Genomic DNA, 57,671 nt, shown 5'->3' on the forward strand with positions numbered 1-57,671 from the left:
GCAGAAACCGACCACGTGCCACTCGGTTGAACCGAGGTCGTTAACTGAACACCATCAGTTCCTCCTTCGCGCCAAATTTCAAGCGTAGCGCCCCGAAGCCCACCTGACCCCAGAATGGTGGGTTTGCCGTCGGCGGAAACGGTTACGGTGGTGATCACTGGTCTGAACAGGACCGCAAAGTCAATGGTATCCGCCCAGTCGGATGTCATACCGTTCAAGGTCTGCGAAGCAGTCAGCGTGAAGGGGTCGGCCATCCACAAAGGTTCTGTCAGCTGGGCCGTCCATTGATCGCCATGAACGGTTGCGGTCCCGAAAAGTATAGTACCTACACCATGCTGATACAGGCTGACCGTGGCATCGGCGACACCTGCTCCGTGTATTGTTGGTTTATCGATCTTTACGACCAGAGGATTGGTGATCACCGGCTTGGGCGGTTTGATCGTAAAGGCTTTGTTATCCGACCAGTCCGAACTCTGTTGAGTATCCTGCCCAATCTGTCTTGCGGTAATGCTGTACCTACCGGGGGGCCACGCTGCGGTGGCAGAAACCGACCACGTGCCACTCGGTTGAACCGAGGTCGTTAACTGAACACCATCAGTTCCTCCTTCGCGCCAAATTTCAAGCGTAGCGCCCCGAAGCCCACCTGACCCCAGAATGGTGGGTTTGCGGTCGGCAGAGACGTTGATAGTGGAAATCACCGGTTTGAACAGGACCGCAAAGCTGACTGGGGTCGCCCAGCCGGAGTCGATACCGTTCAAGGCCTGGTAAGCCGTCAGGGAGAAAGGGTCGGCCATCCACAAAGGTTCTGTCAGCCGGGCCGTCCATTGATCGCCATGAACGGTCGCGGTCGCGAAAAGTACAGTACCCACACCGGACTCATACAACTTGACAATGGCACCAGAGGCACCTGTCCCACGTAGTGTTGGTCTAGGTTCACGAACAACCCGAGGATTGGTAATTGTTGGGGGGGAGAGGGAGAATGCAACTACCATTGTATGTGCCACACTAGGATCGTCGCCCATACTTATATCGAACGTATATCTAAACCAGACCCTCGCCTCCCTACTGTTGCCTGCTACCGAACCGCCTGCACGAATGTCGTGCCATATACCATCTTGACGGGCACTACCAGTTATTTCCCTACCCTCCCAAGTTCCCGCTGAGGAAAATCCAAAATCAATATTGCCACTATTCCCTCCGATATTGCTAACTTTATATCTGGAAGTATGGCAGGTAAATGTGCCCGACGAACTCCATGAGCACTCCACGTCAAGGTCTGCTTGAATTTTAATTCCGAACAAAGTCTCTACCCAGACATATATCCTATATGTGGCAAGAGGAAAATTTTCTGCGGATGCAATAACAGCGGTGGCGGCTGCCGGAAGCGCTTCATCCTGTTCGAGATCGACGACAAAAAATCCACCTCCCGAAACCTTGTACTCTTCAGAGTCATCTCGTTCGTCATCGTCAATTTCCATTGTTCACTCCTTGCATCTCTTGCGCATCAATCACTTCGCCAGCACCAAGTTCCAAAGTTTCGCTCGTAGCCCGCAAGCTAGTCCACTGTCAGATATGACAGCTCGTTAGATAAATTTGTAATAAAAAAACAATTCATGCTCACGGCTTGCTGGTAAACCCAGGCCACGGCTTTTCAGTCGTTTTAGTTTAGGCGGCCATGAAAAATCCGAGCTTATATCTTGGATTACTTACCGCTATGCGGAATGAGTCTATAAGACTGTTATTTCTTACAGTAGGCGGCCTGGCACATCGAGAACAACATGCCTGGCAACGAACTGGTCATTCATTAGCTTATTTGCCCGCCCCTTGCGTTAACGCCCGTCCTTCGCGGAAAGGAGAACTGTTGCTATGGAAAACAACTCACTGATGAGTGCGCTCGTCCAGACCGAAGGATCGCCGAAAAAAGGCCGGGTCGATTTTTCGACGGCCATGGGCAAAATGGGCTTCACCTCGGTCTTTGACATCGTTCGCCTGCCCAAACCAGCGTTCGCCAGGAAACTTGCCGTCTACACTGATGCCGATGCCGGGCTGGCCTACGACAATGCCATGGGGTACGCGGCATTGATTGCGCGTTTGTATCGTGAGTACAAGACTTCGTCCGGCAACGTCCAGCGATTGGCCGAGCGTAGCGGTGTTCGGGCCCTTGTCCCCCAAGGGCCTACGTTCCCTAACCTGTTCGAGGAAAACTGGGACGAGTTCTGCAAGGTCGGAGCGCTCGCCGCCATCGATTCGCCGGTGGCCTACCTGAGCGCGCTAAGGGTGTTTATCCAGCAACTGGAAGCGACCAGCTCCGCGCCCGAGCGTATCTTGCTGGATCGGCGGCGCCCCGACCTGAAGGATCTGTTGATCACTCATAAAAATACGTTCACCCCTCGGCCGATGCTGGAAATCGTCAACGCTGTGCTGGGCACAAACCTGCGTACCTATTTGAATACCCTGGAGGCAGATAAAACCAAGCCTACCCAGCAGGTGCTTGCCGAACGCCGTTTTCCCTTCGAACTGCCCTACAACTTCTACCATCAGCAATGCCAACTGGGCCTATCCGCAAACAAGCCCAGGCTGGGGGCGCTGAATTACCAGGCCAGCCTGTTGCTGCCTATCGAACAAAACGCCACCAACCACTATGGCAAAGTGCAAAAACCGGTACCGCAAGCGCAGCGACTGTTGTCGGGATTGAGTCCACAGCAGCAGGCGCTGCTGGTCGAGCCCTCGGTATTCAGTACTTTCTACCTGACGCGCAGTGATCTGGCCGACGGCTGGCAAAGCGCGGGGAGCACCTACCTTTGCCCCCACACGCCATTGGGGACCTGCTTTTTGCTGCCACTGGAACAACCGGATGTCGGCATTGCCGATCCACAGGCCGACAGTCCTATTTCATCCCCTGCCGGGACAAATCTTGTCCCGTTGACCTTTCGCAAGGCAGGGCAAACCGAAACCGTGGAGATGGCACTGAACTCCTCTGCGCCCACCAAATCCGACAAGTGGCGCCTTAATCATCTGCACACCGCGGGAGCTGCAACCCACACTTCATTTATCAAAGCCAGTGGGGTACTTCCTGAGCACGGAGAGGGCTATACCGCAGCATTCGACCTGATAACCGCTGCCGGTGCTGTTGACGCGCCGGTGAAGCTGGTTAAACAACTTTTCACCCTCACCCTGGACGAGCACTACACCTTGGCATCCGCCGAGCGAACCTTTTTCAAACAGTCCTTCGGTTTGGAGGTGTCGGACGAGGTGCAGCCGTGGCAGATGACGGACCTGAACGACTTCATGCAACGGACCGGCCTTAACGCCGAACAGGTGGAGATGCTCCTGTGCCAGCGTGCCTATTCGGTGCGATTGTCAGCCAACTGTCCGAGCAAAAACCAACAACACGCAGGTATTACGGTCCCAGGGATTACCGGCAAAACGTCGCCCTTCCCTCACGCGTCTCACTACGGCGCTTGTTACGTCAACGGCATCGGCACAGATCGCTATGACAGCCAAACGCCCACCACGCCAACGTCCATCGGCCGCGATCAATTCGATAACTCCATGGGTCTGGAGCAGGAGCTGGTGGACGATATAAAACACTGGCGCCTGACCAAGACCTCCCTCAATCGTTTCGATCGCCTGCAACGAATGATCCGGCTACAACGCTGGACCGGTATTACCTTTGCGAAACTGGACACGCTGATCACCTGCGCTATACGCGCCGAAGGCGAAGCCAACCTGGGGATGGAACTCAACGAAAATACCCTCCGCGCCCTAGGGGTTTATCGTTACTTGGACCAGCACTACGGCATCGCCCCCCAGGAGTTCGCGGCACTGATGCACGACCTCACCCCCTATGCCAGCGGTAAGGACGAGGTGCCATTGTTCGACCAGGTGTTCAATCGACTGCAACTGTTCGAGACACCGTTGATCCTCGATCAAACGCCGCTCGATTTCGCCAGCCCTACGCCCGCCAATCAGAAAACCCTGCTGCAACTGTGCGCCGGCCTGGCAATACCGCCAACCGAGGACGGCTTACTGTTGATTGCCAACCAGACCCAGCGCTATCTAGGGACACTCAAGCGTGACTTGCCCACCGTCTCATCGCTCTATCGCCAGGCCCGGGTTGCCCGGTTGTTCGGTTATTCAGTGGGCGACCTACTGGCGTTGACAGGGCTGCTAGGTGGTCAACGCTACAAAACGGCACTGGCCAGCGGTCGTCTGAGCCCCAGAACGTCCGCTGATGTCCCCGATATCCTGGACGTGCTGATGCAACTGGACTGGGCTGTCCGTTGGCTCAAGGACAGCCAGCAGACGGTGGTGCAGTTGCAGCAGCGACTGGGCCCAAATGTGCCCCTTGCTACCGGCAACGACTCCGAGGCAGATCGACAAGTGGCGGCTCTTGAGCTCGCGCCGCTGTCCGATGACCTTTTAAAGCGCCTGATTAAGTTGCAGGAGGATGCCAGGTCAAATGTCGTAACCGGCGAGCAACTCGTCGCGCTGGGCCTGCCCACCCATGATGACAAGACCACACCGAGCGAACTTGATTGGTTCGAATTACTGATCGGCGCCGAGCTGCTCGATGAGAACGGATTGTTGCCCGGGCTCGATCGCTCGCTGAGCCTGGTCGACGAGCCTGTCACCTGGCTGCGGGCCGATGTCGACGAACTACTCAAGACGCTGACCTTGAGCGCGGAGGTCAAGCAATCCTGCTCGGAAAAACTCGCCGAATTACTGCTGGGCGCCTGCAACCGGCAAACCCAACTACTCGAAGGGCTACTCCAGCAAACCGCCAAGCTACCGCCAGAGCGCTGTATTGCGGTTATTCACTGGGGCCATTCCTCTGTCTACAGCCTGCTTGTCGAGGCGCTCGAAGAAGAGACGAGCGCCGCACTGATCGAACATTTCCAGCGCCTATTGCGACATGCCGAGATTGTGGTGCAACTGCGTTTGAGTAACAGCGCCCTGCGTGTGTTTCTGGTCAATCCAACCTGGTTGGGTAGCGAACAATACCCAGCCAGTAACAGCGAACCTTCGCTCGCCGAACTCTACCTGTTTGAGCGCTTCAGCCAGTGGTTTCACGAACAGAGCCAATCGGAAGACAGCTTATTGAGCTACTTCAGCCTCGCCAACCCGGCCCCGCCCAAACTGAAAAACAAGACGCTACGCCAGATGGCCAGCGAAACGGCCAGCAGCGCCTTGGCTCGGCTGCTGGAATGGGCGGAAGCAGAAGTGACTGTCCTCACCGACGTGCTGCCTGACAAACGTGCCCGATCGATGGCGCAGGTGGACTGGATACGCCGTTGCCAAGCGACCTGCCAGATCAGTGGGCTTTCGGCCAAGGCGCTGCTCCAGGCCACAGCGCTGGACGAGCAAAGCAGCCTGGTTGACTGGAAAGCCGTTGGCGAGGCGGCTATGGCGGCCAACAACCCTGACGTCGACTTTCACTGACCGGCGCGGTTTGAGGAATGATCATGACGACTGCCTTCGATGCACCACTGAACGAGTCTTTTCGCGATGCGATGCTCGCCCTGTATTTGCATGAAGCCGTGCCCAGCGATGAGTACCTGATCGAGCAGGGGCTGGCCGACCGCATCAAGAGCGCCGACGACTTGTATGAGTTCTGGTTGCTGGATGTACTGGTCAGCCAGAACGTGCCCACCAGTCCGGTCGCCTGTGCCATAGCCAGCCTGCAGCAGCTGATCAATAGCATGATGCTGAACATGGAGCCCGGCTACCACGACGACAGCCTCACGCCGGAGCAGACCAACGCCTGGCGCGGCGGTCTGAACCGATATCCGACCTGGGCCGCCATCCAGCAGTTGCATTACTTCCCGGACATCTATCTGGACCCGACGCTGCGCCTGACAAAGACCGACAGTTTCGAGCAACTGGAAAACGACATCAACCAAGCCCAGATCCAGCCCGACACCGTGCAGTCGGCGGTGCTCGCCTACCTGGCACGCTTCGAGGAAATCGCCAACCTGAAGGTGTGCAATGGCTATATCGACGGGGAAGACTTTGCCAACAGTACTTATTACTTCATCGGTAAATCCCCCGCCGAAAATGCCTATTACTGGCGCTCCCTGGATATGTCCCTACGCCCGGTGAAGCAGCCGGGGGCGGCGCTCGGTGATGTTCCAGATAAATATGACAAACCCCTGCCCAATGCCTGGACAGATTGGAAAAAAGCCAATGTGCCGATTTCCGAGAAAGCCTTGGAGCACACGATCCGACCCTGCTGGTTCAACAACCGCCTGTTCGTGGTCTGGGCCGAGGTGGATTATCAGGACCCGGACGCGGTCGCGCCTGAAGGGAGGGCCGACATGGCGGTCAAGATTCGGCCGCGGTTTCGTTTGTACGCCAGCTACAAAAAATACGATGACAACTGGAGCGCGCCTCGAGCCTACATCGAAAGCTATTGCCAGACGCATGAACTGATCGAGAAGACGCCGGCGCAAATCGAAAGGGAAACCCAGACCATTGCGGTGTATGACCACTCGACGTCACCCGAATCGTTGGTGCTTATGTTGTATTCCCACTACCAGCCCGACAACTCAGATTCGACGGGTGACAAAGACGCATACGACTTTCTAAGAACCGTGCGAATCGACAAAAACCTCAATGTAACAACACTGTTTCCTTTACTCGGTGTCGTGCCCGAACCTCGCTCGAAAGCCCTCATGGCAGAGGACGACAGCAGAGCGCACGTGCTGTTTATCGGCTACATCTTCGCCAATGCCAACAAAAACGCTGGCCGTTTTCAGTATTGGCTTCCCTCTGGGACCCCTGCGTTTGGAACAGTGTCTCACTACACCCCCGATGAAGAGGTAGATACTTGGAATTTCAACGGTTGGCAGTCGCGGATCAAGGTAAGCGAAAAAGACATCGATCTTGTTTACGACCGGACCCAGTCCAATATCGAACTGACTGTCCGATTAACGGAAGGATTTGATGATCACTGGTTCCAGCCCACTCTGGCTTACCAGTTATTCATCGGACACGCCACGGATGTCCAGTCCGATGATCAGCCCACAACATTCACCGGCATACGTCAGTTGGGTACCTCCGGCTTGGTCCGGAGACTACCCATGGATTCGACGCTGAAATATACGTTCTCGATCGACCAGACCACCCAGCAGCCTGATGGTTGGCCAGTAATCTGGCCCGCTGAGCCGGAAGACCTCAACATTCCGCTTATTTATGGCGTGTTGATCTTTGAAGGCTTCATTCAACCTTGGCGCCTCAAAGGAGGGGCGCTTAAGGCTCTAGCCGTAGGCTGGGGGGAGACGCTCGACGCAACACCGCAAGTTGCGCCGAGTATCAACAGGCTACTCTACCCGGATCTGGGCGACAGCCCTTCGCTGGGCAAAGCGCAATTTATCGACTTCACACATTCAAGTATCGAAATGAGTGACGGGCTGCAATCGCAGGCGGTAACGCGAGCGCCGATCCGCATGAACACCGTATTCGCCAGGGAACTGACCCAACTCGCCGAGAGCGGCATGGAGACTCTGCTGAGGTGGGAAACCCAGACGCACCGGATAGAACCGCCAATTCCCAACGATCAGGGCAGCGAGCCGATGGACTTCGCGGGTGCGTATTATCTGTATTTCCTTGAGCTATTCCTGTATCTGCCGTGGCTGGTCGCACACCGCTTGAACGAAGAGCAGCAATACGACGAGGCCAGGCACTGGCTGTCTTATGTTTTTGACCCCGACCGTCAGAGCGTCGACCCCGGACACCCCGGCTATTGGCAGGCCGTCCCGTTGGAGACACCCGTATGGCCCGGCCCGGCAGACCCCAGCCAGGCGATTCTGTACCCGGATGATCCACACCAGATTGCTCTCAGCTTCCCGGTGCACTTTCGCAAGGCCCTGTACGGACTCTATATCGATATCGAAGGCAACCAGGCCGACCAGGCCTATCGAGAATTGACACCGGACGGGCTGGCAGACGCCAAGCTGCGTTATGTGCATATCCTGGACTTGCTTGGCAAACGGCCAGATGTCCGGCAGGTGGACGATTGGGCGCCGATCACACTGGAGACGTTAAGCGCCGCGAAGAATGAAGAGCTGCGTGGGTTCGAACAGCAATTGATCGAGACTCAGCGTCATCTTCAGCAAGATCCGCCACTGCGCATTGGTACGGCCCCGGCCTCCGAGGCCGCCCCACTGCTGTGCTTGCGGCCCTATGCCGCGGACTCGTCCCTGTCGGGTACGGACAACCCCTACTTGCGCCGCCCTTTCAACCCTGAACTGATCCAGCGCTGGGACCGCGCCGAAAGCCGCCTGTACAACCTGCGGCATAACCTCGACATGGCGGGCAATGCTCTGAATCTGCCGCTGTTCGCCGCGCCACTGGACCCTCGCGCCCTGTTGGCCGCTTGGGGGCAGGGGTTGTCCGGTGCCGCTCTCAGCCGTCTGCTGAGTCCACAAATCCCCCATTACCGCTTCAGCTTTATGTTCGCTCTGGCGCAGAACGCGGTGGAAAGCGTGATCCAGTTCGGCGCGACGCTGTTGTCACTGATCGAGCGCAAGGAGCAGGCGCAATACCTGGAACTACAACAGCACCAGGCGTGGAATCTAGCGAAGGCCGCCTTGGATATACAGATCCAGGCCGTCAAGATCGATGAGGCGAACAAGCAGGCGTTGCTGGCCAGTCAGGCCATTGTCGCGGGCCGGGTCGATTATTATGAGAAATTGCTGAACGATGGTGTGAGTGGTTTGGAAGTTGCGGCGGGGGCAGCTTTCTTTATTGGGGGCGCGGCCCAAACCGGGGCCTCTATCGTTCAGGCAGTGGCAGAAAGCCTGAAAGGAGCACCGAACATTATCGGTCTCTCGTTCGGTGGCCAACGTATCGAAGGTCCGGCTTATTCCGTCGTAGCCGGTCTTCAAGCGATTTCCTCGGGTTACCACACCGCAGGTCAGCTCATGGATCGCATCGAAAGTTACCGCCGCCGGACTCAGGAATGGACCCAGGCCCGCGACCAGGCCAAGCTTGAAGCCAACCAGATCAAGGCACAACTGACTGTATTTGATGCGCAGCACAGGGCGACCCAACTGCAATTGCGCCAAGCTCAAACAGCATTGAATCAGGCCAAGGCCACCCATGACTTCTTGTTAAGCAGCAATCGCTTCAGCAGGTCCCAGACTTATGACTGGCTGAACAGCAAGTTCGCCAGTTTCTACTACAGCGCGTACGCCACCGCCCAGTCATTGTGTCAGGCAGCCGAAGCCTGCTGGCAGTACGAGATAGGTGATTTCACCCAGACCTATATCCGTCCCGGCGCGTGGAATGCTACCTACCGTGGTCTGGGTGCCGGGGAAGAGTTGAAAATGAGCTTGCTACAGATGCACCGTGAGTATCTGCAAAACAATCGACGGGAGCTGGAAATTCGCAAAACCGTGTCGCTGAAAGAGCTGAAGAACAAGGACGCCAGCTCAACGATCAACAAAACCTGGGAGGAAATCCAAGCCGCTCTAAAGAACGATGGAACCTGTGCATTCGAGTTGACCCAAAAGATGTTCGACGATGATTACGAAGGTCAGGATCACTACTTACGACGGATCAAAACCATCAGCGTATCCCTGCCTGTCACGGTCGGGCCTTATGAAGACATCTGCGCCGTTCTGAATCAAAGCTATAGCAAAGTGGAAATGGCGACCACCGTTGGCACCGCGAAGGAAAATCTGCGAGCCAGCCAGCAGCTTGCACTTTCCCATGGGATTGATGACAACGGCCAGTTCCAGCTCAACTTTCAGGATGAACGCTACCTACCCTTTGAGTACACCGGCGCCATTTCCCGCTGGACCCTGACGTTCCCAAACCCCGATGCCCAGGAGGCCATGCTTGAGTCTCTTACTGACATTGTCATCCATCTTTCCTACACCGCCAGGCGCAGCGAAGGCTCGTGATGGACAAAAGCGGAGCGCAGGCCACGTTGGCTCTGGCAGAGGGGATTCACTCCCATACACCCACCATAGCGGTAGTGGACCCACGCGGACTCGATGTGCGTTCAGTCGCCTATTGCCGCACTATCGAAACGGCAGCCCCCGAAGAACGAATCAACCGCAGCGCCCACGACGCAATCGGTCGCCTCATCAAACAGTGGGACCCCAGGCTCTGGACGCTCAGTTCACAAAATGCGCCTGCCAATGTATTCAACCACTATTCGTTGTCCGGCAAAGCGCTGGGTTCGCTCAGCGTCGATGCTGGGGAGCGAATCAGCCTGTTCGACGATGGCGATCAGCTTGTTCAAAGCTGGGACAGCCGCGAGACTCAGCGGCGGATTGACTATGACGGCCTGCTACGCCCGCTGGCCGTTTTCGAACAAGGCAAAGGCGAAGTCGCTCGCTGTACCGAGCGTTATACCTACGCCAGCGCTAATGACGACTTCGCCGCCCATAACCAATGCGGGCAAATCGTCCGGCACGACGATCCAGCGGGCAGCCAGACCCTGGATGAATACGCCTTGACGAGTGGTGTCCTCGAGCAAACCCAGCGATTCCTGCAAGCGCTGGAACCACCGGATTGGCCACCCGGGTTGGCGGAGCGTGACGCGCTCCTGGAACCCGTGGCGCAAGCCGCCACCAGCGCGACGCGTTTCAACCCGCTGGGCGATGTGCTGGAGCAGATCGATGCCAAGGGCAATCGGCAACTGTTCGACTACACCGTCGATGGCCAGTTGCTCGCCAGCCATCTGCAACTGAGCGGTCAGGCCGCGTCTAAAACTCTGGTCAGCGCCCTCGCCTATAGCGCCTACGGCCAGGTCGAACAGGAAACCGCCGGCAATGGCGTGGTCAGCACGCTGACCTACCGCCCTGAAGATGGACGCTTGACCCGGCTTGAAGCGCGGCGTGGAGCGCAAACACTGCAGGACTTGCGCTACGACTACGATCCGGTAGGCAATGTCCTGAGCATCGAAGACGGTGCCCTGCCGATCCGCTACTTCGCCAACCAACGGGTGGAGCCGGTCAGTCGTTATCGCTACGACAGCCTTTACCAGTTGATCGAGGCTTTCGGCTGGGAAGCGGGTCGCGCCAGTCGAGGGCCAGGATTCAACCGCTTCGACGATCCGGGCGCAGTCGCCAACTATCAGCAAACGTACCACTACGACGCCGGCGGCAATTTGCTGGAACTGGTCCATGTCGGCCCACAAAACCACAGCCGCAAACTGACGGCAGGACGCCACAGCAACCGCTGCCTAGCGGAACAGAATGACCGGCCACCGACCGAAGAGGAAATCGCCGCCGCGTTTGATGGCAACGGCAATCTGCTGGATCTGCAACCGAGGCAGGCGATGACCTGGGATTTACGCAATCAACTGCGCGAGGTACGACCGGTTGAGCGCGAAGGTGCCGAAGACGATCGGGAACTGTATTTGTACGGCGGCGATGGCATGCGGCGGCGCAAAGTCCGCTCGACCCAAACCAATGCCCGCTCGCTGATTTCGGAAGTTCGTTATTTGCCGGGCCTGGAAATCCGTACTCACGCAGGCACGGGCGAAGTGTTGCAGGTGATCTGCGTGCAGGCCGGACGTAGCACGATGCAGGTATTGCACTGGGAAACGGCACCGCCTGCCGGTATTTCCAACGATCAGTATCGCTACAACCTGACCGATCATCTGGGCTCCAGCAGCCTGGAGCTGGACAACGAGGCCGAGGTGATCAGCCAGGAAACTTATCATCCATACGGCAGCACGGCTTGGTTTGCCGGACGTAGTGAGGTGGAAGCAAGTTACAAGACGGTGCGTTATTCAGGGAAAGAGCGGGATGCAACGGGGCTTTATTATTATGGGTTCAGGTATTACGCGAGTTGGTTACAGCGGTGGGTTAATCCAGATCCGGCTGGGGATGTGGATGGGCTAAACCTCTATCAAATAGTCAGAAACAATCCACTGATCAATATCGACTCAGATGGCTTAATGCAAAAGTCTGCTAGGGATGTCCCGCCCGTAGTTCCCGAGCGCCCAGAAAACTTAACTCGAAGCACTGGTGCACCACCAAGAGTTCTTCCGCGCCCTAGTCGTTCAACTCGAATCTCTGAATCCAGTAACCTGCCTACTACTCTCCAGAATCCTGGTTCTGCCGGAAGTCCATATAACCGGGAGATAGGCTGGAGGGCGCCTGCGGCATCAGCGATGCAAAATCTGTCGCGGCGGGAAAACGACTTGAATACAAAGGTTGCCCAATCGCAACAGATGAGCGACGTACATCTGAACAACTTGAACCGTATTTTCGAAAGTCGCTTGGCCATGAATCGTTTGAAAGTAGGCAACCCAGAGCCGCAAACAGAGGCCACGTCGACCCAAATATTCGAATTACAGCGAGAGTCAAAAAATAATTACTACTTTTTGCCAACCACACCGGAAGCCCGGGACGTGCCTAATCCGAATGGCTCGTTCATCTACGTTGTTCTAGCCGATGATCCTGGACGTATTTACGCAGGGGCCCCGATTGGTTCTACAACCGTAGAAGACCAATTCAAAATCCAAGGGCACACCTCGATCTCGCTCAGAGAGGATGTGCTATATGCCGGACATATCATTCTTGACCAAGGGAAACTTGAGTCCTGGAATAATGGTAGCGGTCACTATATGCCGGCGCCTGATCTACACCAAACAAACCTTCTACCTGCTGTCCAGCGACTTTTGCCTAGCAGCCTGTTCGTCGACTATCGAGATATGACTCCAGAGCAGAGAGACCGTACATTCGCATTACGTGGTTATTTAACTTTCTAATATCCTCGGATTGGCTACCCCGCAGCTTGCTGCGGGGTCATTCGAGGTACGTTGTTAGGCTCTGTACTAAATCCTTTGCTCACGGGGAGCTGTGTTCAACCCCGGCCCTGAAGCTGCAACCCAACCAACCGCCCCGCCAACACCTTGGCCTGACTCGCCACATCAGTCACAGCAGTACTTTCCCACCACATCCCCCGCAGTGGCGGACCCATGGCAAACAGGCGGCCGGCGGGCTCGCCCTGGGCATCCAACACCGCCCCATCGGCACGCGCAGCAATGCCAAGGGCCAGCGGCCCCGGCTGGATCAACCCTCGGGCCAACAACTGTTGCGGCAACGGTCGTGCAACACGACGCCAGTCATATTCAATGCCGCTGGAGTTGATCAACGCGGCGCCCTGCACCACCGTCAGCCCGGTCTCGCCCCGACGGCGGATGCTGATACTCAACGTACCCTGTCCGGACGCTGCCAGCCCCTTGAACGATGCGGCATGAATCCGTAGCCGCCCTTCCCCGTGCAGCCGCGCCACCAGCTCCGCGCTCAACGGTGGCGAGCGATGGTGATGGCTCTCCCACCATGGCCGCACATGCCGCACGAACTGCCGGCGCTGCACATCGCTGGCCTGGTTCCACAAGCGTCCGATATGCGCACGCACGGTGTCCAGCGGCGCTTGCCAATCGATCCCTTGGGCTTGGGCCTGGCGGCATTGCTCGCGCAGGGCCCGCATCAATTGGCGTGGCGAGCGGAGACTGTGATCGTCGGCGAGAAAGTCCACCCACTCAGGCGGTTGCCGACGCACATGGGGCAGCAGGCCATGACGAGAAAACACTTCGATCGGCCCACGATGCCCGGCCTGTTCCAGGGATACGACGGCATCGACCATGGTCAGCCCCGAGCCGATGATCAGCACCGTTGAGTGCGGGTCGAGCTGGCGCATCGCAGCCACATCCCAAGGATCCAGGGCCGCGGCATTCAAGCCGCTGGATTCGGTTTGTGGGGTGCGCGCCGCCGGGAACATACCGGTGGCGAGCACTGCGAAACGTCCGCGCAAGATTTGGCCGTCGTCCAACGTCAGCACCACAGCATCGTCGGCAAGCTGCAGGTCCACGGCCTCCCCGCGCACGTGCTCGGCGGTCGAACCGTTTTGTGCGCCCAACTTACGAGCCTCGGCCAGGCGTTGCTGCACATAGAGGCCGAATATCCCCCGGGGTGGGAACAGCTCGCTGACCGGTACATGCTGCTGATCCGACTCGGGCCAGCCACCGGCCTCGATGAATTCGACGAGCCATTGGGTCAGGTCATCGGCGTTGTCCGGATCGACGCTCATCCGCGCGGCATTGCCGTTCAAGGTGTGGCCCAGCTCCACGGCGCTGTAGGCCTCACCCCGACCCAGTTCACTGCGCGGCTCGACGATCAATACCTCGCGCCGGCCCGGCAGGCGCAGCAATTGTGCCGCCAACATGGCACCGCTCAGGCCGCCGCCGATGATAAGGATATCAGCGTGACGCGGCGTTCCCGGGGTCGGATTGTTTTCCATTGAACGCTTCCATATAAAACAGACAGCACCTATCGGTTGCTGGTCCTCAAGCCTGGGGTTCCGGTGAGGATCTTCGATGAGACGAGCGCTACCTTACTGTTTTGCCTGCTGTTATGGAAGCTGATCGAAATGTTGAGCAAGCCCGCCTTCTACGGTTGCAAGACGGTATACATCCGACGCCGCGCATCAAAGATATCGCCGTTCAGGCGCCTGAATTCATACCGCAGCGATACCTCTGTAATGCGCTCTGGGAAATACCATTTTTGGTGCGAAATCAACATGCCATTGTCCAGCATTTGCTGGTCAACTGTCTTTGGAAGAAATAGCGAGCCTGCCCCTTCCAGACGTATATAAACCCATAGTCCTTCACCTAATTCGACACTTGGAAGAATAGGCACCTTCACGGTGAAATCTTTAAAAAAATCATAAGCAAGCTCTCCATCAGTGGCGGGTTCGATAACGGCTCGCGGCAATCGCACATCGACTGGATAAAACGAAGCGTCACTTTTAGTATCCATCACAGACACCTCCAAGCTTTGGCCAGGTATATAAACGGGCTGGTTTGAACGCCCCAGAGCGTTCCAGACACTACTCCCCCAACCAAAACAGAACTACTGACAGATCTGACAGGTGTATAAATAGTCAGCATCCATAAGCGTCAAATCACCACATTGCGTACAAACCGCGCCGCCACCAAACCATCATTGCGATAAGCATGGGGCTGGTTGCTGGCGAACATGAAAAACTCACCGGCGCCTATCTGGCGCTCTTCGCTGCCCAGCATCAGGGTCAGGCAGCCCTCGAATACATAGAGCTGCTCGCTCCAGCCATCGGCATCAGGTTCGGAGGGGTAATGCTCACCGGGCTCCAGGCGCCATTCCCAGAGTTCGACTTCGCGGCTGGCGGTGGCCTTGGCCAGCAAAACGGCTTTGCTGCCGGGGATGGTCCCGGCCCAGGCCAGCTCGTTAATGCGGCTCGGGTCGCGGGCGTCGGGGGCCTGGATCAGGTCGCTGAAGGCCACGTCGAGGGCTTCGGCGACACGGTCAAGGGTGGTCAGGCTGACGTTCTTTTCACCGGCCTCGATGGCCACCAACATGCGCCGGCTGACCCCGGACAGTTCGGCCAGGGTTGTCTGGCTGAGCTGTGCGGCGTGCCGCAGGCGGCGGACGTTCTGGCTGACGTGTTGCAGGACGGATGCCCGTTGACCGTTTTCTTTGTGCACTATATTGCTCATCTGCTGGGGTTGCGCATTATACTGCCCACCTTCTTCGGGCGCATTGTGCGTCCGCCTCAAGTGGCGCGCAAGGTCATGGCATCGGTGAACTCCCCTCTAGCTTCCTCCCGTTTCTCAAGGTTCAGCAAGGCCGAATGCGTGCTGGTGCTGATCACCATGATCTGGGGTGGAACCTTCTTGCTGGTGCAGCACGCCATGACCGTCAGCGGGCCGATGTTTTTCGTGGGCCTGCGCTTTGCCGCCGCAGCGGCGTTTGTCGCGCTGTTTTCCTGGCGGCAGCTGCGCGACCTGACCCTGTTCGAACTCAAGGCCGGGAGCTTCATCGGCGTGGCGATCATGCTCGGCTATGGCTTGCAGACCGTCGGCCTGCAGACCATTCCCAGCAGCCAGTCTGCGTTCATTACCGCGCTGTACGTGCCGTTCGTGCCGCTGTTGCAGTGGCTGGTGCTGGGCCGTCGGCCCGGCTTGATGCCCAGCCTCGGCATCATGCTGGCGTTCACCGGGTTGATGCTGGTGTCGGGCCCGGCCGGAGCATCGTTGAATTTCAGCCCCGGTGAAATCGCCACGCTGATCAGTGCCATCGCCATTGCCGCGGAAATCATCCTGATCAGCGCCTATGCCGGTCAGGTCGATGTGCGCCGGGTAACCGTGGTGCAACTGGCAAGTACGGCGGTGCTGGCATTTTTGATGGTGGTGCCGACCCAGGAAAGAATTCCGGACTTTTCCTGGCTCTTGCTGGTCAGCGCCGTAGGCCTGGGGGCGGCCAGCGCGGCGATCCAGGTGGCGATGAACTGGGCACAGAAAAGCGTCTCGCCGACCCGCGCCACACTGATCTATGCCGGCGAACCGGTGTGGGCCGGCATCGCCGGGCGCCTGGCGGGCGAACGACTGCCAGCAATTGCCTTGTTCGGCGCGGCACTGATCGTGGCAGCGGTGATTGTCAGTGAGTTGAAGACCCGGGGCAAAGGTAGCGTCGAGGTGGATGAGGGGCTTGAACGCGAGCAGTGAGGGCGGCAGAAGCTTAGGAGCTGTGTAGGAGCTGACGAGTGCAACGAGGCTGCGATCTTTCCCCAGACACTTGAATCCCAAGCGAAAGATCAAAAGATCGCAGCCTTCGACAGCTCCTACACGGGCCCAGCGGGAGCAAGCTCCCTCGCCACGGGTTATATGTATGGCGGGTTATAGGTATGGCGCGTTATCTCCTGACAGGCATTACCCAAGTGCCTTCAATCACTCGCTTCGACGGTCGTTGAACACAACATAGACCGGCTCCAATCCCGAATCCTGGGGAAACACCACGACATAATCATCGAATCGAACCTCTTCGATGGATTCAAAAGTTTCCAATGTCGGTACCGGCGAAGCGTGAATGAAACCGGCAGAATCGAGTCGATTTTGCTCGGACGCAATAGGCGCCTCCAAGCTATCCGCACGGGTCCATTCAATCACTCGGGCCTGCGGGCCGTCCGTGGTCAAGCGAAAAACCCGTCTAACTTCATCCCAAACCGCCAGCCTTACGCGCACCTTGGACGGCAACACACCCATGGCAGGGGTGATGTAGATCTGAAACAGTTCACGTATTTCTTTCAGGCCCCTGAAACGGCTGCCGGGTCTTGTCGCGGTCGTTGCAGTGCTCATTCGCAACGGCAATGTCACCTCGCCCAGCAGCGCGGCGAGGGCCTGCCAGTCCTGTTCGACTGCAGAGATCTCGGCCAGCGCCACACACAGGCCAAAACGCACCTCTTTGGTTCGACTGACGAGATCAAAACTCAGGACCTCGGCATATTGCCCGGTGTGGTCCTGCTCCGAATGCGTCATCAACCAATTGAACTCGGCGACGGCTGAACGAATGGTTTTTTGCAAATCCACCCGTTGACGGGTCCTGAGTGGCGGCGCGTCGCTCAGCAACAGGTTCGGGTGCCTCATACCGTTTGCAGCGGACATGCGAAACACTACTGGGCTGCTGTCCTGCCCACGCAACCGCATCAATTGCTGCGAGGAACGCTCCAGTACCGCTTCAGCGGCGGCATGAAGAACGGCATGGCGCTGCGTGATCGAGGTCAGTCGCGCAAGATAACGACCATGGTTGGCAGTGGCCTGCCGTGCATTCGCTTGCCAGAGCGCCTGGTCGGCTTTGTTATAGGTGAGATCGCGCTGGGCGCCGTTCAGGGCAAACTCGACACGCATTTTACGCCGCTCGAACGCGCCAACGGCCATGACCACTTCGTGCTGTGCGTGCTCCAGTCGCCGCATCCCCTGCTTGAGTGCATCCAGCGTCTGCTCTGCATCGTGTTGGTTTTGTCGTTGCCGGGTCGCAAGCTCCAGCTGGGTAAAGGCTTTTTCAACCGCCTGTTCTGCGGCGGTGATGTCCGAGGCCAACTGCTGTGCATTGGCAAGCTCACGCTGGGCTCTTGCCGTCGCGTGTTGCGCCATGCTCAAGCGGGGCGCGGGCTTGGCCGGGGCAGGCAGTACCCCACCCTTGAAGGGGATAACGTTCTTTTTGAAATGCCACTGTTTTACGAAGTGGACAATCGTTTCCGGAGCATTGGTATACCCGGTGTCTTCGGGGTAAAACAGCAGGTCCGCGCCTTTGGGGTGCCCGACGATTCGATCGAAATGGTTGATCAGTCGATCATGCTCTTCTTTGCCCATGTCGACATTCCAGATTCTCCCTACGAACACCTGAAACTCGGCCTCGGTGTAATCCTGGAGTTTGGGTTTAAGTTCCATCTATGGTTTTCCTTGTTTAAACATGCATGCTCGGTAACGCACCTGCTCGATTGGTCGAGCAGATGCGTACACGGGGCTGGTCTATTCTGGTTTGAAGCCGGGTTTGTTATTGCGGGCGCGCCATTCCTTGACTTCTTTCAAGATGCCTTCGGGGCTGTCTTCCTGGCCTTCCTTGGGATAGAAAATTACGTCTGAGCGATCAGGGTGTTCAGTGATCAACTCAAAATGGTCCACCAGCCTATTCGTATATTGGCTCAACGCATCCCCCTCCAAAGCAACGGAGTCATCAAAGAATTCTCGAAGAAATGTCAGAAACTCAGCCTCCGTATAATCTTCCAGCCGCTCTTTGAACATACTCATGGCTTCTCTCCTTTGTGTAATTCAATATGCCGCTTTGCAGTCATAACCAGAAGATTCTCCAGGTCATAAACTGCACCGCCTTTCGCAACTTCGTGCTTATGATGGATTTCAAATTTCCTTCTCCCACCGACCTGATCCAATCGACTAGAAAACGGCGGTGCTCCCTTAGACATCTCTCGTAGATTTGAGTCATTGAACTGCTTACGTAACTCGCGATCCGCCGCCACAGCCCTCCAAAACGCCTCCCTGAACCGGTGAAAGTTCGCAAACTCCCTCCCCCTCAACTGATCCGCAATCCGATCAGGAATAGGTGCGCCAGTCGTCCTCGCCGCCTCCCCCAACCAAATGCCCGACACTGGCTGCCCAAACCCGAGCGCCACACCCCGATCATCCCGCCGGTCATAAAACAGCGCATCCGGCGAAGGCAACTCCATATCCCCCGGATACCCCGGATACCCCGGATACCCCGGATACCCCGGAATATTGGCACCGGTTTGCCCCGGATCAACAGCCGGAAACGTCTCGTTTTCCGGTAGGACCGGGATGACAGGATTGCCGGGATAGACCGACGAGAGTGGCGGTGCAATCGGTGAGGTGGTCGGGCCAAGCTGTTCGATGCCCGGTGGGACCAGGGGTGTTCGGGTGCCGTTGCCGATTGGAGGCGCCGGCCAGGGGATGACGGCCGGTACGATGCCCGGCCTGCCCAACAGGCTGTTTGGCGTGGTGATGCTGATGCGGTCAAGGTTGAATGGGTTCTCACCCAGTTCTGCCCGTTCCTGGTAACGCAGTTCGAATTCGCGACGCTCACCGACCCATGTACTTTTCGGCGCGTAGGGCGCAAAACCTCGTTCGATGCGTTTTTGGTTGATTTCATCTGCGTTGCCCGACACCGACAGCGCTGGGTGCTCGGAGAGGGTACGCCACAGTGCCTGGTCGAAGGCACTGAAGGACTTTATCGTCTGCGCCCGCATCTGATGGCCGACTTGCTCGGGAATGGCCGCGCCTTGGGGCTGACTGGCCGTGCTCCACCAATCATTCGCAGCCGGCTTGCCGGCGCCCGTGACGATGCCCGAACCGAGGGGTGGCAAATTGAATGAGAAATAGGTCGGCGGCAGCCCGGGCACGCAGACGATGCAATCTTGAATGCGCAAGTCCGCGCCCGCCGGCAGGGTCTCGACTTGTGGCGCCATGAGCATCAGCACTGGCGGGCTTGTCGGGGCAGTGTGTGGGACCGCGTCAGTGGCGAACTGTAGTTGCCGGGTGACAACACCAGGAACTTCGGCGTTATAGAGGCCGGTCAGAGGGTCCAGGACTGCATTGATGACCGGAACCTGAGCGCTGATTGCCCCGCCAGTATTGGCGACGTGAATCGTGGTGCCTTCGGATACGGTTTCAGGTTTGAGCCGGTGAGGCATTTCCACCGAGCCACCCGCATCGGCAACTGACCTCAGCCGCTGCTCGTCCGCCAGCCCCAGTGCCTGGGCCGGTACGCCAACGCCTTGAAACAGTCGCCGACGTTGCTCGACAGTGAGTTCTCCGTTGCCCAGAGGGGTGGTGTGTGTCGCCAGCGAGATAAATAAACCTGGCCCCTTCAAGGCAATGTTCTTTAACTCACCGAGCATCTCCACGGCCGACTGGACAGCCTTGTCCAATACCGCCGTGTCTTGCCGGGGCACAAACACGGTCCCCTGGCTCAACACCATCCCGCTCGCTGTCAACGAAGCGGCGGGCACACTCACGGTATGGACTTGCCTGAGCCTCTCCAACCGAACGTTTTCATCAACCTGCTGCTTGAAGCGAATGCGCGCCGCACGTTGTTCGGCGTATTGACGCTGGCGCTCCCAGCCGGCTTCCCGTTCACGCCAGGCCACCGTCTGTTCAGCATGACGCCGGGCCAGCGCGTTGGATTTTTCGCTCAGGGCCTTGATCTGTTCGGACAGCAGTCGCGCCTCTTGGGCTGCTGTGTAAGCCTGCTCCCAGAGTCGGTGACCGTCTTCGAGGGCGGTACCGAATTGATCCAGTCGCGTGCGATAGTCGTTCGCCGAACGGGTGAGTGGGTCCTGTCCGTCGAAGACGCGGGCGGCGATGCTTTTGGCGTTGAGTTCCGTGGTTTTGCGGGCGATCAGCCCGTCGATTTCGCTTTTCTCCTTGGTGATGAGGTAAAGCTGCCAGCGTTCGGTCGAGTTCGAGACGGGCGGCCGTTTTGCGGCGGAAATTTCCTTTTGAAGAGACGCGTCGAGTTGTTGCTTTTTGCCCGCGAAGCTCCGATCCACCTCAGCCCGGGTGCTGGTGTGGCGTTGCACCATAGTCGCCAGCGCTTGTTGACGTGCCTGGGCGCGCGCTCGCTCCTGGGCCATGGCCGCAGCCTGGGCCTTTTCCGCGTCTACCTTTGCCTGGGCTTCTTGCTGGGCCTTGAGCTGCTCGTATCTGGCTCTCGCCCTGGCTTTACGCCGTCGTCTGCTGCGCCTGCTGCCCGAACCGCCGAATCCGCCTGAAAAACCGCCGCTTCCAATCTGAAAACCGCCACCTGAAGCCGTCGGCCCAGGCCTGATGACTACCGTTCCATCCGATCCATCGTTAAGTGTTTGCTTTGCCATACAGTTCTCCTTTTCTGTATGGCACACAGTGGCGATGGAACCGTGTTCGGGTGCGGTACATATGTATAGCGCCCGGTTTTTTTTACTGGCGCGGCTCCAGCGCTCGTGGCGGATTCGGACGCGGCGTTCCCTCCCCCAAAACAACGCACAGTCAGAAAACTCCCCCTACCTTGTAGGATTCTGCGACACCCTCGCGGTTGGTGATCGGGAATACGCCACGTATGATCCTTCACAACCTCCCGCCGAATAGAAGCCTATGTCACTGATAGTTCTATTGCTTTTGCCCTTCATCGGCAGCTGTGTCGCGGCGCTGCTGCCGCATAACGCCCGTAACGCCGAATCACTGCTGGCCGGCCTCGTCGCCCTGGCCGGCACGGTTCAGGTGGCCTTGCTGTACCCGCAGATCGCCGACGGCGGCGTGATCCGTGAGCACTACACCTGGTTGCCCAGCCTGGGCCTGGATTTCGTACTGCGCCTGGACGGTTTCGCCTGGCTGTTTTCGTTGCTGGTGCTGGGCATCGGCACGCTGGTGTCGCTGTACGCTCGCTACTACATGTCGCCGGACGATCCGGTGCCGCGCTTCTTCGCCTTTTTCCTGGCGTTCATGGGCGCCATGCTCGGGTTGGTGATCTCAGGCAATCTGATCCAGATGGTGTTTTTCTGGGAACTGACCAGCTTGTTCTCGTTCCTGCTGATCGGCTACTGGTACCACCGTGCCGACGCTCGACGTGGTGCCTATATGGCGTTGATGGTGACCGGGGCCGGCGGGCTTTGCCTGTTGGCCGGGGTGATGCTGCTCGGCCATGTGGTGGGCAGCTATGAGCTGGACAAGGTTCTGGCCGCCGGCGACCTGATCCGTGCCCATGCCCTCTACCCCATCCTGTTGCCGCTGATCCTGATCGGCGCCTTGAGCAAAAGCGCTCAGTTTCCATTCCACTTCTGGCTGCCCCATGCCATGGCCGCACCCACGCCGGTGTCGGCGTATCTGCACTCGGCGACCATGGTCAAGGCCGGGGTGTTCCTGTTGGCGCGGTTATGGCCGTCGCTGTCGGGCAGCGAAGAATGGTTCTACATCGTCGGCGGCGCGGGGGCTTGTACGTTGCTGCTGGGCGCCTACTGCGCGATGTTCCAGAATGACCTCAAGGGCCTGCTGGCCTACTCCACCATCAGCCACCTTGGGCTCATCACCTTACTCCTGGGCCTGAACAGCCCGCTGGCGGCCGTGGCGGCGGTGTTTCATATTCTCAACCACGCCACGTTCAAGGCGTCTCTGTTCATGGCCGCCGGGATCATCGACCATGAAAGCGGCACCCGCGACATTCGCAAGCTCAGCGGCCTGGTGCGGCTGATTCCGTTCACCGCGACCCTGGCCATGGTCGCCAGCGCGGCGATGGCCGGGGTGCCGTTGCTCAATGGTTTCCTGTCCAAGGAAATGTTCTTCGCCGAGACCGTGTTCATTTCCGCCACGGCCTGGGTCGAGCTGGCGTTGCCGATCATCGCCACCATCGCCGGGACCTTCAGCGTCGCCTATTCCCTGCGCTTCACCGTGGATGTGTTTTTCGGCCCCACCGCCACCGACCTGCCCCACACCCCCCACGAACCACCGCGCTGGATGCGTGCACCGGTAGAGTTGCTGGTGTTCACCTGCCTGTTGGTGGGGATCTTTCCGGCCCAGGTGGTCGGCTCGTTGCTCGCCGCGGCCGCATTGCCGGTGGTCGGCGGCACGCTGCCGGAGTACAGCCTGGCGATCTGGCACGGCCTGAACGCACCGATGATCATGAGCCTGGTGGCCATGTCCGGCGGCATCGTCCTGTACCTGCTGCTGCGCAATCAGCTCCGGCAAGGGCACATCAAGCAATCGCCGTTCATTGGCCGGCTCAGCGGCAAGCGCCTGTTCGAACGTTGCCTGGTAATGATGATGCGCCAAGGTCGGCGCCTGGAACGACGGATCAGTACCCGCCGCCTGCAGGCCCAGTTGTTCTGGCTGATCCTGGCCGCCGTGCTCGCTGGGCTGGTCCCGATGCTGCACAGCACGCTGGTCTGGGGCGAACGGCCGAAGATCCCCGGCTCCATCGTCTTCGTCACCCTGTGGCTGCTGGCAATCGCCTGTGCCCTGGGCGCGGCCTGGCAAGCCAAGTACCACCGGCTCGCGGCCCTGACCATGGTCAGCGTCTGCGGCCTGATGACCTGCGTGACCTTCGTCTGGTTCTCCGCCCCCGACCTGGCCTTGACGCAACTGGCGGTGGAAGTGGTCACCACCGTGCTGATCCTGCTGGGCTTGCGCTGGCTGCCACGGCGGATCGAGGACGCCTTGCCCCGGCCCAACAGCGAGCGTCGTGCGCGCATCCGCCGCCTGCGCGACTTGCTGCTGTCCATCGCCGTCGGCGGCGGCATGGCGCTGTTGTCCTATGCGATGCTGACGCGCCAGACGCCCAACGACATTTCTTCGTTCTACTTGCGCCGTGCCCTGCCCGAAGGCGGCGGCAGCAATGTGGTGAACGTGATGCTGGTGGACTTCCGGGGCTTCGACACCCTCGGGGAAATCACCGTGCTGGTGGCGGTGGCCCTGGCGGTGTTCGCCCTGCTGCGGCGTTTCCGCCCACCGAAGGAAAGCATGCAGCTGCCGGCGCAACAGCGCCTGCTGGCGCCGGACGTGGTCACCGATCTGGTCAACCCGCGCCATGCCAGCGACACCGCATTGGGCTTCATGATGGTGCCGGCGGTGCTGGTGCGCCTGCTGCTACCGGTTGCCCTGGTGGTGTCGTTCTACCTGTTCATGCGCGGCCATAACCAACCCGGGGGCGGCTTCGTGGCCGGGTTGGTGATGTCCGTGGCGTTCATCCTGCAATACATGGTCGCCGGCACCCAGTGGGTCGAGGCGCAAATGAGCTTGCGACCGCTGCGCTGGATGGGCACCGGGCTGTTGTTTGCCACCGCCACGGGCCTGGGATCGATGGCCGTGGGTTATCCGTTCCTGACCACCCACACCTGGCATTTCGAATTGCCGCTGCTGGGGGATATCCATCTGGCCAGCGCGCTGTTCTTCGACATCGGTGTGTACGCCGTGGTGGTCGGTTCCACCCTGTTGATCCTCACCGCCCTGGCTCACCAGTCGGTACGGGCCCATAAGCCGGGCCTGCATGCCAAACCCGTCGCCCCCGTCAAAGGAACCACCGCCTGATGGAAGAAGTCATCGCAATCGCAATCGGCGTACTAGCCGCCTCCGGTGTCTGGCTGGTGCTGCGACCACGGACCTTCCAGGTGGTCATGGGCCTGTGCCTGCTGTCCTACGGCGTCAACCTGTTCATCTTCAGCATGGGCAGCCTGTTCATCGGCAAGGAACCGATCATCAAGGACGGCGTGCCCCAGGACCTGCTGCACTACACCGACCCGCTGCCCCAGGCACTGGTGCTGACCGCCATCGTGATCAGCTTTGCCATGACTGCGCTGTTCCTGGTGGTGCTGCTGGCGTCGCGGGGACTGACCGGTACCGACCACGTGGACGGTCGGGAGCCCAAGGAATGACCTTGACGCCTCATTTGATCGCTGCGCCCATCCTGCTGCCACTGCTGACCGCCGCGTTGATGCTGATGCTCGGCGAGAAACACCGCCCGCTCAAGGCACGGATCAACCTGCTCTCCAGCCTGTTGGGCCTGGGCATCGCCATGCTGTTGCTGTACTGGACCCAGGACCAGGCCCTGCCCGCGTCCATTGGCGTGTATCTGCCGGGCAACTGGCAGGCGCCGTTCGGCATTGTGCTGGTGGTCGATCGCCTGTCGGCGCTGATGCTGGTGCTGACCGGCATCATCGGCGTCAGCGCGCTGCTGTTCGCCATGGCCCGCTGGGACCGCGCGGGGGCGAGTTTCCATGCGCTGTTCCAGATCCAGTTGATGGGCCTCTACGGCGCCTTCCTGACGGCGGACCTGTTCAACCTGTTCGTGTTCTTCGAGGTATTGCTGGCAGCCTCCTACGGCTTGATGTTGCACGGTTCGGGCCGGGCGCGGGTGTCGTCGGGGCTGCATTACATCTCCATCAACCTGCTGGCCTCGTCGTTGTTCCTGATCGGCGCAGCGCTGATCTATGGCGTCACCGGTACGTTGAACATGGCCGACCTGGCGTTGAAGGTGCCCCTGGTGCCGGAGGCTGACCGGGGTTTGCTGCACGCCGGGGCTGGCATCCTGGCGGTGGCGTTCCTGGCCAAGGCCGGCATGTGGCCACTGAACTTCTGGCTGGTACCGGCCTACAGCGCCGCCAGTGCGCCGGTGGCGGCACTGTTCGCGATCATGACCAAGGTCGGTGTCTACACGATCCTGCGCTTGTGGACGTTGCTGTTCTCCGGCCAGGCCGGCGCCTCGGCGTATTTCGGCGCCGACTGGCTGATTTACGGCGGTATGGCGACGATTGTCTGCGCAGCCATCGCCATTCTGGCCGCCCAACGCCTGGAGCGCATGGCCAGCCTGAGCATCCTGGTCTCGGCCGGGATCCTGTTGTCGGCCATCGGCTTCGCCCAACCGAACCTGGTGGGCGCGGCGCTGTTTTACCTGGTGAGCTCGACCCTGGCACTCTGCGCGTTGTTCTTGCTGGCCGAGCTGATCGAACGCTCACGCTCGGCCAATGAACCGTCCCTGGATGACGACCTCGACACGTTGCCGCGACCGCTGGAGTCCTTGCAACTGCCCAAGGGCATCAACCTCGATGACGAACAGAAAGCCGTGGTCGGACACGTGATCCCCTGGACCATGGCCTTCCTTGGCTTGAGCTTTATCTTCTGTGCGCTGCTGATTATCGGCATGCCACCGTTGTCAGGGTTTATCGGCAAGCTGAGCCTGCTCAGCGCCCTGCTCAATCCCCAGGGGCTCGGGGCCAGCACCGAGGCACTGGTGTCGAACCAGGCGTGGGGCCTGTTGGCGTTGCTGATCCTGTCGGGGCTGGCCTCCTTGATTGCCTTCTCACGGCTGGGCATCCAACGCTTCTGGACGCCCCGGGAACGCCCGTCACCGTTGTTGCGTCCGTTCGAATGCCTGCCGATCGTCTTGCTGCTGGGCCTGGGCATCGCCCTGACTTTCAAGGCCGAGGCATTGCTGCGCTATACCCAATCCGCTGCTGATGCGTTGAACAACCCGGAACATTATGTGATGTCGGTACTCGCCACCCGCGCCGTCCCCAATCCTGCAGCCAGGGCCGCCTTGCAGGAGCTACAGCCATGAAACGCCTGCTTCCTGCTCCGTGGTTGTCCCTGGCGCTGTGGTTGCTGTGGCTGGTGTTGAATCAGTCGCTCAGCGTCGGCCACCTGCTGCTGGGCGCTGTGTTGGGCTTCCTGACGCCGCTGATGATGCGCCGGTTGCGACCGCGGCCCATCCGTATCCGGCGACCGAGTATGGTGTTGCGCTTGTTCCTGCGGGTGGGCCGCGAGGTACTGGTGTCCAACCTGGCGGTGGCCTGGGGTGTGCTGAACGCTGGACGCCGCCCGCCTCGCTCGCGGTTCATCAAGGTGCCGCTGGACCTGCACGACGCCAACGGCCTGGCCGCGCTGTCGATGATCACCACGGTGATTCCGGGGACGGTCTGGTCGGAGCTGGCCCTGGATCGCAGCATCCTGTTGGTACATGTGTTCGATCTGGAGGACGAGGCGTCATTCATCGCGCATTTCAAGGCCACCTACGAGCGACCGTTGATGGAGATTTTCCAATGACCCCCTTGTTGTCCAATGCGATTCTGTTGAGCCTGCTTCTATTCTCCCTGGCGATGGTGTTGACCCTGTGGCGGCTGTTCAAGGGACCTTCGGCGCAGGACCGGGTATTGGCCCTGGACTATCTGTACATCGTGGCGATGCTGATGATGCTGGTATTGGGCATCCGTTACGCCAGTGACACCTATTTCGAGGCGGCCCTGCTGATCGCTCTGTTCGGCTTTGTCGGCTCGTTTGCCCTGGCCAAGTTCCTGTTGCGTGGCGAGGTGATCGAATGAATGGTGAACTGTCGATGTGGGTCGAAATCCCGGTGGCGATCCTGCTGGTGCTCAGCAGCCTCTTCGCCCTGATCGGGGCAATCGGCCTGGTGCGGTTGAAGGATTATTTCCAGCGCATGCACCCACCGGCCCTGGCCTCCACACTGGGGGCCTGGTGCGTGGCACTGGCTTCGATCGTGTATTTTTCGGCACTCAAGTCCGGACCGGTGTTACATGCCTGGCTGATACCGATCCTGTTGTCCATCACCGTCCCGGTGACCACCCTGCTGCTGGCCCGGGCGGCCTTGTTCCGCAAACGCATGGCCGGGGATGATGTGCCGGCGCAAGTGAGCAGTCACCGAACCGACTGACAGACATCTCGAGCCGGTACAGCTTTGTGGCGAGGGCGATTGCCCCCACTGGGCCGCGCCCTGTAAAACTGCGTAGGAGCTGTGTAGGAGCTGACGAGTGCAACGAGGTTGCGATCCTCCCCAACCACTTGAGTCCCAAGCGAAAGATCAAAAGATCAAAAGATCGCAGCCTTCGGCAGCTCCTACACAAGCCCAGCGGGAGCAAGCTTGCTCGCCACAGTTCGGAGTGGCTCAGGCCCAGGCCACCGTCAGCAACCCGGCCCCAAGCACCACGCACAACGGCGAATAGACCCAGGTGTCGAGCCTGGCGAATGTCGAGCCCTTGACCTCCTTGAAGAAGCCCACCAGGTTCGACTCGCCGATGGCTCGGGCGAACATCAGCAAGGCAATCGCGCTGATCAGCCACTGCAATGCCCGATGGGTGACCGGCTGCGCCAGCAGGCCGACCCGCAGGCAAACCAGCAGCGCCACCATCAGCAGTGCCAGGGCCACCAGCAAGGTCAGCCAGCCCGAGGGATCGAACGCCGGTCGCAGCGCATCCCCCTGTTTCACCGGCACCTGAGGTACCACTGCCTTGGCCGCCCACCGCCCACCCAGGGCCCAATACATATGAATCAAGCTGATGGTCGCAAACACTGCGACCAGCGACCGAGCCAATAAAAGCGTCATTCGCCAGCCTCCTGAAAAAAGGTTGAACAATCATCCTAGCTCGAATTTGGCATTTCGCTGGACGGGCGTAGATTGCCAGTTTCCAGCGAATGACTCATTGCCCAGGATCAAGAGTTCAACCTGCTAGCACGCAGGACACTAAAGGCCGGCAGATACCTTGTCCGCCACCTCCTTGGGCAACCAGGCCTGCCAGACCTGCGGATGCGCCTTGAGGAACGCCTCGGCGGCTTCACGGGGTGGGGTGCGCTTCTCGCTCATGTCGGCCAAGGCCTTGTTCAACGGTTCGATGGGCAAATCGACCTTACTGAAGAACTCGGTAATGTCCGGGTATTGCTTCTGGAACGGGGCAGAGACGCCAATCGACAGTTTCGAGGCCAGTGAGCGGGTCGGTTTCGGGTTGGGGTTATCGGCGTCGGTCAGGGTTTTCCAGGCCTCGGCATCGAACGGTGGCTCTTGCAACTGCACCAGCTTGAAGCGCCCGAGCAGTGGCGTGGGCGACCAGTAATAAAACAGGATCGGCTTGCCCCGGCGGATCGTCGAACTGATTTCCGCATCGAGCGCCGCCCCCGAGCCGCTGCGAAAATTCACGTAGCTGTCAGACAGGCCATACGCCTTGAGCTTCTGTTTGTTGACCACCTCGGAGGTCCAACCAATGGGGCTGTTGAGGAAGCGACCCTTGTCGGGGCTCTCCGGGTCCTTGAACACATGCTTGTAGCGCGCCAGGTCCTCAACGCTGCGCAGGTCCGGCGCCAGGGGCTTGATGCCCTTGGCCGGGTCGCCCTTGATGACGTATTCGGGCACCCACCAACCTTCCGTCGCGCCTTTGACTGTATCGCCCAAGGCGATCACCTTGCCTTCGGCCTCGGCCTTGACCCACACCGGGCTGCGGCCGGCCCATTCCTCGCCGATCACCTGGATGTCGTTATTGGCCAGGGCCGTTTCCAGGGTAATGGTGGTGCCCGGCAATGTGTCGGTCTGCAACCCGTAGCCTTTTTCGACGATGATCCGCAGGATATCGGTGATCAGGCTGCCACTTTCCCAGTTCAAGTCGGCAAAGTGGATCGGCGCCGTGGCAGCCGACGCCGGAAGGGGTGAAACCAACACCGCGAAGGTGGCCCAGGCAGCCAGCCACTGTCGAACTCGTTTCATGCTTTGCACCTCATGCCAGATACAGCAATAGCTGAACGGCCCTGCGTCAGCGAACGCAAGCCCTGAATAATTCAGTCAATTGACTGTAGCCGAGGTTCCAGCGATATCTTGCGAAACTGTCAGCGGTTTGGGCACACAGCCCTCACAAGCCCGATGCCTACACGCTTTTGAGCGGTCTGACGCGATCACTCGCTGGCCTTGAAGGTCACCAGTTCGCCCTTGCGCCACTTGGCGGCCTTGGCGGTGACCGCCTTCAGGGTCTTGGTCAAGCCTTCCTGCAACTGTTCGGTGGCCGCAAACACGGTCACCACGCTGTGGCCTTCCTTGAACAGGATTGCCTGACCACCGGGGGTCGTGACGAAGGCGTAATCGCCAAGGCCATAGACCGTCAGCTTGATTTCGCGAAAGCGGATTTCAAACTTGCCACCTTCGCGGCTGGGCAACACCGCTGCGCGAAAATGATCACCGACCTTGAGTTCTAGCCTGGGCTTGTCATCGACCACCAGGGCCGACTCGGTGTCGATTTCGGCGACATAAATACCTTCGGCGGTCTGCTCGGTGATGTAGACGAAACGTGACTGGAAGAGTTTGACCAGTTTTGCCCGCAGGTCACCAAGTACGAATAACGCATGCATGTCGAGATTACTTACTGCCAAGGAAACATCCCCATCTTTGAAAAAGGCCCGCCCCCCGGAAAGGACGGAGCACGAGAACCCGTACCGACTGTAGTGTCGTAATGGACCTGTAACTGAACTTCGAAGTGAACGGCGCGCCCTGTCCCGGGCCGAGAGCAGACTAAAGGTTGCCGCTCTCGCCGTCTTTCCCGGAGGGTCGCCAGAGGTTGAAGGAAAAAGCCACTCTGAGCATCGGAAAAGATGGGACTACTAACTTTAGGGAAATTTCTCACTTAAAAAAGCATTTTTCTGACATCGAGCGCAAAAAAAATTGCTTTAGATAGCCGCAGCCGTCCACACGACACTGCCGATTCTAGAGCAGCCGAAGGCGTGGAGACTACTCGAAGTACCCGACAATTCGTCGGTAAACCATAGAAAAGGAATTCACATGGCCTCTTTCACAACCCTATCCCCCCCCTTTCCACCTTGCATCGTTGATACAGCCGACACCTTTGACGGGGTCGATTGCCTGCCCATTTCGTTAACACAGCCACGCTATCGGGTCGTTTTGGCGGGCAAGTGTTTTTTTCACATTGAGGAAACATCGACTGGACGTGTAAGAGGATTCCGAACCGACCATAACGAAGCCTGCTACCTGGCCAGGCGTCTCGAACGCAGCGCCTGAGCTCAAATACGACCGTCGATGACTTAACTCAGCCATCGACGGGCAACTGCTGCCATACTGCCCGCCCAGCGAAACCGTCGCCCATCGGCGGATCGCGCACCCATAGTATGACTTCGAGGAGAAGGCGCGACGTGACGGAATTTGATATCGGCGAATTTTTTATCCGGGGCGAAGCCAGAGAAGTCGAAGGCGAGTTCCAGGCCGTCATTGTGATGCGCGCCAAGCCACCCTTGACCACCGTCAGTTGCCACCAGGTGGAGAAGGATCGCTGGTTCAAGACCGCGGAGATCGCTGCCGAGGCTGCCAGGGAAGCGGCCAAGACGTTGAAGGCCGCCGTGGACGAAGGGGCCCTGAAAGCCTGAGTCCGATCGAACTCCTGATGAGCGCTTGCCTCAGATAAAGGGAAGCACCGAGGCGCCACGACGGCGCCCCGCCCAAAGGAGACTCCCATGGAACAACCTTCCCACGAACTCAAGACCCTGTTCGACCAACTGGGCCTGACCTGCGACGGCACGGCCATTGACGACTTCATCATCGCCCACCCGCTGGCCCCGGAGATCAAGCTGGTGGAGGCCAATTTCTGGTCGGACCAGCAAAAAGACCTGCTCCGGGAATGGCTGCTCGCCGACGGCGAAGAAGCAGTGCTGGTGGATCAGCTGAACGTGCGTCTGCACGGCGGCAAGTAGCGGCAAGGGCCATTGGCCGAGTGCGTCACCGCTACTGTGGCGAGGGGATTTATCTGTGGGAGCAAGGCTTGCCCCCACAGCCATATCAGTGGCGTTGAGGGCTAACGCGGTTTCTCCGGTTTGTAGCCCAACCGCAAGCCACCCCAGTGACGCCCCTTGAGCATGATCGGTACGGAAAGGTCGTGCATTAACTCGCCCGTGTCGCGTGTGTAGGTCTGGAGCAGTACAGGTTGCTGGTGGCTGCCACAGCGGATTCCGGTGCGATCGGAGAACTTGCGCTTGGTGCGGCTATTCAGCGTGTCCACCTGGGGATCGCCGGTCAGCGGCTGGCTGAAGACTTTGTTATGGGTCGGCACGTAGCCCTGTTGGGTGCAGGCAATCGCAAACACCAGGCCCTCATGTCGGGCAAGCAAGGGCTCTTGAATCGCCGGCAGGACCTGGTCGGTGTAGCGGTCGAAGCGGGTCTGGTATTTGGCCGGCTGGGTATTGGGGATGGGCTGGTAGTTACGGTCGAACAGGTCCTCCAGGCTGACACGGCCCTGGTCGATATCGGCTTCGAACTGCGCGGCGATCTGGCTCGCGCCTTCCCGGGCCAGGTCGTAGACCCGTTGGTGATAATCGTCGAGGCCCACCTCCGCCAGGCGTTCGCTGATGGTTTCGGCCTGGCCCTCCATTTGCACGGCCGCCTCGGCCAGGCGCTGGGTCTGCTGGTCGCTGATGGACAGGTCGCCGCGCATCTGCTCAATGGCGTGGAACAGGCTGTCGAGTTGTTCGCGATTGGTGTCGGTGCCTTGGGCGATGGCACTGACCTGGGTTTCGACGCCGGCGGCGAGCCGAGCGATGTTTTCCAGATGCTCGCCGGTGTGCTCGACCTGCTGCACGCCAATGTCCAGGTCAGCGGCCAGTTGACGGATCTGCTCCACCACCTGGGCGGTGCGTTGCTGGATGTCGGCCACCATCACCCCGACTTCGCCAGTTGCCGCAGCCGTGCGCCCGGCCAGGCCACGAACTTCATCGGCCACCACCGCGAACCCACGGCCATGCTCACCGGCCCGTGCCGCCTCGATGGCCGCGTTCAGCGCCAGCAGGTTGGTCTGGCTGGCGATCGACTGGATCACCAGGCTGACCCGCTGGATTTCATCGCTGCGTACGCTCAAGGCCTCGATCAACTCGCGACTGTCGTTTGCGCGCTGGCTGAGCTGGTGCATGCGGCTGATCGATTCCACCAGCTCGCTGCGCCCGGCCACACTGCTGCGATGGGCCTCGCTGGCGGCGCCCAGGGCTTGCTGGCTGAGTTGCGAAGTGGCCTGTTCGGTGGCGATCATCGACTCGGCATTGCCGACGATCTGCGCCGCCGCGTCGAGTTGGGACTGGACCTTGCCGGCCAGTTGCTTGACCGAATAGGCGACGCCGGCCGCTGACAGCGCGTTATGGCTGGTGGTATAGGACAGGTCGCGGGTCAGCTCGGCCAGCGTGTCCGTCGCGGGTGCAGGCACCGCGGCCACGCGCGAACGCAGGCGCGGCAACCAGACGATGAGCATGACCAGTGGCAGGCCCAGGTACAGCGACCAGCCGCCCAGGGCCATGCCGCACAGCAGCAATGCCAGGGCGAGACTCTGCAAGGTCGGCGTCAGCCAGCGCGCCGTGCGTTTTGTCTCAGGTACCGAGGCCGGCACTGCACCTGTCAGCGTTCCGTCTGTCGCCATGTTCGTCACCCACACTCTCGTTGTTATGACTGCATTAAACGCCACTACAGAGCCATTATCCATGGTCCATTAGTCGCGTTCTTGCAGCAGATCAACGGGAGTAGACGAACGAGCACGGGCTAAAGCAAAAGATCGCGGCCTTCGTCAAAAGGTCGCGATCTTTTTGGGAAAACCCGAATCAGGCCTGACGCTGGTGCTTGTCGATCTGTTCGTGACGTTCCTGGGCTTCAATGCAGTACTTGGTGGTCGGGCTGATCAGCAGGCGCTTGAGGCCGATCGGCTCGCCGCTGTCGTCGCACCAGCCGAAGCTGTCGTCGTTGATGCGGTCCAGAGCCTGCTCCAACTGAGGCAGCATGCGCTGGTCGCGATCGATGGCGTTGACCAGCCAGGTACGCTCTTCTTCTACGGAAGCAGCGTCCGCCGGGTCAGCCGGGGTGTCCAGGCTCTCAATGGCGATTCGGTTCTGTTCGATGCGCTCGTGGGTTTCGACTTTCATGTTCTGCAACAGCTTGGTGAAGAAAGCCAGCTGCTCGGCATTCATGTAGTCATCCGCCGGCATGGCCAGCAACTTTTCCTTTGTCATTGATATCTCTATAAAAAAACGTGCATTAAGGCGAATTATGGAGCGTCCCGCAGCGTAGCTGCCACGCTCATCAGGAAGGCGCCGTCTATTCCAAGCGCCACCTGGCACTCAATTTACGAGGGGCGGCAGTCTAAGGCCGAGTCGAGGCCTCAGCAACTGAAAACATAGGGAAAATGTCCGACAACCCCTTCAAATGTTCCCTGACAGGCTTTTGGCAGTCATCGGAGTGCGTTTATAACAAGAAATTCGGTGCAATTGCTGTATTAAGAAGACAAATGGCAACGCCACGCGGGTCAGGCGTGGCGCTCTGTCGCAACTTTCTTGGGCATCAGCGCTTGAGTTTGCGCTTGTTGCGGTACTGGTCGATGACCACCGCCACCACGATGATCAGGCCTTTGATGATGTCCTGGATGTAGGCATCGACACCGACGAAGGTAAAACCGCTGGCCATCACCCCAAGGATCAGTGCCCCGATCACGGTCCCGGTGATGCGCCCCACCCCACCCGCCAGGCTGGTGCCGCCAATCACGGCCGCGGCAATCGCGTCCAGTTCATAGGACATGCCCATGCCCGCCTGCCCGGTCGCCGCCCGCGCCGAGGCCACCACGCCGGCTAACCCCGCCAGCAACCCGGCAATACTGTAGACGATCACCAGGTGGCGCTTGACGTTGATGCCTGATGTGCGCGCCGCCTGCATGTTGCCGCCAATGGCGTAGGTGTACTTGCCATACTTGGTGTAGCGCAGGGCGATGTGGAAGATCACCGCCACCACCAGGAAGATGATCACTGGCATCGCGCCATGCCCAATGGCCGTATAGGAGTCGGACAACATGCTCACCGGTTGGCCTTCGGTGTAGTAGCGCGCCAGGCCACGGGCCGAGACCATCATGCCGAGAGTGGCAATGAACGGCGGAATACCGGTAATGGCGATGATACTGCCGTTGATCGCCCCGGCCAGCAGCCCTACGCCGAGCCCCACCACCACCGGTATCCACACCGGCAAGTCCGTCAAGGAGGGAAACACCGCCCGGGAGAAGTCAGAAGTCTGGGCCAGGCTGGCGGCAATCATGGCCGACAGCGCCAGCACCGAGCCGGACGACAAGTCGATACCCGTGGTGATGATCACCTGGGTCACACCGATGGCCAGCAGGCCGATGATCGACACTTGCAGGATCATCAGCACCAGGCGCTGGGAGTTCATCAGGAAACTCTGGTCGCGCACGATCCAGCCGAACATCTCGAAGACCAGGCCGATGCCGATCAGCACCAGGAAGATACTCAGTTCCGTCGGCAGTCGCCGGCGCGCCCTGGCCGGTGCTGCCGCGGGTTTGTTTTCCAGTATCGCGTTCATAACCATTCACCTTTTTTATCTGGACTGACGGGCATCAGGACAGGCCCGAGGCCAATTGCATGACGCGTTCCTGGGTCGCTTCGCTGCGGTCGAGGATGCCCATCAGGTCGCCTTCGTGCATCACCATGACTCGGTCGCTCATGCCCAGGACTTCCGGCAGTTCCGAGGAAATCATGATCACCGCCATGCCTTCGCTGGCGAGGTAGGAAATCAGCCGGTAGATCTCGGCCTTGGCACCGACATCGATGCCACGGGTCGGCTCGTCGAGGATCAGGATGCGCGGGTTGGTCATCAGCCAGCGGGCCAACAGCGCTTTCTGCTGGTTACCGCCGGACAAGGTGTCGATGCACTGTTCCAGCGACGGGGTCTTGACCCGCAGCTTCTTGCACATGTCCTCACACAAGGCGCGCAGGGCTTTCTGCTGGATGAAGCCGTTGCCGACGTAATGGGGCAGCACGGCCATCTCCATGTTTTCCAGCACCGACAGGCACGGGAACAGGCCACTGAGCTTGCGGTCCTCGGTCAACAGCGCGAAGCCTTTCTCGATGGCCATGTGCGGGTCGCTGATACGCACCGGTTGGCCGTCCAGCAGGATTTCGCCACCGGTACTCGGGGTCACGCCGAAAATCGCCTCGGCCACGTTGGTCCGGCCCGAGCCCATCAGCCCGGCGATGCCCAGTATCTCCCCGGCATGCAGGTCGAAGGACACGCCCTGGAAGATGCCGTCCAGGCTCAGGTCGCGCACCGACAGCATCAAGTCGCCGATGGGTTGCTCCCGCACCGGGAACAACTGGCTCAATTCACGCCCGACCATCATCGAAATCAGGCTGTCGCCGTCCATGCTGTCGGCCCGTTGCAGGCCGATATAGGCGCCGTCGCGAAACACTGCCACTTCGTCAGCGATGGCGAACACTTCGTTCATTTTATGGGTGATGTAGATGATGCCCTTCCCCTGGGACTTGAGGTCGGCAATGATCGAGAACAGGTGGGCGACTTCAGTCTCGGTAATGGCCGAGGTCGGCTCGTCCATGATCAGGATGTCGGAGTCGTAGGACACGGCCTTGGCAATCTCCACCATCTGCCGCTCGGCGATGCTCAGGTTGCCCACCTGCTCCTCAGGGTCGAGGTTGATGCGCAGGCGCTCCAGCAGCCGGGCGGTGCAGCGATGCATCTCACCATGGTCGACCATGTGCAGACCGTTGAGCTGCTCGCGACCGATCCAGATGTTTTCGGCGATGCTCATATGGGGCATCAGGTTCAGTTCCTGATGGATCATCGCGATACCGGCCTGCAACGCCGCCAGCGGCGTGTCGAACGTCACCGGCTTGCCGCGCAGGCGCAGTTCGCCGGCGTCCGGCTGGTAGATACCGGCGATGATCTTCATCAAGGTGGATTTGCCCGCGCCATTCTCGCCCATCAGGGCCAGCACGGAACCGGGGCGTACCCGCAGTTGTACATCGGTCAGGGCCACCACGCCGGGAAAGCCTTTGCTGACATCGACGACTTCCAGCAGGTACGGTTCATCAGGTATTACGTCCGGCCGGAAAGTCATCGCCGGGGCGCTCGAAGCAGTCGCTGAAGCGAACATGATCAGGTACTCCCTCGGCAAGGTCGGCGTTACAACCTTGCCTGTTTATTGTTGTGGTGGGACCGGTGCGTCAAACGTCACTTGAACTGATCGACGTTTTCCGGCGTGATCAGGCGATACGGCACCCAGACGGACTGTTCGACCGGTTGGTTCTTGACCATTTTCACGGCCGTATCGATCGAGCCGTCGGCCTGGCCCTTGGCGTCCTGGAACACCGAGACGGTCATGTCGCCTTTCTTGATGGCGTTCAAGCCGTCCGGTGTGCCATCGACCCCGGCAATCAATACGCTGCCCTTCTTGGTGCCCGCTTGTTTGAGGGCCATGGCGGCGCCGATGGCCATCTCGTCGTTGTTGGACACCACGGCATTGAAATCGCGGCCCTGGGTCAGCCAGTCGTTGACCAGGGTCATGCCCCTGTCCCGGGACCAGGTGCCCGTCTGCTCCTGCTCGATCTTGATGTCAGGGTATTTGGCCAGCACCTCCTTGACACCCTTGGTGCGGTTGGTGGTGGAGTTATTGGCGAGGTCGCCCAGCAGGATCACGATGTCGCCCTTGCCGCCCATCTTGTCGGCCAGGTATTGCATCTGCATGCGGCCCGCTTCCAGGTCATCGGATGCCACGGTAACCACACCTTCTGGCAACGTCGGATCATCCGGACGGCGGTTGACGTACACCAGAGGGATACCAGCGGCCACGGCGGCCTTGGTGATGCGCTGGGTCGCGGCGGTGTCCACCGGGTTGACGATGAGCGCATCGACCTTCTGGCTGATGAAGCTTTCCACCTGGCTCAGTTGCTTGACCACGTCACTGCGCGCGTCTTCGAACTGGAGGGTGACGCCATCCGGCAGGGATTTGGCTTTCTTGTCCATGGATTCGCGCAGGTAAGTCAGCCAGGTGTCATCGAACTGGGACATGCTGACGCCGATCCTCAGGTCCGCCAGGGCAGCGCCGCTGGTGAGCATCAACGACAGGGCCAGCGAGGCGATACGGGTCTTGGTCTTCATGAACGGTCTTTCTCCACTTTTTTGTTGGTTTTATGGATAAGGCGTGACGGATCAGGAACGGGGCAAGCGCACGATGGGCGCGCCGGGCATGCAACACACCACGGTGCCCTTACGCTGGATACACAGGGATTCGAACAGAGGAAGGACTGCGGACAGGCGCAGCAGATGTGGCAGGTGAAACGCAGAGCGGCTGAAGGTTTTCATCGACGGTACCTAGCTGTGTTTCTTGTTTTTGTTTCGTCAGTCATCCGGTCAAGGCTGGCTTGGCGGGGAGACAGACAGGATTGTCGGTAACCTGGAATCGACTCTATTGGAATATATTTTCTATATCAACCAATTTTAGAATTTTATTCGTTTTTCATTCCATGGCCAACCGGCGTGGACAATCGCACCACTTCGCCCTGCTCGGCACTCAGCCTGGCAGCATCAAGGATGCGCGTGGTCGCCAGTGCATCACGGGCCTCCACCGGCAGCGGGCCAGCGCCCTGCAACGCGGTTTGCAGGTGTTGGTAGAACGCCAGCCAGCAGCCACGCTCCGAGGTCACCCGCTCGCGCTCGGTGCCGTGTTCGAACCAGCCCCAGCGCCGATGCTCTTCAGCCCCCCAGCGTTCACCCTCGGTCGCCGGGCTCAAGCCTGCCAGCGCCTGGGCCTCTTGCCCGTCCAGGCCTTCGACGGTATAGCAGCCCAGGGTGCCGTTGACCCGAAAGCGCGGGCGTGCTGCGTGCTGCATACAGTTGCCGCTCAAGTGAGAAATCACACCACTGGCATGGGTCAAGGACATGAAGAAGCCGTTGTCGAACACCTGGTCAGGCTGCCGGTAGTCCAGCTCGGCGTAGACCTGTTCCACCGGCCCGAACAGTTGCAGCGCCTGGTCTACCAAGTGGCTGCCCAAGTCGCGCAGGAACCCACCACCACTGCCTTTGCCGACCGAAGTCGGCGAATAGCGCTCGACGCTGGATTCAAAACGAATGACCTGCCCCAGGGCGCCGGACGCCAGCAGCTTGCGCAGCGTCAGGAAATCCGAATCCCAACGGCGGTTCTGGTACACGCTCAATGGCACCTTGTGTTGTTCTGCGGCCACCACTATCGCCTCGGCCTGCGCTGCATCCCAGGCAAAAGGCTTGTCGCTGACCACCGCCACGCCGAGGTCAATGGCTTGCATCACCACCTCCGGACGACCTTCCAGCGGCGTGGACACCACCACCGCATCAACGCCCGCAGCGACCAGTTGTTCGAGAGAGTCGAAGGCGTAGACGCGCGGATAATCACTCGCCAGTTGCTGGCGCCGCTCGGCAGACCGGGTCACCACCCCGACGAACGTAGCCCCGGGCAGACTGCTGATCAGCGGCGCATGAAAAAAACGCCCCCCTTTACCGTAGCCGACTAGTCCGATTCGCATGAAAGCTCCTTGAAAGTCATTGAATACACACCACTACCCTGTGGGAGCGAGCCTGCTCGCGATAGCGTCGCGATCGGCTTGCATCGGTGTTGACTGGCCCACCGCTATCGCGAGCAGGCTCGCTCCCACAATTTGACCGCATCCCCAAAGGAGAAATGTGGTCAGCCGTAGAAGCGCGGGTGCTCGGGCAGGTCGACCTTGACGATCTGCCCGCTCTGCTGCGCTGCCACACAGGCATCCGCCGCCACGGCGGCGGCAAAACCATCCCAGGCCGACGGCCCACCCACTTGCCCGGCGCGCACGCCGTCGATGAAGGCCTGCAATTCGACGTCGTAGGCCGCGATGAAGCGGTCCTTCCAGTCCATCAGGATCGCATTGGACAACTTGGCGCCACTGCGCAATTGCACCTGGGAGGGCTCCGGGAGCCTGGCGATGCCGGTCTCCCCCACCACTTCGCACTGGATATCGTAGCCGTACTGGCAGTTGACGAACACTTCGACGTCGATGCGCGTGCCCCTGGCGGTTTCCAGCAAGACGATCTGCGGGTCACGCAAGTGGGCCAGGGCCTTGCTGGTCTTGCGTGGAAACACCACTTGCACCGAGACGTAGTCATCGGCCAGCAGCCAGCGCAACACATCCAGCTCATGGATCAAGGTGTCGGTGATCGCCATGTCGGTCTTGTAGTTCTCGCCCACGCTCGGGTTGCGGTGGGCGCAATGCAGCATCAGCGGTTCACCGATCTGGCCGCTGTCGAGCACCGCCTTGAGCGCGCGATAGCCTTCATCGTAAGGGCGCATGAAGCCGACCTGCACCAGGCGCTTGCCGTGGGCCACTTCGGCCTCGACGATCTTGCGGCAGCCTTCGGCTGTGACCGCCAGGGGTTTTTCACAGAACACCGGTTTGCCCGCCGCAATCGCCGCCAGCACGAATTCTTCGTGGCTCGGGCCCCAGGAGGTGACTAGGATTGCCTCCACGTCCGGCGCCTTGATCAACGCGTGACCGTCGGGGTAAACCTCAGCGGTCAGCTTGAGATCGGCAACGACCTTGGCCGCTTGTGGCAAGTTGATATCGGTCACCGCCACCACCTGACTGTTGAGCAAGGTCTGGCTGCAACGACGGATATGGTCCTGGCCGATGGCCCCGGTGCCGATGACGCCCAGCTTCAAAGACATGTAGAGAACTCCTTTCGTATTGTTGGGGCAATCAGTACTGACGGGCCTTGGCCAGTCGTTCATTGAGGGTCTTGGCGACTGCATCGGTGCGGGCGCTGGTGGAGACTTGCGCCACGCCGACTCGCCACCACGACAGGTACTTGTGGATCATGGTCTTGGGCAGGACCTTGATGTCGATCAGCGTCGAGACGCTCTGGCGCCGCGCATCGGCCAGGGCCGCGCGCAGCTCGTCGAGGGTCTTGACCTTGTAGGTCTTGCAGCCGTAGGCCGCGGCGCTCATGGCGAAGTCCACCGGCACGAAACCGCCGTCGAGCTTGCCGGTGTCCGGGTTGCGAAAGCGGAACTCGGTGCCGAAGCTGTCCATGCCGTGTTCCATTTGCAGGTTGTTGATGCAACCGAACGTCATGTTGTCCAGCAGCACCACATTGATCTTGCGGCGTTCCTGAATCGAGGTCGCCAGCTCCGAGTGCAACATCATGTAGGAACCATCGCCCACCAACGCATAGACCTCTTTGTCGGGCTCGGCGAGTTTCACCCCCAGCGCCGCATTCACCTCGTAGCCCATGCACGAATAACCGTACTCGACGTGATAGGTGTTCTCCCCCTTGCTGCGCCAACTGCGCTGCAAGTCGCCGGGCAGGCTGCCAGCCGCGGCGACGATGATGGCGTCATCCGCCAGGTTTTGGTTGAGGGTGCCGAGCACGCGGCTCTGGGTCAGGCAGGAACCGGTGAGCTCGATGAATTCGTGAAACACCGCCGGGTCCATGTGGTCGTTGATTTGCGGGACAAAATCCTCGGTCTGGAAGTCCGCCTGATAGATCCGGTCCACTTCCGCGTCGAGCTGGGCCTTGGCATCGGCGATCTGTGCGCCCCATTCGGCGCGATAGTCGCCCATCGCGGCAGACAGTGCCTCCAGCCCCGAACGGGCGTCGGCCAGCAGTTGCACGCCGTCGAGCTTCAAGGCATCGCAGGGGCTGATGTTGAGATTGAGGAACTGCACATCGGGGTGCTGAAACAGCCATTTCGATGCCGTGGTGAAATCACTGTAGCGGGTGCCAATGCCGATGATCAGGTCGGCTTTCTTGGCCAGCAGGTTTGCCGCCAGACAACCGGTTTCACCGACGCCGCCGACGTTCAGCGGATGACTGGACACCACCGCGCTCTTGCCCGCCTGGGTCTCGGCGAACGGAATATCGAAGCGCTCGGCAAAGGCCTGCAACGCGGCGTTGGCCCCGGCGTAGCGCACGCCGCCGCCACAAATAATCAACGGCTGGCGCTTGCCCTTGAGCAGCGTCAGGGCATCACCGAGCATCGCCTCGGTGGCCGGACGACGGTCGATGCGATGGACACGCTTTTGCAGGAAGTAATCCGGGTAATCGTAGGCTTCGGCCTGTACGTCCTGGGGCAAAGCCAGGGTCACCGCGCCGGTTTCGGCCGGGTCGGTCAGTACGCGCATCGCATGGATCGCAGCGGTCATCAGTTGCTCGGGGCGGTTGATGCGATCCCAGTACTTGCTCACAGCCTTGAAGGCATCGTTGGTGCTGATGCTCAGGTCGTGGAACTGCTCGATCTGTTGCAGCACCGGGTCCGGCTGACGACTGGCGTAGACGTCGCCGGGCAACAACAGCAATGGGATACGGTTGGCCGTCGCGGTGGCTGCGGCGGTCAGCATGTTCGCCGCACCGGGCCCCACCGACGAGCTGCAGGCGTAGATCTTGCGCCGCAGATGCTGCTTGGCAAAACCGATGGCGGCATGGGCCATGCCTTGCTCGTTACGACCCTGGTGAACCACCAGGTCGCCGCTGTCCTGCTCCAGCGCCTGGCCCAGGCCCAGCACATTGCCGTGGCCGAAAATGGTAAAGACCCCGGCGACGAACTTGCTCTGGACGCCATCGACCTCGATGTACTGGTTATCGAGGAATTTCACCAGGGCCTGGGCCATGGTCAGTCGTGTTGTGGTCATGCTTGCACCTTGTCTGGAATGCAAATTTGCGGCTGACTCAGTCCACTGTGGGAGCGAGCCTGCTCGCGATAGCGGTGTGTCAGGCGCCTATGCGTTGAATGTGCTACCGCCATCGCGAGCAGGCTCGCTCCCACAGGAGGGCTTCATCATTTTGATAACGGTGTCATGCCTGTGAGCTTTGCAGATGGTTCATGCTCGCCCCCAACGCCTGGCGGATGTCGACCAGGTCATGGACGCTCTCGGCGAACGGTTCGAAAGACAGGTAGCCCTCGTAGCCTCCGGCCCGCAACGCCTGGATCTGTACGGCGTTGCCGAGGATGTCGGCCTCGCCCACCAGCACCCGGTGGCCGTCGCGGATCGTCGCCAGCGGCGCCTGGGCATCCTCGACGCCGGAGATGTGCACCAGCCCGGTCAGCTCGGGGAAGAACGCCTGCTCGCCCGCTAAATGATGGTGAAAGGTGTCATGCACCAGGCGGAACACATCCAGCCCGCCAATGCTCTTGATCGCTTCCACCGCCGTGCGCTTGCGGCGCAACGAGCACTCTTCGAAACCCAGGGGTTCAATGAACCCGTAGATGCCGAAGGCGCGCAGGATCGGGGCCAGCTCACTAAGGGCCGTACGCAGCCCCGCCGCGCGTTCAGCCTCGCTGCGCAGGTCGGCGCGATCATTGAGCGGGCACATCACCAGCCCCTCGGCGCCGCATTCACGGGCGTAATCGGCCAACCGCACGGCCTGGACACGCCGCTCTTCGTTCCACACGTCAAAGGGGTACAGGGCGTTGATCGACAGCACCTTGATGCCGCGCGCCTCGCACAACTCGCGCACCCGGGCCGGCGGCATGCCGTCTTCGATCTCGACGCCCTTCAGATCGTTGCGGATCTCGATGGCGTCGGTTTTCAATGCCAGGGCCAGGTCGATGAATGCGGGCAGTGACAAGCGTGGCGCAACCATTCGGTTCAAGGCAAAACGCAGGGGTTTGTTCATTGTTGTTCTCCCTCCGGCACTCATAAAAAAGGTTATTGGGCCGTCGGCATGCTGAACTCAGGCCCCTTGGCGATGCTGTCGGGCCAGCGCTGCATCACGCTTTTGTAGCGGCTGTAAAAGCGTAGGCCTTCTTCACCGTAGGCATGGTGATCGCCAAACAACGAACGCTTCCAACCACCAAAGGAGTGCCAGGCCATGGGCACCGGAATCGGCACGTTGATGCCCACCATGCCGACCTTGATGCTGCGGGCGAACGCCCGGGCAATGCCGCCGTCACGGGTGAAGCACGACACACCGTTGCCGAACTCATGGGCGTTGATCAGCGCCACCGCCGTGGCGAAATCCGGTACGCGAACGATCCCCAGCACCGGGCCGAAAATTTCTTGCTGGTAGATGCTCATCTCGGTGGTGACCTGGTCGAACAGCGTCGCGCCGACAAAGAAGCCCTGCTCGGCCCCGGGCACCTTGAAACCACGGCCATCGACGATCAGCCGAGCGCCCTCGGCCACGCCGGCGTCGATGAAGCCTTCGACCTTGGCCTTGTGCTCGGCGGTGACCAGCGGCCCCATGTCGGTGCCGGGCTGCTGACCGTTGCCGATCTTCAGTTGGTCTATTCGGGGCAACAGTTTGGCAATCAATTCATCGCCCACATCACCCACTGCCACGGCAATGGAAATCGCCATGCAGCGCTCACCGGCCGAGCCGTAGGCGGCACCGATCAAGGCATCCGCCGCTTGGTCGAGGTCGGCGTCTGGCATGACGATCATGTGGTTCTTGGCCCCGCCCAAAGCCTGCACGCGCTTGCCGTGCGCCGTGCCCTGCTGGTGGATGTACTCGGCAATCGGCGTTGAGCCGACAAAGGAAATCGCTTCGATGTCCGGGTGCTGCAACAGTGCATCCACCGCCACCTTGTTGCCCTGGACCACGTTGAACACACCGTCCGGCAAGCCGGCTTCGGTCAGCAAACGGGCCATCAGCAAACTGGCGGACGGATCGCGTTCCGAAGGCTTGAGGATGAAGCAGTTGCCGGCGACCAGCGCCAGGGGAATCATCCACAACGGCACCATCACCGGGAAGTTGAACGGCGTGACGCCGGCGCAAACGCCCAGGGGTTGGCGCAGGTTCCAGTTGTCGATGCCGCCACCGATGTTGTCGCTGAAATCGGTCTTGAGCAGGTTCGGCGCACCGCAGGCGTATTCGACAATCTCGATGCCACGGGTGACTTCGCCGTGGGCATCGGACAGCACCTTGCCGTGTTCACGGCTGATGATCTGCGCCAGTTCGTCGTGGTGACGGTCCAGCAGCTCCTTGAACTTGAACATCACCCGCGAGCGACGCAATGACGACTGCTCGGACCAGGCCGGGAACGCCGCCAGCGCCGAGGCCACTGCCGCGTCGACGGTGCCCCGCTCGGCCAGGGCCACCCGGGCCTGCACCGCGCCGGTGGCCGGGTTGAAGACATTGCTAAACCGCGTGCTGTCGCGGTCCTGCACGTGGCCGTTGAGGTAATGGCCTACTACCGGGGCGTCACTCATTGTTCTTGTTCTCCGTGCGAATGTTGGAAATCAGAGGTCCAGCAGCCAGCTGTGCTGCGGATCGTTATGGAACTGCCAGACCCGCTTCGGTCCGGCCATGACGTTCAGGTAATACGACTCGTAACCGTAGGGCACGCTGACCGGGTGATAGCCCTTGGGCACGACCACCAGGTCGCTGTTCTCCACGGCCATGGCCTGGTCGATGCAGCGGTCGTCGGTGTAGACCCGCTGGAACACGAAGCCTTGGGACGGGTTGACCTGGTGGTAATAGGTTTCCTCCAGGAAGCTCTGGTGCGGCAGGTCGTCGGTGTCGTGCTTGTGCGGCGGGTAGCTCGACGAGTGCCCCGACGGCGTACGCACTTCCACCACCAGCAGTGAATGGGCCGGTTCGCTGTCCGGCAGGATGTCGCAGACATAACGGGTGTTGGCGCCCTTGCCGCGCACGCTGCGCTTGATGCTGTCCGGGCGGATCAACCGTGGGCCATAACTGTTCTGCGCAGACCCCGGCGCGGCGCACACGGCAATCTGTACATCGCTCAACGCGGTGACCTGGGCCTGGCTTCCGGGCGGCAGGTAAGCGGCATACGGTGACTTGTCCTCGAACACCGACTGGCGATCACCGAGGTTGTCCCAATCGAAGGCCCCCTGCCCCGGTGCTTCGCCCTTGAGGCCGATGCGACCACTGAGCAGCACCAGGCACAGCTCCTTGTCACCGGCGGCCACCGGCAGGGTTTCGCCGAGGCTCAGGCGGTAGGCGGCGAACCCGACGTATTGCAGCTCACCTGCCGGCAACTGGACCATGGTTCGGCCGCTGGAATGGCTCTTGATCAACAGGCTCATGACGGGCTCCTTTCTTGCAGCAAGGCACGCAGGGTGTCGTAGCCCTTCTTGGCGTAGGCATAACTCGGTGCTACCGCCGGGTCCTGCTCGGCCTCCACCACCAACCAGCCTTGATAGTCGCCGGCCAGCAGCACATCGAGCAACGCGGCGAAGTCGATGTCGCCATCCCCCGGCACGGTGAAGGTGCCGTTGATGATGCAGTCGGGAAAGCTCCAGAGGTTATTGCGCGCCAGTTGCACCACCGGTTTGCGCACGTCCTTGAAGTGCACATGGCAGACCCGCTCAATGTGTTTGCGCAGCACCTGCAACGGTTCGCCACCGCCCATGTAGCAGTGGCCCGAGTCGAACAGCAGGCCCACTTCGCTGCCGGTCAGGGCCATCAGCTTGTCGATGTCCGAGGGCGACTCGACGTAGGCGCCCATGTGGTGGTGATAGGCCAGGCGCACGCCTTGGGACAAAGTGAAGCGCGCCAGTTCGGTGAGTTTGTCGGCATAGGCTTGCCAGGCACCATCGGTATGGAAACGCGGCCGCTCGATCAGCGCAATCCGCTGGCCCTGGATCGAATCGGCGACTTCACCATAGACCAGCACCTTGGCGCCGTTCTGTGCCAGCAGTTCGACGTGATTGGCGATCGCGTCGATTTCTTCGGCCGCCGAACGCCGGGCCAAGCGACTGGAATACCAACCGGAGACCAGCGCCAGGTCATAGGGGCGCAGCACATCGCCGACACCCTTGGCATCCTTGGGGAACTTGCCGTTGAGCTCAAAACCTTCGTAACCGATTTCCTTGCCTTCACTCAGCGCCGTGCTCAACGGCGTCTCGCCGCCCAACGACGGCAAGTCATCGTTGCTCCAGGAAATCGGGTTGATGCCAATTCGAATAGCGGGCATGGCTGCACCTTTTATTGTTGTCTCTAATGTTCAACCGATCACCTGTGGCCAGAGATGGCTCCCGCTCGGCTGCGCCCTGTAGGAGCTGTCGAGTGCAACGAGGCTGCGATTTTTCCAATACCAATTGAGTCAAGAGCGAACGATCAAGATCAAAAGATCGCAGGCTTCGCCAGCTCCTACAGCGTCCAGCGCAAGCAATCGCTGAGCACAAAAGCCCTGTACATCAAGCACGGGCACTGCGCCACGCCTCGATCAACTCCACAAACCTGCCCTGCACCTGCCGGATCAGCGTTTCATCATCGATTTCCCCGGCCAGCCAGGCCCGGCTCGGTTCCTGGAAGATCGTGCGACCCACGGCAAAACCGCGGCAGGTGGTGCTCTGGCTGGCCTGACGGAAGCCTTCGGCCAGGACGGCGGCCGGGGCATTGAGGCCCAGCAAGACCACGCCGCGGCAATACGGGTCGCGTTGCTGGATCAGCTCATCGAGCTGTTTCCATTCCTCCGCGCTCTGGGCTTCGATCTTCCACCACGCGGGAAAAATACCCAGGTTATAGAGGCGCTTGAGGGCACGATAAAGCACGTCCGGGTGCGGCGATGGATGATCCTTGGGCGCAATGACTTCCAGCAGCAATTCATGGCCGCTGACCTGGGAAGCCTTGTACAACCCCATCAATTGCGCTTCCTGCTCCAGACGCAGCAGTGGTTCGTCATCAGGGTGAAACTGCACCAGGCACTTGATGATCTGTTCCTGTGGCCAGGCGATCAGGTTGCTGCCAATGGAGCGCCCGTGTTCAAACGCCAGTGGCCGCGAACCCTGCACTTCCACCGGCCGCGCCACCCACCAGCCACGTCCGGTGGCAGCGTTCAGCGAGTCCTGGCCGAAGCGTTGGTCGGCCAACAGACCGACGTCGGCCTCGATGCCTTGGCGTTGCAAGTCGGCTTCGACCCGCTCCACCGCCTGGATGAACAGTTGTTTGAGGTCACCGATGCAGCTCAGGTCGCGGCCGCCCTTCTGGGCCAGCTCCACCAGTTGCCAGCGATGGTCGAAAGCAAAGATAAACAGTTGTTTCCAGGCCTTGCGGGGCACGCTGACCTGGTGCAGCCGTTGCAGCACGACATCCTGGTCCGGCCGGGTGATCGGCACCGGGCTCTTGAATAAATAGTCGAGCTCGGCCCGGGTCGGCATCGCCGGGGCACAGGCATGGCGCGACACCACCAGGCCGCCGCAGGCATTGGCCAACTGACAGCAGCGCTCATCGCTGGCGTCCTCCAGCCAACCGGCGAGGAACCCCGACATGAATGCATCACCGGCGCCTAATACATTCAAGACCTCGACCCGGACGCCAGGGTAAAGGGCCCCGTCTTCAAGGCGGGCCGGGATGGCGCCATGAATCACCGTGCAACCTTGCGGGCCAAGCTTGACCACCAGGGTCGCCGCCGTCAGCGAGCGCACGGTGCGCAAAGCGCTCAGCAGGTCTTCGCTGCCGCCGGCGATCAGGAATTCTTCTTCAGTGCCAACAATGAGGTCGAAACGCGGCAGAATGCCTTGCACATGCTGACTGACCTTCTGGTCGGCGACAAAACGGGTTTCCCCGTCAGCCTTGCCTGCCAGGCCCCAGAGCACCGGCCGATAGTCGATGTCCAACACGCATTTGACGTTGTGCTTCTGAGCGTAATCCAGCGCCTGGACACTGGTCTTGTAGACGCCATCGGTAGAGAAATGGGTGCCGGTGATCAGCAAAGCCTTGCTGGAGGCAATGAAGGTTTCATCGATGTCTTCGGTGCGCAACGCCATGTCGGCGCAATTTTCCCGGTAGAACACCAGCGGAAAGGTTTCCCGGTCCTTGATCCCCAGCAAGACCATGGCCGTCAAGCGCTCGGGATCGACCTTGATGCCACTGACGTCGCAGCCTTCGCGCGCCAGGGACTCCACCAGGAAGCGGCCCATGTGGTCGTCCCCTACTCGGCTCAACATCGCCGACCGGAGCCCCAGGCGTGCCGTACCGAAGGCGATGTTGGCCGACGAACCACCGAGGTACTTGGCGAAGCTTGCGACATCTTCCAGGCGCGCGCCGACTTGCTGCGCGTAAAGGTCCACGCCCAGGCGTCCCAGGCAGATCACATCCAATTGACGCCCACTGGCAAAACGAGTCTGGCCCATGCTGGCTCCTGTTATTTTTATCAGCCTGCGCTTGTCACCGGAACCGGCGCCAACGCTGTTGGTGAATGCAGACTAAAACGAGCGGCGCGCAACAATCAATAATTATTCTATAATCTTTCAATGTGGAATATTTTTTCCAGAGCACCCTAGCCGAAGCGAGCCAGGCGCAGTGCATCGTTTCAGCACCTGCTGCAACATTTGTCCACCCATGATTTTCCCTGCGCCTACGCTGTAGACTGCGACCAGCCAACCTATTGTCGAGGGCCGGCCTTTTTCGGGCCGCCCTATAAGAACAAGCCAGAAGGATTTTCTATGACCCGCCCCGATGATCTGCCGGCGCCGTCCGAGAGCGCGTCCGAACCCGCCCTCTCGAGCCCACCGATCAATGCCGAGCGCCTGCTGCAACTGATCACCGATGAATACGAAAGCCTGCCGCGCCAGCTCAAACGCATTGCCAGCTACATGAGCCAGCAGAGCGACCGGATCATGGTCGACCGTATCAGCGACATCGCCCGGGAATGCGAAGTGCACCCCTCGGCCATCGTCAGGTTTTCCCAGCGTTTCGGCTTCAGCGGGTTCAGCGAAATGCAGGCGTTGTTCCGCGAGGCCTACACCCACAAGACCACCCCGGTGCAGAACTACCAGCAGCGCATCCGCAGCATGATCGCCAATAAGTCGCAGAAAGCCAGCGGCGGCGACCTGGCCCGCGAATGCGTCAACGCAACCCTGTCGGGCATCGAGCGCCTGGGGCTGGAGCTGGACGACCAGGCGTTCGAAAAGGCCGTGGACCTGGTGGTCAACGCCGACAACATCTACGTGGTGGGTGTGCGCCGCTCGTTCGCAGTCGCCGATTACCTGGTCTACAACCTGCAACACACCAATAAACGCATTCACCTGGTGTCCGGCCTGGGGGGCAGTTACCGCGAGCAGATGCGCAGCGTGCGCGCCAACGACCTGGTCATCGCCATCAGCTTCACGCCCTATGGCAAGGAAACCCAGCACTGCCTGCGCATTGCCCAGCACCACCAGGCCAAGACCCTGATTATCACCGACAGCAACCTGTCGCCGCTGGCCAAACGGGCCAACGCGGTGTTGCTGGTCAACGAAGGCAGTTCGTTCGCCTTCCGTTCGTTGAGTGCCACGTTGTGCCTGTGCCAGGCGTTGTTCATCGCGGTGGCTTACCGACTGGAACTCAAGGTGGATGAAATCCATGAACAGGTCGGGTTCGAGGATTAACACCCACAAGATTTTCTAAAGGAGAAGTCATGAAACTGATCGGCATGCTGGACTCGCCCTATGTGCGGCGCGTCGCCATTTGCGCCAAATGCCTGGGGGTTAAGCTGGAGCACGAGCCCGTTTCGGTGTTCAGGCATTTTGAACAGTTCCAGCGCATCAACCCGGTGGTCAAGGCCCCGACCCTGGTGCTGGACGACGGCAACGTGCTGATGGACTCCACATTGATCATCGAGTACCTGGAGGCCCTGGCCGCGCCGGGAAACAGCTTGATGCCGGCCGACCTTGGGCAGCGGGTGCGCGCACTGCGCCTGATCGGTTTGGCCATGGCGGCGTGCGAGAAGTCGGTGCAGATCTACTACGAACGCAACCTGCGACCGACAGAGATCCAGCACGCCCCCTGGGTTGAACGCGTGGAAGGCCAACTGGCGGCGGCTTATGGCATGCTGGAGCAGGAACTGGAAAAGCAGCCGTTGGGCACTGATGGCACACTCGATCAGGCCGGCATCACCGTGGCAGTGGCCTGGAGTTTCACCAACCTGGTGGTGCCAGACCAGCTGCAGGGCAAGCCGTTCCCGTTGATCAGCGCGTTTACGGCCTATGCCGAAGGGTTGGAGGCGTTTGTCGGTACGCCGATGGAATAACAGCCGAGCGCGGTGTCTGTGGGAGCGAGCTTGCTCGCGATAGCGGTGTATCAGTCAACATTGCTGCTGGCTGACCTGACGCTTTCGCGAGCAAGCTCGCTCCCACAGGACTTTGTGGTGGATGCGGGTTCTGTAGCCCCCACAGGATTTGCTCAGACCAATTCCATTTCCTTGGGCTTAACCGTCGGCGCCACCTCGAAGCGAGCTTCCAGGAACGGCGTGATGTCCACCGGCAATGGCTCGTTGTTCACCAGCTTATCCAGCAGCACCCCGGTGATGGCCGAGGTCAGGATGCCGGTGCGGAAATGCCCACAGGCATTGAGATAGCCTTGCACCCCGCGCATCGGCCCCAGGATCGGCAATTCATCAGGTGACCCCGGGCGCAGGCCGGCCCAGGTCCGCTTGAGGTTGATGTCGACCAGTTGCGGGATACACCGCACCGCGCCTTGCACCAGCCCTTCGATCTCGGGATAGGTCGTGGTCACGTCGAAGCCTTTGTCTTCGGTGGTGCTGCCAATGAGGATCTCACCGTTGTCTTTCTGCGCCACATAGCAGTCGCTGGTGGTCAGGCAGCCGTTGAGGATCTTCGGCATGCGCTCGGTCAGCAGGATCTGCCCCTTGACCGGTTTGACCGGAATCCGCACGCCAGTGGCCTGCTCACTCAGGTCCGCCGCCCAGGCACCGGCTGCGTTGATCAGGGTCCGGCAGTTGAACGTCCCCGCCTCGGCGGTTTTCACGCCTGTCACCCGCGTACCGCTGCGCAGCACCTCGGTCACGCTGGTGTTGAAGAACAGGTCGACGCCGTTCTGCCGGGCGCCTTCGGTGTAGGCGTCGGCCAGACGGAACGGGCTGACCTGGTGATCGCAGAGAAACTCCAGCGCCCCTAAGGCTTCATGGCTGACGTTCGGCTCCGCCTCACGCAGGGCAGCCTGGTCAAGCCAGCGCACCTGGTCCGCCAGGTGAGGAATGCAGGCGACGATGTGCTCGGCGTACAAACGGTCTTCATCGTCGTAGATCACGAACTTGAGCCCGGTCTCCTCGAACTTGAAATCCATGCCATGGTTGTCGATCAACTCGCGGTGCAACTGCGGATACATCGCGTTGGACTGCAAGGCGAAATCAAAGAACGACTGGGGCAGGATGTGTGGCGTGCTGGCGTCCACCGCCACGGCGGCGCCCTGGGTCTGGCGCTTGCGGTTGGCCGACATCATGCGAAAGAAGATCACCCCGCAGCCCAGGCCCACCGACTCGCCGATGGCCCACAGGCCGCCGGCAGACGCACGGGTCGCGTTGCCGGGACGCTTGGCGTCGATCAGGGCGACTTTCAGGTGTTTGCGCTTGGACAGTTGATAGGCACAGGAGGCCCCGATCACACCGCCACCGGCGATCACCACGTCATAGTCCTTAATCATGGGAAACGGCCTCCATGCCGACATTCTGGAACGCTGAAAAGGGAATCGGATCGATGGGAAAACGCGGCCGCAACCACCCTACGTCGGCACGCCCGGTGGCCTCGCGCAAGCGGTCGCTGCAGTAACCGACGCACATCCGCCCCTGGCAATCGCCCATGCTCACGCGGGTGCGCATCTTCAGACTGGCCATGTCTTGCACGCCTTGCTCCAGCGCCCGGTCGATGTCGGCGCGGGTGGCGTGCTCGCAGCGGCAGATCACCGTATCGGCGGCTGGCAACGCGGTTTGCCCGGCGCCACGCTGGGTGTAGCGATCCACGGCGGCACGAAAGCGGATGATCCGGTCCAGTTGCGCCTGGTAGCGTTCGCGGCGCGCCATGGCCGTGGACGGATCCAGCACGTTGCGTTGCATCAGGATCGACAGCGCTGCGATGCGCCCACTGAGCATGGCGGCTTCACCGCCGCGAATCCCGCCCATGTCGCCGGCCAGGTGAATGTGCGCTTCACTGCTCTGTTGCCAGGCATCGGACACGGCCCGCAAATAGCCGTCGTCGCTGAAACCGTGCTCCAGGCCCATCTGCTGGCTCAATTGAGTCCGCGGGATAAACCCGTAGCCGACTGCCAGTGTCTGGGCCGGTACCTGTTCAGCGCGTTTGAGATCGGGTTCCCAGGTCGTGGAATAAGGCGCCACGGTAACGACGCTCAACTCACCCTCGCCGTCAGCCTGCACCACGCCCCAGCCATAGCGCACGGGAATACGATTGAGCTTGAGGTAGGCCAGCATGCTCAGGCCTTCGAGGAACAGTTGCGGCTTGTTCAGCAACGCCAGGCTTTCCTTGGCGATCCGGCCGAACGCACAGGCCTCAAACACCCCCGCCACCGCCACGCCCGAAGCGTGCAGTTGGCAAGCCACCAGTGGCAGCAACGGACCGGTGCCAGCGATCACCACCGGGCTCGGCGGCTTGACCACACCGCTCTTGATCTGCAATTGCAGGCCGCCAAGCATCATCACGCCTGGTAGGGTCCAACCAGGAAACGGCACGCTGCGTTCATGACAACCGGCCGCCAGGACCAGATGGGAATAGGCGACCTCGCCCAGGCGTTCGTCGGCATCGAGCAGCATCAGCGCCCGGAAACCTTCGGCACCGATGACACGGCTGCTCAATCGCACGTCGATCAGGCCGGCGTGTTGCTGGAATTCACCGTGGAGCTTCTCCAGGGCTTCGCTGTAGCGCGGGCCCAGGTAATCCAGGCGCACGCCATCGCGCAACGGTCCGCGATACACCACGCCACCCAGGCGCGGCGCTTCTTCGAGCAAGGTGCAGCGCACGCCATGGGAGGCCAGTTCAATGGCTGCGGCCATGCCCGCCGGCCCACCGCCGACAATCACCGGATCGAGGCTCATGGTGCCTCCGTTTCGGTGATGCGGTTGACCCGGGTTTCGATCTGCATGCCGGGGCGTACCAAAGTCTGGCAGGCGCGGCGCTTGTGGCGACCGTCGATCTTGACCAGGCAGCATTGGCACACGCCCATGCCGCAGTACGCGCCGCTGATCTGGTCGTGATCGTTGCGGGCCACCTGACGTTGCCCCAGGGACTGGATGACGGTGAGGACGGTTTCACCATGGGCAGCGCTGACAGCCAGCCCGTCCAGGCGCACCGTCATGTCGGCCTGGGCCAGCGGCTGGATATCGAATTTTCGGCGTAGAAGGTCTGAAGGTTGCATCATACTGCTCTTCCTTGAAGATTCTGTGGGGGGCTCGGCTCCTTGCGGCACACCATCACCGGCTCGCATTAATACCCGACCGCGACAGCGCGCCAAAGCAGGGCAGCAGGCGCAACATGATAGTGCACACGAAATTTATATTAGGGCTTATTTGTGACCAAGTGTTGATCCAGGCCAGCGAATCGGCTCGTCGGTTCATGAACTTTTTTTCAGAAAGCCGACAGGCATTCTTTGGCAGAATGTTGCGCAATAGCACCAACTTCCCCACACGGTACCGCCCATGAACCGCATTCTGACCATCGAAGACGACGCAGTGACCGCCCGTGAAATCGTTGCCGAGCTGACCCGCAACGGCCTGGACGTCGATTGGGTCGACAACGGCCGCGAAGGCCTGGAACGGGCGGTGAGCGGCGACTACGACCTGATCACCCTGGACCGCATGCTGCCCGAGCTCGACGGCCTGGTGATCGTCACCACGCTGCGCACCATGGGCGTGGCCACGCCGATCCTGATGATCAGTGCCCTCTCCGACGTGGACGAGCGGGTCCGTGGCCTGCGGGCCGGCGGCGACGATTACCTGACCAAGCCGTTCGCCACCGACGAAATGGCCGCCCGGGTCGAAGTGCTGCTGCGGCGCAACAATGGCGCCCGCGAGCCGGAAACCGGGCTGCGGGTGGCTGACCTTGAGTTGAACCTGATCAGCCGCGAAGCCAGCCGAAAAGGGCAACTGCTCAGCCTGCTGCCCACCGAATACAAGCTGCTCGAATTCCTGATGCGCAACAGCGGGCAGATCCTCTCGCGCATGATGATTTTCGAGGAAGTCTGGGGCTATCACTTCGACCCCGGCACCAACCTGATCGACGTCCACATCGGTCGCCTGCGCAAGAAAATCGACCCGCCGGGCCAGGAACCGCTGATTCGCACGGTGCGGGGTTCCGGCTATGTCATTGCTGAACCCTGCTAAGGGCTGGCGCTCCTCCAGCAGCCGCCTGTTGGCGCTGTACAGTTCACTGTTCGTGATCTGGAGCGCGATTCTGATGGGGGTGATGTATTACGAAGTGTTCGGCTACCTCGACAGCTTGGCCAAGCACTCCCTGATGCAGCGCCAGCATCTGTTCGCCCGGATCCACGGCGATCAACTGGAAGATGCGCTCATGGCCAGCCTGACACTGGACGAGCGCGGCGTTGACACCTACGGGTTGTTCGATCCGCAACTGCACCACTTGAGCGGGCCGATCATGCGGATTCCGGCGGACCTGCCGTTGGATGGCAAGATCCACATGCTCGGCGGTTGCGTCGATTCCGAGGACCCGAGCGTGCCTTCCGACAGTTGTGACGCAGTGGCGACCCGGACCCAGGACGGTCGCTGGCTGGTGTTGGCGCGGGACAATGGCTCGCTGTTCGCCGTGACCCGCATCATCTTGCACGCACTGTTCTGGGGTGTATCGCTCACAATTCTGCCGGGGATCGCCGGCTGGCATCTGCTGCGTCGCCGACCGTTGCAGCGGATTCGCAAACTGCAGGCCAGTGCCGAAGCCATCGTTGCCGGCGACCTGACCCATCGCCTGCCACTGTCGAGCCGGCGTGATGAATTGGACATGCTGGCGGCGATCGTCAATGCCATGCTCGACCGCATCGAACGCTTGATGAATGAAGTCAAGGGCGTGTGCGATAACATCGCCCACGACCTGCGCACCCCATTGACGCGTCTGCGCGCCCAACTGTATCGCATCCAGCAGCAAGCGCCGGACGGCTCGCCCGAGGCCCTGCAAATGGACCAGGTGATCGCCGAAACCGACACCCTGATGGCGCGGTTTCGGGGGTTGTTGCGGATTTCCGAGCTGGAAGACCAGCAGCGGCGCTCGGGCTTCGTGCGCCTCGACCCGTTGCAGTTATTGCAGGAGCTGCATGACTTTTACCTGCCGCTGGCCGAGGAAGGCGAACTGACCTTCATCCTCGAGGTACCTGATGCGCTGCCCCTGCTCAACGGCGACCGGGCATTATTGTTCGAGGCCATATCGAACCTGCTGAGCAACTCCATCAAGTTCACTCCGCCGGGAGGCACCGTGATTCTGCGTGGGGTCGATCAGGGCGACAGCACCCGCATCGAAGTGCTCGATTCGGGCCCGGGCATCCCCGAGGCGGAGCGCAAGGCCGTGTTTCGCCGCTTCTACCGCGCCGAGGGCAGCAGCCAGCACGGCGGATTCGGCCTGGGCCTGTCAATTGTCGCGGCGATCATCAATCTGCATGGGTTTACGCTGGAGGTGGGCAGCAGCCAACACGGCGGCGCGCGCCTGGTGCTCGATTGCCGCGCGACGTTGCTCCCGCCATAGGGCCGGAGCAACCCTGGCGAGTGAAGGAGCCACGTAGGAGCTGTCGAGTGCAACGAGGCTGCGATCTTGCTCCAGACAATTGAGTCGAAAGTGAAAGACCAAGACCAAGACCAACGGCCAAAACCAAAAGATCCCAGGCTTCACCAGCGCCTACAGAGGTTGAGGTGCCAGGTCTTTATTCATGCCGGATCACTGCGATGCAGCGGGATGTTTTCCAGCTCATAGCGCAGCTCGTCGATCAACTTGGCGATGCGCTCTTCCGAGCGGACACTGTCGACGCTCATACCACTGACCACCAGGTCCACCTCCCCGCTTTCACGGTGATACAAGCGCACGGTGAGGGTGCCGTCGCCATTGAGGCTGCATTCGCAGGCCAGCGGCGTGAAGCTTTCTTCGAGGCGGGCGCGCAAAGGGGCCAGATGGGTCATGCGATGCACCTCAGCCCTGGGGGCGCAAATGAACGGTGGACGGCGCCGGCCTCCTGGCCCGCGTAGATATCCTGTCGCTCTCATACTGGGCTCGTTCGCTGCACATTGTGGCGTATTCCTTGACTGTTTCGTGGGGGTACGACATCACAGACGATGTCGCACACTGACAGCCTAAGGAACCGCCCATCCAGGCAAAACCCGAATTTGCACCAGCATGCCCAGTGCATTTGCACTGGCTATCATGGTGCCTTCATTCGCCATTCATTCGCGAACAAACCCCGCTCCCGCGCCCAGACAATCGCCTCACTGCGGCTATGAACATCCAGTTTCGAATACAGCGTAGCCACGTGATTGCGCACGGTATTAGGCGCCAGCTTCAGGCGCGCGGCGATTTCCTTGTCTGCCAGACCTTCGCAAATCAGCCCCAGTACGTCCCGCTCCCGGGCTGTCAGCTCGGTGAATGACACACTGGGCACCTGAGCGTTGATGCTCTTCACATTAGCCAATTTTTCAATCAAGGTCCGACTGAACCAGGAAGCGTCTTTCATTACCTCTTCGATTGCCGCCACCAACTCCAGCTCCGAGCGTTTGCGCTCGGTGATGTTCATCAGCACCAGCAGATAGCAAGGCTTGTCCTGGATGAGCACCGTATCGGCGGCAACCTCACAGTCGATGAGTTCGCCGCCCTTCTTGTGCACCTTGACGTCGACACTTGAAACAGCGGCAGCCTTTTCCAACCGGGCAAACAGCGCGGCGCTGGCGTCCTTGTCGAGAAAGCCGATTTCCTCCACGGTTTTGCCCAACAGTTCTTCGCTGGCGTAACCGGTGGTCTGGAGAAACGCCTCGTTGATTTCCAACAACTGCTGTTCGGCGCTGCACACCAGGGTGGGCACGGGCGACAGGCGGAACGACTTGGCAAAGCGCTCCTCGCTCTGGCGCAGCGCCGTTTCTGCCTTGCGTCGCGGCTCCATGTCCATGAAGGAAAACAACATGCAGTCTTCGTCGTGCAGGTCCAGTGGCTGGCCGGCGACGATCACCTGCTTGCTGGTGCCATCGGGCAATTTCAACTCGGCCGGCATTTGCGGAATGGTCGCGCCCTGCCCCAGACGCTCGATGGCCAGGTCGCGTTTCTCGGCGGCTTCGAGCACATCCAGCTCATACACCGAACGCCCGATCACCTGCTCGCGGCTGTAGCCGGTCATCTCCAGGAACCCCGGATTGACCTTGATATAACGCAGGTCACTGAGGCGACAGATCACCGCCGGTGCAGGGTTGGCGCCGAAGGTTTTCTCGAAGCGCTGCTCGGCGCTGGCCCAATCGGTGGCATCGCTGAGGATCAGCACGAGAAGCTCCGGCTCGCCGTTGCGGTCGGCCAGCACCATGCTGCGGATCCGCTGAACCCAGGTGCGATC

45 protein-coding genes (1 of these 45 running past the window's edge) are annotated in these 57,671 nt (G+C 60.3%); 17 read left to right on the forward strand and 28 right to left on the reverse strand.

Annotated features, from left to right (window positions below; translation table 11 throughout):
* Positions 1 to 1,478, reverse strand: a 1,478-nt coding sequence (locus AACY31_RS19400) for a hypothetical protein (RefSeq protein ID WP_339504983.1), incomplete at its 3' end; no start/stop codon positions are given.
* 388 nt (positions 1,479 to 1,866) lie between these two features.
* Between AACY31_RS19400 and AACY31_RS19405 the strand changes: the two genes are divergently transcribed.
* From AACY31_RS19405 to AACY31_RS19415, 3 genes are all read left to right on the forward strand, one after another.
* Entirely contained in the window at positions 1,867 to 5,442 is a 3,576-nt protein-coding gene (locus AACY31_RS19405; protein ID WP_339504984.1) for a Tc toxin subunit A, read from the forward strand.
* Between the two features lie 23 nt (positions 5,443 to 5,465).
* Positions 5,466 to 9,908 carry a Tc toxin subunit A-related protein gene (locus tag AACY31_RS19410; RefSeq protein WP_339504985.1) on the forward strand — a complete coding sequence of 1,481 codons (4,443 nt, stop codon included), beginning with the start codon at positions 5,466 to 5,468 and terminating at the stop codon, positions 9,906 to 9,908.
* Positions 9,909 to 10,003: 95 nt separating this feature from the next.
* Complete coding sequence (locus tag AACY31_RS19415; protein WP_339504986.1) at positions 10,004 to 12,733, forward strand: RHS repeat domain-containing protein; 2,730 nt, start codon at positions 10,004 to 10,006, stop codon at positions 12,731 to 12,733.
* Between the two features lie 95 nt (positions 12,734 to 12,828).
* On the opposite strand, the gene AACY31_RS19420 is transcribed toward AACY31_RS19415, so the two are convergent.
* The 3 genes from AACY31_RS19420 to AACY31_RS19430 all read right to left on the reverse strand — a co-directional run bounded on the left by AACY31_RS19420 (position 12,829) and on the right by AACY31_RS19430 (position 15,490).
* Positions 12,829 to 14,268, reverse strand: coding sequence for an FAD/NAD(P)-binding protein (locus AACY31_RS19420; protein ID WP_339504988.1), 1,440 nt, complete (start codon positions 14,266 to 14,268; stop codon positions 12,829 to 12,831).
* Positions 14,269 to 14,417: 149 nt separating this feature from the next.
* Complete coding sequence (locus AACY31_RS19425; protein ID WP_339504989.1) at positions 14,418 to 14,786, reverse strand: hypothetical protein; 369 nt, start codon at positions 14,784 to 14,786, stop codon at positions 14,418 to 14,420.
* A 140-nt stretch (positions 14,787 to 14,926) separates the two neighbouring features.
* Positions 14,927 to 15,490 (reverse strand): helix-turn-helix domain-containing protein, encoded by a 564-nt coding sequence (locus AACY31_RS19430; RefSeq protein WP_339504990.1) that lies wholly within the window; start codon positions 15,488 to 15,490, stop codon positions 14,927 to 14,929.
* Here AACY31_RS19430 and AACY31_RS19435 point away from each other — a divergent pair.
* A complete protein-coding gene (locus AACY31_RS19435; RefSeq protein ID WP_339505007.1) occupies positions 15,485 to 16,510 on the forward strand; it encodes a DMT family transporter in 1,026 nt (341 codons plus the stop codon). The two genes, AACY31_RS19430 and AACY31_RS19435, sit on opposite strands and share 6 nt — an antisense overlap.
* Positions 16,511 to 16,732: 222 nt before the next feature.
* Here AACY31_RS19435 and AACY31_RS19440 read toward each other — a convergent pair whose 3' ends face one another.
* The 3 genes from AACY31_RS19440 to AACY31_RS19450 form a co-directional block, all read right to left on the reverse strand.
* On the reverse strand, positions 16,733 to 18,232 hold the full coding sequence (locus AACY31_RS19440; protein ID WP_339504991.1) for a bacteriocin immunity protein: 1,500 nt from the start codon (positions 18,230 to 18,232) through the stop codon (positions 16,733 to 16,735).
* Positions 18,233 to 18,313: 81 nt separating this feature from the next.
* Entirely contained in the window at positions 18,314 to 18,592 is a 279-nt protein-coding gene (locus tag AACY31_RS19445; protein WP_339478789.1) for a bacteriocin immunity protein, read from the reverse strand.
* Positions 18,589 to 21,189, reverse strand: coding sequence for an S-type pyocin domain-containing protein (locus AACY31_RS19450; protein WP_339504993.1), 2,601 nt, complete (start codon positions 21,187 to 21,189; stop codon positions 18,589 to 18,591). The genes AACY31_RS19445 and AACY31_RS19450 overlap by 4 nt, the downstream gene beginning before the upstream one ends.
* 256 nt (positions 21,190 to 21,445) lie before the next feature.
* Between AACY31_RS19450 and AACY31_RS19455 the strand changes: the two genes are divergently transcribed.
* The 6 genes from AACY31_RS19455 to AACY31_RS19480 are packed head-to-tail and all read left to right on the forward strand — an operon-like array spanning position 21,446 to position 27,506.
* A complete protein-coding gene (locus AACY31_RS19455; RefSeq protein ID WP_339478787.1) occupies positions 21,446 to 24,370 on the forward strand; it encodes a monovalent cation/H+ antiporter subunit A in 2,925 nt (974 codons plus the stop codon).
* The gene (locus tag AACY31_RS19460) at positions 24,370 to 24,714 is read left to right on the forward strand and encodes a Na+/H+ antiporter subunit C (protein WP_003202835.1); all 345 of its coding nucleotides are present in this window, start codon (positions 24,370 to 24,372) and stop codon (positions 24,712 to 24,714) included. The genes AACY31_RS19455 and AACY31_RS19460 overlap by 1 nt, the downstream gene beginning before the upstream one ends.
* Positions 24,711 to 26,396 (forward strand): monovalent cation/H+ antiporter subunit D, encoded by a 1,686-nt coding sequence (locus tag AACY31_RS19465; protein ID WP_339478786.1) that lies wholly within the window; start codon positions 24,711 to 24,713, stop codon positions 26,394 to 26,396. Before AACY31_RS19460 ends, AACY31_RS19465 begins: the two co-directional genes overlap by 4 nt.
* Entirely contained in the window at positions 26,393 to 26,881 is a 489-nt protein-coding gene (locus AACY31_RS19470; RefSeq protein WP_339478785.1) for a Na+/H+ antiporter subunit E, read from the forward strand. The genes AACY31_RS19465 and AACY31_RS19470 overlap by 4 nt, the downstream gene beginning before the upstream one ends.
* Positions 26,878 to 27,156: a K+/H+ antiporter subunit F gene (locus tag AACY31_RS19475; protein WP_339478783.1), complete on the forward strand. Its 279-nt coding sequence runs from the start codon at positions 26,878 to 26,880 to the stop codon at positions 27,154 to 27,156. Before AACY31_RS19470 ends, AACY31_RS19475 begins: the two co-directional genes overlap by 4 nt.
* The gene (locus AACY31_RS19480; RefSeq protein ID WP_339478781.1) at positions 27,153 to 27,506 is read left to right on the forward strand and encodes a Na+/H+ antiporter subunit G; all 354 of its coding nucleotides are present in this window, start codon (positions 27,153 to 27,155) and stop codon (positions 27,504 to 27,506) included. Before AACY31_RS19475 ends, AACY31_RS19480 begins: the two co-directional genes overlap by 4 nt.
* A 231-nt stretch (positions 27,507 to 27,737) precedes the next feature.
* Here the strand turns inward: AACY31_RS19480 and AACY31_RS19485 are convergent, their stop codons facing one another.
* From AACY31_RS19485 to AACY31_RS19495, 3 genes are all read right to left on the reverse strand, one after another.
* On the reverse strand, positions 27,738 to 28,175 hold the full coding sequence (locus AACY31_RS19485) for a DUF3995 domain-containing protein (protein ID WP_339478779.1): 438 nt from the start codon (positions 28,173 to 28,175) through the stop codon (positions 27,738 to 27,740).
* Between the two features lie 138 nt (positions 28,176 to 28,313).
* Entirely contained in the window at positions 28,314 to 29,324 is a 1,011-nt protein-coding gene (locus AACY31_RS19490; protein ID WP_339478778.1) for an ABC transporter substrate-binding protein, read from the reverse strand.
* A 185-nt stretch (positions 29,325 to 29,509) separates the two neighbouring features.
* Positions 29,510 to 29,959, reverse strand: coding sequence for a hypothetical protein (locus AACY31_RS19495; protein WP_445261566.1), 450 nt, complete (start codon positions 29,957 to 29,959; stop codon positions 29,510 to 29,512).
* A gap of 427 nt (positions 29,960 to 30,386) precedes the next feature.
* Here AACY31_RS19495 and AACY31_RS29010 point away from each other — a divergent pair, with 427 nt between their 5' ends.
* The 3 genes from AACY31_RS29010 to AACY31_RS19505 all read left to right on the forward strand — a co-directional run bounded on the left by AACY31_RS29010 (position 30,387) and on the right by AACY31_RS19505 (position 31,309).
* Positions 30,387 to 30,623: a hypothetical protein gene (locus AACY31_RS29010; protein WP_445261564.1), complete on the forward strand. Its 237-nt coding sequence runs from the start codon at positions 30,387 to 30,389 to the stop codon at positions 30,621 to 30,623.
* A 131-nt stretch (positions 30,624 to 30,754) separates the two neighbouring features.
* Entirely contained in the window at positions 30,755 to 30,985 is a 231-nt protein-coding gene (locus AACY31_RS19500) for a hypothetical protein (RefSeq protein WP_339478774.1), read from the forward strand.
* A gap of 87 nt (positions 30,986 to 31,072) precedes the next feature.
* Positions 31,073 to 31,309 (forward strand): DUF2789 family protein, encoded by a 237-nt coding sequence (locus tag AACY31_RS19505; protein WP_339478773.1) that lies wholly within the window; start codon positions 31,073 to 31,075, stop codon positions 31,307 to 31,309.
* Positions 31,310 to 31,410: 101 nt separating this feature from the next.
* Here the strand turns inward: AACY31_RS19505 and AACY31_RS19510 are convergent, their stop codons facing one another.
* The 13 genes from AACY31_RS19510 to AACY31_RS19570 form a co-directional block, all read right to left on the reverse strand.
* Complete coding sequence (locus tag AACY31_RS19510) at positions 31,411 to 33,015, reverse strand: methyl-accepting chemotaxis protein (RefSeq protein WP_339478771.1); 1,605 nt, start codon at positions 33,013 to 33,015, stop codon at positions 31,411 to 31,413.
* A gap of 178 nt (positions 33,016 to 33,193) precedes the next feature.
* Positions 33,194 to 33,598, reverse strand: a complete 405-nt coding sequence (locus AACY31_RS19515; protein WP_003202859.1) for a TraR/DksA family transcriptional regulator — start codon at positions 33,596 to 33,598, stop codon at positions 33,194 to 33,196.
* A gap of 328 nt (positions 33,599 to 33,926) precedes the next feature.
* Entirely contained in the window at positions 33,927 to 34,949 is a 1,023-nt protein-coding gene (locus AACY31_RS19520) for an ABC transporter permease (RefSeq protein ID WP_339478769.1), read from the reverse strand.
* A gap of 34 nt (positions 34,950 to 34,983) precedes the next feature.
* The gene (locus AACY31_RS19525) at positions 34,984 to 36,537 is read right to left on the reverse strand and encodes a sugar ABC transporter ATP-binding protein (protein ID WP_339492416.1); all 1,554 of its coding nucleotides are present in this window, start codon (positions 36,535 to 36,537) and stop codon (positions 34,984 to 34,986) included.
* Between the two features lie 77 nt (positions 36,538 to 36,614).
* Complete coding sequence (locus AACY31_RS19530) at positions 36,615 to 37,541, reverse strand: sugar ABC transporter substrate-binding protein (protein ID WP_339478765.1); 927 nt, start codon at positions 37,539 to 37,541, stop codon at positions 36,615 to 36,617.
* A 347-nt stretch (positions 37,542 to 37,888) separates the two neighbouring features.
* Positions 37,889 to 38,941, reverse strand: coding sequence for a Gfo/Idh/MocA family protein (locus AACY31_RS19535; protein ID WP_339504995.1), 1,053 nt, complete (start codon positions 38,939 to 38,941; stop codon positions 37,889 to 37,891).
* Positions 38,942 to 39,102: 161 nt separating this feature from the next.
* Positions 39,103 to 40,113 (reverse strand): Gfo/Idh/MocA family protein, encoded by a 1,011-nt coding sequence (locus tag AACY31_RS19540; RefSeq protein WP_339504997.1) that lies wholly within the window; start codon positions 40,111 to 40,113, stop codon positions 39,103 to 39,105.
* Between the two features lie 31 nt (positions 40,114 to 40,144).
* A complete protein-coding gene (gene iolD, locus AACY31_RS19545; RefSeq protein WP_339504998.1) occupies positions 40,145 to 42,076 on the reverse strand; it encodes a 3D-(3,5/4)-trihydroxycyclohexane-1,2-dione acylhydrolase (decyclizing) in 1,932 nt (643 codons plus the stop codon).
* Between the two features lie 163 nt (positions 42,077 to 42,239).
* Entirely contained in the window at positions 42,240 to 43,061 is an 822-nt protein-coding gene (locus AACY31_RS19550; protein ID WP_339478760.1) for a TIM barrel protein, read from the reverse strand.
* Between the two features lie 32 nt (positions 43,062 to 43,093).
* The gene (locus tag AACY31_RS19555) at positions 43,094 to 44,596 is read right to left on the reverse strand and encodes a CoA-acylating methylmalonate-semialdehyde dehydrogenase (protein WP_339478758.1); all 1,503 of its coding nucleotides are present in this window, start codon (positions 44,594 to 44,596) and stop codon (positions 43,094 to 43,096) included.
* Between the two features lie 30 nt (positions 44,597 to 44,626).
* Positions 44,627 to 45,436 carry a 5-deoxy-glucuronate isomerase gene (gene iolB, locus AACY31_RS19560; RefSeq protein ID WP_339478757.1) on the reverse strand — a complete coding sequence of 270 codons (810 nt, stop codon included), beginning with the start codon at positions 45,434 to 45,436 and terminating at the stop codon, positions 44,627 to 44,629.
* Entirely contained in the window at positions 45,433 to 46,326 is an 894-nt protein-coding gene (gene iolE / locus AACY31_RS19565; protein WP_339505000.1) for a myo-inosose-2 dehydratase, read from the reverse strand. The genes iolB and iolE overlap by 4 nt, the downstream gene beginning before the upstream one ends.
* Before the next feature lie 223 nt (positions 46,327 to 46,549).
* Positions 46,550 to 48,487 carry a bifunctional 5-dehydro-2-deoxygluconokinase/5-dehydro-2-deoxyphosphogluconate aldolase gene (locus AACY31_RS19570; RefSeq protein WP_339478754.1) on the reverse strand — a complete coding sequence of 646 codons (1,938 nt, stop codon included), beginning with the start codon at positions 48,485 to 48,487 and terminating at the stop codon, positions 46,550 to 46,552.
* 312 nt (positions 48,488 to 48,799) lie between these two features.
* On the opposite strand from AACY31_RS19570, the gene AACY31_RS19575 reads away from it, so the two are divergent.
* Complete coding sequence (locus AACY31_RS19575; RefSeq protein WP_014337867.1) at positions 48,800 to 49,723, forward strand: MurR/RpiR family transcriptional regulator; 924 nt, start codon at positions 48,800 to 48,802, stop codon at positions 49,721 to 49,723.
* 29 nt (positions 49,724 to 49,752) lie between these two features.
* A complete protein-coding gene (locus AACY31_RS19580) occupies positions 49,753 to 50,364 on the forward strand; it encodes a glutathione S-transferase (protein ID WP_339492406.1) in 612 nt (203 codons plus the stop codon).
* 152 nt (positions 50,365 to 50,516) lie between these two features.
* Here AACY31_RS19580 and hcnC read toward each other — a convergent pair whose 3' ends face one another.
* The 3 genes from hcnC to hcnA are packed head-to-tail and all read right to left on the reverse strand — an operon-like array spanning position 50,517 to position 53,501.
* Positions 50,517 to 51,776 (reverse strand): cyanide-forming glycine dehydrogenase subunit HcnC, encoded by a 1,260-nt coding sequence (gene hcnC, locus AACY31_RS19585; protein ID WP_339478752.1) that lies wholly within the window; start codon positions 51,774 to 51,776, stop codon positions 50,517 to 50,519.
* Positions 51,769 to 53,178, reverse strand: a complete 1,410-nt coding sequence (gene hcnB / locus AACY31_RS19590) for a cyanide-forming glycine dehydrogenase subunit HcnB (RefSeq protein ID WP_339492404.1) — start codon at positions 53,176 to 53,178, stop codon at positions 51,769 to 51,771. Before hcnB ends, hcnC begins: the two co-directional genes overlap by 8 nt.
* Entirely contained in the window at positions 53,175 to 53,501 is a 327-nt protein-coding gene (gene hcnA / locus AACY31_RS19595) for a cyanide-forming glycine dehydrogenase subunit HcnA (RefSeq protein ID WP_445261565.1), read from the reverse strand. The genes hcnB and hcnA overlap by 4 nt, the downstream gene beginning before the upstream one ends.
* 277 nt (positions 53,502 to 53,778) lie before the next feature.
* On the opposite strand from hcnA, the gene AACY31_RS19600 reads away from it, so the two are divergent.
* Together AACY31_RS19600 and AACY31_RS19605 are read left to right on the forward strand one after the other, a co-directional pair.
* The gene (locus tag AACY31_RS19600; protein ID WP_339478749.1) at positions 53,779 to 54,462 is read left to right on the forward strand and encodes a response regulator transcription factor; all 684 of its coding nucleotides are present in this window, start codon (positions 53,779 to 53,781) and stop codon (positions 54,460 to 54,462) included.
* Positions 54,440 to 55,831, forward strand: coding sequence for a sensor histidine kinase (locus AACY31_RS19605; protein ID WP_339478747.1), 1,392 nt, complete (start codon positions 54,440 to 54,442; stop codon positions 55,829 to 55,831). The genes AACY31_RS19600 and AACY31_RS19605 overlap by 23 nt, the downstream gene beginning before the upstream one ends.
* 179 nt (positions 55,832 to 56,010) lie before the next feature.
* On the opposite strand, the gene AACY31_RS19610 is transcribed toward AACY31_RS19605, so the two are convergent.
* Positions 56,011 to 56,259, reverse strand: a complete 249-nt coding sequence (locus tag AACY31_RS19610; RefSeq protein WP_339478746.1) for a DUF1652 domain-containing protein — start codon at positions 56,257 to 56,259, stop codon at positions 56,011 to 56,013.
* Positions 56,260 to 56,498: 239 nt separating this feature from the next.
* A protein-coding gene (locus AACY31_RS19615) for a helix-turn-helix transcriptional regulator (RefSeq protein WP_339478745.1) crosses the window boundary here: on the reverse strand, positions 56,499 to 57,671 show its 3' portion. Its footprint extends 312 nt past the window's final position; only the last 1,173 of its 1,485 coding nucleotides appear in the window; its start codon lies off the right edge, out of view; it ends in the stop codon at positions 56,499 to 56,501.

It is taken from the genome of Pseudomonas sp. RL_105y_Pfl2_101, assembly GCF_963970585.1.
Taxonomy (GTDB): domain Bacteria; phylum Pseudomonadota; class Gammaproteobacteria; order Pseudomonadales; family Pseudomonadaceae; genus Aquipseudomonas.

What these genes read in the sequence shown, in the direction of transcription:
- AACY31_RS19405 (WP_339504984.1), top strand. Translation starts at nt 1,867, where the DNA reads ATGGAAAACAACTCACTGATGAGTGCGCTCGTCCAGACCGAAGGATCG.
- AACY31_RS19410 (WP_339504985.1), top strand. Translation starts at nt 5,466, where the DNA reads ATGACGACTGCCTTCGATGCACCACTGAACGAGTCTTTTCGCGATGCG.
- AACY31_RS19420 (WP_339504988.1), bottom strand. Translation starts at nt 14,268, where the DNA reads ATGGAAAACAATCCGACCCCGGGAACGCCGCGTCACGCTGATATCCTT.
- AACY31_RS19425 (WP_339504989.1), bottom strand. Translation starts at nt 14,786, where the DNA reads ATGGATACTAAAAGTGACGCTTCGTTTTATCCAGTCGATGTGCGATTG.
- AACY31_RS19440 (WP_339504991.1), bottom strand. Translation starts at nt 18,232, where the DNA reads ATGGAACTTAAACCCAAACTCCAGGATTACACCGAGGCCGAGTTTCAG.
- AACY31_RS19445 (WP_339478789.1), bottom strand. Translation starts at nt 18,592, where the DNA reads ATGAGTATGTTCAAAGAGCGGCTGGAAGATTATACGGAGGCTGAGTTT.
- AACY31_RS19450 (WP_339504993.1), bottom strand. Translation starts at nt 21,189, where the DNA reads ATGGCAAAGCAAACACTTAACGATGGATCGGATGGAACGGTAGTCATC.
- AACY31_RS19455 (WP_339478787.1), top strand. Translation starts at nt 21,446, where the DNA reads ATGTCACTGATAGTTCTATTGCTTTTGCCCTTCATCGGCAGCTGTGTC.
- AACY31_RS19460 (WP_003202835.1), top strand. Translation starts at nt 24,370, where the DNA reads ATGGAAGAAGTCATCGCAATCGCAATCGGCGTACTAGCCGCCTCCGGT.
- AACY31_RS19465 (WP_339478786.1), top strand. Translation starts at nt 24,711, where the DNA reads ATGACCTTGACGCCTCATTTGATCGCTGCGCCCATCCTGCTGCCACTG.
- AACY31_RS19470 (WP_339478785.1), top strand. Translation starts at nt 26,393, where the DNA reads ATGAAACGCCTGCTTCCTGCTCCGTGGTTGTCCCTGGCGCTGTGGTTG.
- AACY31_RS19475 (WP_339478783.1), top strand. Translation starts at nt 26,878, where the DNA reads ATGACCCCCTTGTTGTCCAATGCGATTCTGTTGAGCCTGCTTCTATTC.
- AACY31_RS19480 (WP_339478781.1), top strand. Translation starts at nt 27,153, where the DNA reads ATGAATGGTGAACTGTCGATGTGGGTCGAAATCCCGGTGGCGATCCTG.
- AACY31_RS19485 (WP_339478779.1), bottom strand. Translation starts at nt 28,175, where the DNA reads ATGACGCTTTTATTGGCTCGGTCGCTGGTCGCAGTGTTTGCGACCATC.
- AACY31_RS19490 (WP_339478778.1), bottom strand. Translation starts at nt 29,324, where the DNA reads ATGAAACGAGTTCGACAGTGGCTGGCTGCCTGGGCCACCTTCGCGGTG.
- AACY31_RS19495 (WP_445261566.1), bottom strand. Translation starts at nt 29,959, where the DNA reads ATGCATGCGTTATTCGTACTTGGTGACCTGCGGGCAAAACTGGTCAAA.
- AACY31_RS29010 (WP_445261564.1), top strand. Translation starts at nt 30,387, where the DNA reads ATGGCCTCTTTCACAACCCTATCCCCCCCCTTTCCACCTTGCATCGTT.
- AACY31_RS19505 (WP_339478773.1), top strand. Translation starts at nt 31,073, where the DNA reads ATGGAACAACCTTCCCACGAACTCAAGACCCTGTTCGACCAACTGGGC.
- AACY31_RS19510 (WP_339478771.1), bottom strand. Translation starts at nt 33,015, where the DNA reads ATGGCGACAGACGGAACGCTGACAGGTGCAGTGCCGGCCTCGGTACCT.
- AACY31_RS19515 (WP_003202859.1), bottom strand. Translation starts at nt 33,598, where the DNA reads ATGACAAAGGAAAAGTTGCTGGCCATGCCGGCGGATGACTACATGAAT.
- AACY31_RS19520 (WP_339478769.1), bottom strand. Translation starts at nt 34,949, where the DNA reads ATGAACGCGATACTGGAAAACAAACCCGCGGCAGCACCGGCCAGGGCG.
- AACY31_RS19525 (WP_339492416.1), bottom strand. Translation starts at nt 36,537, where the DNA reads ATGTTCGCTTCAGCGACTGCTTCGAGCGCCCCGGCGATGACTTTCCGG.
- AACY31_RS19530 (WP_339478765.1), bottom strand. Translation starts at nt 37,541, where the DNA reads ATGAAGACCAAGACCCGTATCGCCTCGCTGGCCCTGTCGTTGATGCTC.
- AACY31_RS19535 (WP_339504995.1), bottom strand. Translation starts at nt 38,941, where the DNA reads ATGCGAATCGGACTAGTCGGCTACGGTAAAGGGGGGCGTTTTTTTCAT.
- AACY31_RS19540 (WP_339504997.1), bottom strand. Translation starts at nt 40,113, where the DNA reads ATGTCTTTGAAGCTGGGCGTCATCGGCACCGGGGCCATCGGCCAGGAC.
- iolD (WP_339504998.1), bottom strand. Translation starts at nt 42,076, where the DNA reads ATGACCACAACACGACTGACCATGGCCCAGGCCCTGGTGAAATTCCTC.
- AACY31_RS19550 (WP_339478760.1), bottom strand. Translation starts at nt 43,061, where the DNA reads ATGAACAAACCCCTGCGTTTTGCCTTGAACCGAATGGTTGCGCCACGC.
- AACY31_RS19555 (WP_339478758.1), bottom strand. Translation starts at nt 44,596, where the DNA reads ATGAGTGACGCCCCGGTAGTAGGCCATTACCTCAACGGCCACGTGCAG.
- iolB (WP_339478757.1), bottom strand. Translation starts at nt 45,436, where the DNA reads ATGAGCCTGTTGATCAAGAGCCATTCCAGCGGCCGAACCATGGTCCAG.
- iolE (WP_339505000.1), bottom strand. Translation starts at nt 46,326, where the DNA reads ATGCCCGCTATTCGAATTGGCATCAACCCGATTTCCTGGAGCAACGAT.
- AACY31_RS19570 (WP_339478754.1), bottom strand. Translation starts at nt 48,487, where the DNA reads ATGGGCCAGACTCGTTTTGCCAGTGGGCGTCAATTGGATGTGATCTGC.
- AACY31_RS19575 (WP_014337867.1), top strand. Translation starts at nt 48,800, where the DNA reads ATGACCCGCCCCGATGATCTGCCGGCGCCGTCCGAGAGCGCGTCCGAA.
- AACY31_RS19580 (WP_339492406.1), top strand. Translation starts at nt 49,753, where the DNA reads ATGAAACTGATCGGCATGCTGGACTCGCCCTATGTGCGGCGCGTCGCC.
- hcnC (WP_339478752.1), bottom strand. Translation starts at nt 51,776, where the DNA reads ATGATTAAGGACTATGACGTGGTGATCGCCGGTGGCGGTGTGATCGGG.
- hcnB (WP_339492404.1), bottom strand. Translation starts at nt 53,178, where the DNA reads ATGAGCCTCGATCCGGTGATTGTCGGCGGTGGGCCGGCGGGCATGGCC.
- hcnA (WP_445261565.1), bottom strand. Translation starts at nt 53,501, where the DNA reads ATGATGCAACCTTCAGACCTTCTACGCCGAAAATTCGATATCCAGCCG.
- AACY31_RS19600 (WP_339478749.1), top strand. Translation starts at nt 53,779, where the DNA reads ATGAACCGCATTCTGACCATCGAAGACGACGCAGTGACCGCCCGTGAA.
- AACY31_RS19605 (WP_339478747.1), top strand. Translation starts at nt 54,440, where the DNA reads ATGTCATTGCTGAACCCTGCTAAGGGCTGGCGCTCCTCCAGCAGCCGC.
- AACY31_RS19610 (WP_339478746.1), bottom strand. Translation starts at nt 56,259, where the DNA reads ATGACCCATCTGGCCCCTTTGCGCGCCCGCCTCGAAGAAAGCTTCACG.